The sequence below is a fragment of the Actinoplanes auranticolor genome, from assembly GCF_018332655.1.
Classification (GTDB): Bacteria; Actinomycetota; Actinomycetes; order Mycobacteriales; family Micromonosporaceae; genus Actinoplanes; species Actinoplanes auranticolor.
The window spans coordinates 332,369-386,212 of sequence record NZ_BOQL01000021.1 but is presented as its reverse complement, the minus strand read 5'-3'; the positions used below and the strand labels follow the sequence as shown (position 1 = coordinate 386,212).

Genomic DNA, 53,844 nt, shown 5'->3' with positions numbered 1-53,844 from the left:
CGCGACCTCGTCCTCGCCGGAGCTGCGCGACCGCTTCGACATCGTCGGCTTCGATCCCCGCGGGGTGCACCGCAGCCAGCCGGTCACCTGCCTCGACGGGCCGGCGTACCGGGCGCAGTGGGCCCAGGCCAGGACCCGGCCCGCACCGGACTCCTTCGGCACGGCCGTGCGCCTGGCCCGGGAGTGGAACGCCGCGTGCCGGGCGCATTCGGGTGGGCTGCTGCCGTACCTCGGCACCGCGTCGCAGGCCCGGGATCTGGACCTGTTGCGGGCCGCTGTCGGCGACGACAAGCTCACCTACTTCGGCGGGTCGTACGCCTCGTACGTGGGCACCGTCTACGCCGACATGTTCCCCCAACGCACCCGCGCTCTGGTGCTGGATTCGGGTTACGACCCGCGTAAGTACGCTGACGACCCGTACGCGTACGACTATGGCCAGTACCGCGCGACCGAGGCGGCGATGTACCGCTTCCTCGGCTGGTGCGCGGCCAACCCGCAGCAGTGCGCGTTCGCGGCGGACGTCCCGGCCCCGACCGCCAGCGACCTGGCCGCGAAGGTCCACGCCGTCCTGGACTCGCTCGACGCCGACCCGGTCCGCGACGCCACCGGGGCGGTCAGCGTCAACGGCGCGACCATGCTGTCCGAGCTGACGTACCGGCTCAACAGCGGGACCCGCTACTGGGCCACCCTGGGGACGAACCTGGACCTGGCGGAGTCCCGCACCGGCCCGCTGCTGTACACGATCAGCCAGTCCGACACGGCGTTCAACGCGGTCAACGTCGCGGTGGAGTGCGCCGACCGGGTCTACCCGCGGGGCCTGCCCGAGCTGCGGACCCGGCTGGCCCGGGCCGCGGCCGACTTCCCGCTCACCGCGCCGGGCATGGCGTACGGGCCGCCCGCCTACGACCAGACGCACGCACCGGCCTGCCTGCAGTGGCCGGCCGCCCGGCACAGCCGCTACACGGGCTCGTACCGCGCGCGGGGGTCGGCCCCGATCCTGGTGGTCGGCAACATCGGCGATCCGGACACCCCGTACGCGGACTCGGTCGCGCTGGCCCACACCCTGGCCCACGGCCGCCTGCTCACCTGGGACGGCGAGGGCCACACCGCACGCCGCAAGAGCGCCTGCGCCGAGGCCCACATGTACGAGTACCTGCTCCGGCTCACTCTCCCGCCCGCCGGAACCGTCTGCCGCGACGCACCGATGCCCGCCTGAGACGATCGGCCGCCGCCGTTCCGCGGCGGCGGTGGTCAGCTCTCGTCGAGGATCTCCCGGACTCCGGCGAACATCCGGAAGATCTCGATGCGGGCGTCGAGGAACCCCATCCGGTAGTCCGCCCCGGTCCGCGGATCCCTGGCCTGTGCGGCGTCCCGGCACCCGGCCAGCGCGTCGGCCCGACCGGTCCCGTAGGCCAGCAGCGCGTCGTCCATGAGCCCCTCGTCCTTCACGGGCGACAATGTCGCACGCTGCGGCGACGGGCGAGAACCGGCCGTCCATCCGAGGAGAACCCGGCCGATCCGCCAGCTCGTGCACCCACCGTGACCGCCTGCGTGCACTGAGGCGATCTTCTCCATACCCCCTACCGCCTCGGGGTATCCGCACCACCGCTGATCTACAGTTGATTTGCCCGATATAACGGGAATTGGGTTGAGCGGTGATCCGCCGGGAACGTTGTGCCGGCCTGGTCACGGTGGGCAACCTCGGGGATTCGTGAAGGGATCACGATGGAGCTGGAGCGGGTCGGCACCTGGATATTGAACGAACTTCCCCGTCTCAACCGGGCGATCCTGGCCGGCGAGGCTCCCCCGGGAGTGCTCGTCGACGCTCTCTGCCGGCAGGTGCTGCCCGGGCTGCCCCGGCCGGAACGGCTGGACCGGCTCGAGGCCCAGCGCCTGGTGGTGCACCTGGGGTTCGCCGGAGCCTCGGTCGCCCGGCACTTCCAGGAGCGCACGCCGGGCGGCAAGGAGGAGCCCCAGCGCGCGTTCGACCAGCTGACCGTGGGCGACACGGCGGCCCCTTTCCCGGCGTACTTCACGGCGCTGGCCGAGCACACCGGGACCGGGCACTACCACCGCGACAGCTACGCCTCGCTGGTGCGCTGGAACGTCGGCACCGTGCAGGTCTGTCTGGGCGACGAGGTGCTGGCGAGCCTGCCGGGCGTGTTCGACGACGGCCGGATCCGCAGCTACACCGGTACCCCGGCCGAGGAGCGCTTCTTCGCCCTGGTCAAGCGCAGCGAGGCGCTCGAACTGGCGGTGAACAACCTGCTGGAACCGCTGGCCCGCGCCGGGACCAGGCTCGACTCCGACGACGCGGTGCTGCGGGTGCAGACGTCGACGACCCTGCTCGAGGCCATGCGGCGGCTCTTTCTCACCTTCGCGGCACTGCCGGCCGAGCAGAGCATGCCGGCGGAGCACTTCATGGACGTCTTCCGCCAGTTCGCCGTGCACTGGCTGCCGGACGACATCCCGCCCAGCGGCGCCCTCGATCCCGAGGCCCTCAAGCGGGACTTCCTGCTCGGCATCGCGCTGGACGACTACGGCCGGCACGTCCGCCGGCTGTTCCCCGCCCTGCTGGCCGACGAACGCGAGGCCCTCGCCACCCTGATGGTCCAGCCGACGCTGCCGCAACGGCTGCTGACCGACCTGGAGGTGGACAGCACCGCACTGGCGACCGCCGACGCCACCGACCTGTGCCGCCTGGTCCGGCGTGCGCCGGCCCTCGCCGACTGGTACGCGGTGCTGAACGCGCACGCGCGAGCGGCCGGAGCGCACCTGATGCTGAGCAAGAAGTTCCTGTTCAAGCCGCAGACCCAGCGCGATCTGGCCGGCCGGGGCGACCAGCGGCTGGTGTCCAACCGGTCGGGCACCACCGGCATGACCGAGACGTTCCTGGAACGGCTGACCCGGGCCCGCCGCGAGCACCTGCTCGCCCCCTTGCGGCAGGTGCTGACCGTCGAAAACACCGCAAACCCCACCACGGGCGCGGTACCGTCACCCTCTGGGACGGCGGCAGTCGCCGTGACCCTGGCGGCCTGAGGGGTGCCTGCGGTGACGGGTCATCCGCTAGTACGTGGGGGTGGGCGGTGAAGGCTCGGGCCAGCCAGAAGCTCATGACGGTGGGCCACGAACAGCTCATGGCCCTCATCGACCACACCTCGGCCGTCATCTACATGCGGGACGCCGACGGCCGGTACCTGCTGGTCAACCGGGAGTACGAACGGTTGTTCAAGCTGCGCCGCGAGGACATCGTCGGGCTGACCGACCACGACCTGTTCGCCGAGGACATCGCCGACGACTTCCGCGCCAACGACCTGCGGGCCTTCGCGCGCGGCTTCCCGGTGCAGATGGAGGAGCAGGCGCCCAGCGACGACGGGCTGCGCACCTACGTCACGGTCAAGTTCCCGCTCACCGACGCGACCGGCCGCTCGTACGCGGTCTGCGGCATCTCCACCGACATCACCGAGCGCAAGCACGCCGAGGAGGAGGTGCGCCGGCTCAACAACGAGCTGGAGCAGCGCGTCCGGGAACGCACCGCGGAGCTGGAGGTCTCCACCCGCGAGCTGGACGCGTTCGCGTACTCGGTGTCGCACGACCTGCGCGCGCCGCTGCGCTCGGTGGAGGGCTTCAGCCAGATCCTGATCGAGGACTTCGGCGACACGCTGGCCGAGGAGGCCCGGCAGTACCTGGGCCGGATCCAGGCCAACGTGGCCCGGATGGCCCAGATGATCGACGACCTGCTCAACCTGTCCCGGGCCACCCGGGTGGAGCTGCGCCGTGAGCACACCGACATCACGGCCCTGGCCGGTGAGGTGGTGGCGGAGCTGCGCGGTCGCGAGCCCGACCGCAGCCCCGGCATCGTCATCCCCGACGGCCTGGTGGCCCAGGGCGATCCGCACCTGATCCGGCTGGTGCTGCAGAACCTGATCGGCAACGCGTGGAAGTTCACCGTGCACAATCCGGACGCCGCCATCCGGCTCGCCCACGAGCAGCGCGACGGCGTCGACGTCTATTCGGTGCAGGACAACGGGGCCGGTTTCGACATGCGGTTCGCCCACAAGCTCTTCGACCCGTTCCAGCGGCTGCACTCGGCCACCGACTTCGAGGGCACCGGGATCGGACTGGCCATCGTGCACCGGATCGTCACCCGCCACGGCGGTCAGATCCGCGCCGAGTCCGCCCCGGGCGAGGGCGCGACCTTCCGGTTCAGCCTCGCTCCGGCGCCGGCGGGGTGGGTGCTGTGATGAGCGACGGCCCGATCCTGCTGGTCGAGGACAACCCCGACGACGTCCTGTTCACGATCCGCGCCTTCGCCAAGAACCACATCCGCAACGAGATCGTCGTGGCCAGCGACGGTGAGCAGGCCCTGCGGCTGCTGCTGCCCGGCGAGGGCCAGCCGCTGCACCCGGCGCTGATCCTCCTCGACATCAAGCTGCCGAAGGTCGACGGCCTGGAGGTGCTGCGGGCCATCCGCGACGACGAGCGCACGAGCTCCCTGCCGGTGGTCGTGCTCACCACCTCCAGCGAGGAACGCGACATCGTGGAAAGCTACCGCCTGGGCGCCAACAGCTTCGTGCGCAAGCCGGTCGTGTTCGAGGAGTTCGTCGAGGCGGCCAACGTCCTGGGCGTCTACTGGCTGCTGGTCAACCAGCCGGCCCCACCGGCCCGGAACGGCTGACGGCGATGGAGGACATCCACGTACTGGTCATCGACGACAGCCCGGACGACGCCCTGCTCATCGTCCGGCAGCTCAAGAAGGCCGGGCTGGCGGTCTCGCACATGCGCGCCGACACGGCGGCAGGCGTCGCCGCCGCGCTCGACGAGCGGGTGCCCGACGTGGTCATCTCCGACTACAACATGCCCGGTTTCCGGGCCGAGGACGCGCTGGAACAGATCCGCGCCTGCGACGCGGACATCCCGTTCATCCTGGTGTCCGGGCAGATGGGCGAGGAGATGGCCGCGGCGTTGATGCGCGCCGGGGTACGCGACTTCGTGCTCAAGGACCGGCTCCCCCGGCTCGGGCCGGCCGTGCAACGGGAGCTGCGCGAGGCCGGCGACCGGCGCCAGCGGCGACGCGCCGAGGCGGCCCTGCGCGACAGCGAGGAGCGGTTCCGCCTGCTGGCCGAGCACGCGCAGGACATCATCTTCCGCTACCGCGGCGTCCCGGAACCGGCGATGGAGTACCTCAGTCCCGCCGTGGAGTCGGTCACCGGCTACCGGCCCGAGCAGTTCTACGACGACCCGGGACTGATCTTCCGGATCATCGAGCCGGAGGACCGGCCGGTCATCGAGCAGTCCTGGCGGTCACCGCACCCCGGCACCCTGACCGTGCGCTGGCACCGGTCCTCGGGCGAGGTCGTGTGGACCGAGCAGCGGGCCGTCGCGATCCTCGACGACGAGGGCCGGCCGGTGGCAGTGGAGGGCATCCTGCGCGACATCACCGAGCGGGTCACGGCCGAGCAGGAACGCGCCGAGCTGGAACGCCAGCTGCGCCAGGCCGAACGCCTCGACTCGCTCGGCCAGCTGGCCGGCGGCATCGCCCACGACTTCAACAACCTGCTGGCGGTGATCGCCGGGTACGCCGACATGCTCAACGAGGAACTGGCGCCGGAGCATCCCGGCCGGGCCGACCTGGACGGCATCAAACAGGCCGCCGTACGCGGCAGCGGGCTCACCCGGCAGCTGCTCATCTTCAGCCGGCTGGAACCGTCGCAGCCGGAGGTGCTGGACGTCAACGCCGTCGTCACCGACATGCAGCGACTGCTCAGCCGCACCCTGGGCGAGGACATCGAGGTGACCACGAGCCTGGCGCCGAGGCTGCCGGCGGTCACCATGGACCGCAGCAAACTGGAACAGGTCCTGATGAACGCGCTGGTGAACTCCCGCGCGGCGATGCCGGCGGGCGGCAAGCTGAGCATCGTGACGGGCGTGGCGTACGGCGCCGAGGTGCCCACCGTCAACCTGACCATCACCGACACCGGTTGCGGCATGACGCCGGAGGTGGCGGCGCGCGCCTTCGAGCCGTTCTACACCACCAAGGGACGCGGTCAGGGCACCGGCCTGGGACTGTCCACGGCGTACGGGACGGTGACCGAAGCGGGCGGCACGATCAGTCTCGAGTCACGGCCGGGCGTCGGCACGACGTTGCGGGTCGGCCTGCCGGCCAGTACGGCCGCCGTACCGGAGAGCACCAGCGTGCCCGGTGCCCGCGCGTCCGGCAGCGGCGAATGGATCCTGGTGGTCGAGGACGAGGACGCCGTCCGCGACATCGTCTGCCGCACCCTGGTCAAGGCCGGCTACCGGGTGCACGCGGCGGGCGATCCGCAACAGGCGCTGAAAATGTGCGTCGACGAGTCCTTCGTGGTCGACGCGCTGCTGACCGACATCATCATGCCGGGCATGTCCGGGACCAGGCTGGCGGCCGAACTGCGGCACACCCGCCCGGACCTGCCGGTGCTGTTCATGTCCGGCTACACCAACGGCCCGACCCCGGGCGGCCACGAGCTGCCCGAGGACGCTCCCCTGATCCGCAAGCCGTTCGAGACGGACACGCTGCTCAGAGAACTCCACCAGCTGCTTTCCCGGGATACTCCATCAAACTGATTTGATGTAATGTCCTGGCCATGGGATCGTCGAGTCCGGAGCCTCCGGCGTTCGTGCGGCTGGCCGCCCATCCGCTGCGCTGGCGGCTGCTCGCCGCGCTGGCCGGCAGCGACCACCGGGTCCGCGAGCTCGTCGACCTGGTCGGTGAGCCGCAGAACCTGGTCTCCTACCACCTGCGCCTGCTGCGCGACGGCGGCCTGGTCACCGCCTCCCGGAGCAGCTTCGACGGCCGCGACAGCTACTACCACCTCGACCTCGACCGCTGCGCGGCCGCACTCACCGGCACCGCCGCCGCCCTGCACCCGGCCCTGCGGCAGCAGTCCACTCCGGAGCTGCCCGCCGGCGGTGCCGTGCTCTTCGTCTGCACGGGCAACAGTGCCCGCTCCCCCATCGCCGAGGCCCTGCTGCGGCACCAGACCGAGGGCCGGGTCGAGGTGGCCAGCGCCGGCATCCGGCCCAGGGCCGAGCTGCACCCCGATGCCGTACGGGTGCTGCGCGAAGACTTCGGCCTCGACATCAGCGACCGCCGTCCCCGCCACTACGACACGTTGACCGGCCACCGCTTCGACCACGTGATCAGCCTGTGTGACAAGGCCCGCGAGACCTGCCCGGACTTCCCCGGCCACCCCCGCCGCGCGCACTGGAGCATCCCCGACCCCGCCACCACCGGCGACCCGCGGCAGGCCTTCGCGCACACCGCGGCCACCCTCGACACCCGCATCAGGCACCTGCTCCCCACCCTGACCGAAGGAGTTCAGCCGTGACCGCAACCGAGCAGTACGTCGCCGTCCGCTACCTCGTCGACGACGTCCAGCAGGCCGTCGACTTCTACACCACTCACCTCGGCTTCACCGTGAGGACCAGCGCGGCCCCCGCCTTCGCCGACGTCGTCCGTGGCCCGCTGCGGTTGCTGCTGTCCGGGCCGGCGAGCTCGGGTGCCCGCGCCACCCCTGACGACGCGGCCACCGCGGGCCGCAACCGCATCCACCTGATCGTCGAGGACCTGGACGCCGAGATCAGCCGCCTGCGCGACCAGGGGGTGCCCTTCCGCAGCGACCTGGTCAGCGGCCCGGGCGGCCGGCAGATCCTGATCTCCGACCCGGCCGGCAATCTGATCGAACTGTTCCAGCCGGCGCAACGCTGACGGCGCTACGCCGGCATCCGGCGGTTGCGGCGGCGTCCGCGCAGCTCGTACGGCCGGGGCTGCGTGACCCCGGACGTGCGGAGAGCTACCCGCTCACGCCCGGCGTACGCGCGATGTGACGCACCGGCCAGGTGACCACCATCCGGGTGCCGCGGTCGGCGGCCTCGTAGTGGGCCTCGCCGCCGTGGGCCTGCGCCAGCTGAGCCACGATCCACAGACCCAGGCCGATGCTGCCGGGTTCTCGCTGCCGAAGCGGGTGAAGAGCCGGGGCTGCGCCGCGACGGGTACGCCGGGACCGTGGTCACGGACCACCAGCGTCGCGGTGCCGCCGCTCTCGGTCACCCGGACCACCACGGGCGGCTCGCCGTGGCGCAGGCCGTTGCCGACGAGGTTGACCACGATCTGCTCGAACCGGTCCCGGTCCAGCACCAGCACCAGCGCCGGGTCGACGTCGACCACGATGTCGTCGCGGCCCAGGTGCGCGACGGCCCCGGCCACCGCCTCGCGCACCGGCCAGGGCCGCAGGTCGAGTTTCAGCCGGCCCTGCGAGTCGATCCGGTCGAGGTCGAGCAGGCCGGCGGTGAGGTGGGTGATCCGGGCGACCTGCCGCAGCGCCCGGTCGATCAGATCGCCGGCGCCCGCACCGGGTTCGTCGCGCAGTTCCTCCAGGACCATCTGCACGGTGGTCAGCGGTGAGCGCACGTCGTGGGCCAGGGCGGCCACCAGTGCGGCCCGCCAGCGTTCGATCTCGGCGATCCGGGCCCGGTCCTCGCGCAGGTAGCGTGCCTGGGCCTCGATCAGGAAGGCGATGCCCAGGGCGACCGGCAGCAGCACCGCCGCCGAGCCCAGGATGGCCGGCGGCTGGCCGGTGAGGACCAGCGGGGCCACGTACGCCACCAGCGCCGGCAGCACGAGCGCGGTCAGCAGCCGGCGCGAGTAGTGCAGCGCCGCCCACGCGAAGATCAGCACCAGGAACGGGCCCGTGCCGGCGGCCATGCCACCGAACGCCCACGTCGAGAAGCCCAGGACGGCGAAGGCGGGCAGCGCGAGCAACGAGGGCGCCCCCGGCCGCCACCGGTGCCAGGGCAGGGGCGCGATGGCCGCGGCCAGGGCCAGGTCCGCCGCCGCGATGATCAGCAGGTCGCCGGCCCGGCGGGTGTCGTTGCCGATCCCGACGAGAGCGAGCAGCCCGGAGAGCGCGAACAGGGCCGCGACCTGCAGAGCTGCGGCGCGCGGCCCACTGCCGAGGAGGCGGGCTTTCTGGCGTGAGACGATACGGACATTCTAGGACAGGTCCCACCCTGTCGCACCGTCACACTCATCTCCGCGACGCCCGAACGGCGGCGAGTCACCTGCTGAGCAACAACAGTGCGGCCAGCCGGGCCGTCGGCACGCTGCACGAGAGCCTGCAGAAGGTCGACGAGGTCGCGCGGTTCATCGGCGGCATCGCGCGGCAGACCAACCCGCTCGCCCTGAAACGCCGCCATCGAAACGGCCCGGGCCGGGGTCGCCGGCCGGGGCTTCGCCGTGGTGGCCGACGAGGTCAAGACGCCGGCCGCCACCACCGCCGACGCCGAGCTGATGACCACCGAGCAGGCCGCCACCGTGGCCGGCCTCACCGCCGAGGTCAGCGCCGCCATCGACCGCCTCGAAGGACTGGTCAGCCGCCGCTGACCGGCCCGGTGTCCCCATCGGCCGGAGCCCGCCCCCCGCACGTCCAGCGGAGGCGGCTCCGGCCGTTTCCGGTCCCACGTTCCAAAAACCTAGTTGACATATAGGATTTGAGGGCTAAGGATCGGGTCATGACCAGCCAGGGGATCCGCCTCGCCGGCACCGCACTCGCAGTGTCGCGAGGTTGCTGCCGCGACTGGACGTCCTCCCGCGGCCGCTGCCGCCGGAGCTGACCGCCGCCGGTCGACCGGCCCCGCACACCCCCACCCCGGCGCGAACCGCCGGGTCCACTCCGCACGATCCCCGTCGACGACCCACCCGGGCGCCATCCGCCCGCGTGTGGCGCGAAGGAGTCGCCATGTCCTCATCCGTCCTCGACCGCACCGGCACCGCCGCCGCACCGGTCAGCATCGACCAGCCGGACGACGCACCGCCGGCGCCGGCCCGCTGGCGCCGCGCCGCCCGCCGGCTCACCCCCGCCCGCAAGGCCACCGGTCTGCTCACCGTCCTGCTCCTCTGGCAGGTCGGTGCGGGCGCCGGGTGGCTCGGCACCACGACCCCGTCACCGACCGACGTCATCACCGCCGCCCGCGAGCTGATCGCCAGCGGCGAACTGGCCCACCACCTCGGCGTCTCGCTCACCCGGGTCGCCAAGGGACTGGCCATCGGGCTCAGCGCCGGCCTGCTGCTCGGCCTCGCCGCGGGGCTGCTGCGCCTGGCCGAGGACCTCGTCGACGGGCCCCTGCAGTCGCTGCGGATGCTGCCGCACCTGGCGCTCGTACCGATCTTCATCATCTGGTTCGGTATCGGCGAGACGTCGAAGATCGCGCTGATCGCCATCGGCCCGATCTTCCCCCTCTACCTCAACGTGCTGCACGGCATCCGCGGCGTCGACGAGCGCCTGGTCGAGTCCGCCCGCTCCTGCGGGGTCGGCCGGCCGGGCCTGATCCTGCGGGTGATCCTGCCCGGCGCGCTGCCGCAGATCCTGGTCGGGCTGCGCCAGGCCCTCGGACTGGGCTGGCTCAGCCTCGTGGTCGCCGAGCAGACCGCCACCACGGCCGGGGTCGGGTTCCTGATGAACGACGCCCGCGAGTTCCTGCGGACCGATGTGATCTTCGTGGTCCTGGTCATCTACGCCCTGCTGGGCCTGGCCACCGACCTGTTCGTCCGCCTCATCGAGCGCCGCGCGCTGGCCTGGCGCCGCGGCTTCGCGGGAGAGTGAGCATGACCGCCACCACCACGACCGTCACCCCGGCGACCGGGACCGCCGCCGTCCGCGTCCGCGGCGCCCGCCGCGCCTTCGACGGCCGGGTCGTGCTCGCCGGCGCCGACCTGGACATAGCCCCCGGCGAGTTCGTCGCCCTGCTCGGGGCCAGCGGCTCCGGCAAGAGCACCCTGCTGCGGGCCGTGGCCGGGCTCGACCGCGGCGCCACCGGGCAGTTCCGGGTGCCCGACCGGCGCGCCATCGTCTTCCAGGAGCACCGGCTCATGCCGTGGAGCCGGGTGTGGCGCAACGTGACCCTCGGCGTCCGCGGGCCCGGCCTGCGGTCCCGTGCGCTGCACGCCCTCACCGAGGTCGGGCTGGCCGCCCGGGCCGATGCCTGGCCACGGACCCTGTCCGGCGGCGAGTCCCAGCGGGTCGCCCTGGCGCGGGCCCTGGTGCGTACCCCCGAACTGCTGTTGCTCGACGAACCGTTCGGGGCCCTCGACGCGCTCACCCGGATCAAGGCCCAGGCCCTGGTGGCCAAGCTCTGGACCGAGCACCGGCCGGCCGTCCTGCTCGTCACCCACGACGTCGAGGAGGCACTGCTGCTCGCCGACCGGGCGCTGGTTCTGCGCGACGGGCGCATCGCCGAGGAGTTCGTCGTCGACGTGCCGCGCCCGCGTGCCCTCGACAACCCGCGGCTGCTCACTCTGCGCCGCGCCCTGCTGCGTGCCCTCGGGGTCAACGCCGACCTGCCGACCGACGAATCCGTACCCGGGGAGAAGCCATGACCACGACCGCCCTCGACCTGACCGCCGACGTCGTCATCGTCGGCGGCGGCCCCGCCGGCACCTGGGCGGCGCTGACCGCCGCCGCGGCCGGGGCCGACGTCCTGCTGCTCGACAAGGGCTACTGCGGCACGTCCGGCCCGACCGCCTCCGGCGGGACCGGCGTCTGGTACGTCCAGCCCGGACCCGCCGCCCGCGAGAAGGCCATGGCCAGCCGCGAGGCGCTCGGCGGCCACCTGCAGGACCGCCGCTGGATGGCCCGCGTCCTGGACCAGACCTACGAGAACATGAACCGCCTCGAGGCCGAGGCGCGCTACCCGTTCCCCGTCGTCGACGGCGTCGCGCACAAGCGCGGCCTGCAGGGGCCGGAGTACATGCGCCGGATGCGGTCCTGGATCAAGCGGGCCGGGGTGCGGGTCCTGGACCACAGCCCGGTCACCGAGCTGCTGGTCGACCCTGCGGGCACGGTCGCTGGGGTACGCGGGCACCGCCGCCAGCACGACACCGGCTACCGGGTCCGCGCCTCCGCGGCGGTGCTGGCGACCGGCGGCTGCGCGTTCCTGTCCAAGGCGCTGGGCTGCGATGTCGCCACCGGGGACGGCGCCCTCTACGCCGCCGAGGCCGGAGCGGCGATGTCCGGCATGGAGTTCTCCAACTCGTACGCCATCGCCCCGGCCTTCACCTCGGTGACCAAGACGGCCTACTACGGCTTCGCCACGTTCTTCCACGGCGACGGCACCCCGCTGGCCGGGGCCGGCAGTCAGGGCGGGCGCTCGGTGATCGCCCAGGAGCTGCTGCGCACCGGCACGGTGCTGTGCCAGATCGACCACGCCACGCCGGAGCAGCAGGCCCTCATGCGCTCGGGCCAGCCGAACTTCTTCCTCACCTTCGACCGGCTCGGCATCAACCCGTTCACCGACAAGTTCCCGGTCACCCTGTTGCTGGAGGGCACGGTACGCGGCACCGGCGGCATCCAGATCGTCGACGACGACTGCGCCACCACCGTCCCCGGCCTGTACGCCGCCGGCGACGCGGCCACCCGCGAGCTGATCTGCGGTGGCTTCACCGGCGGCGGTAGTCACAACTCGGCCTGGGCCATGTCGTCGGGCACCTGGGCCGGCGGCGGCGCGGCCCGGTTCGCCGCGGCGCTGGGCAGCTCGGCGGTCAAGCGGCGCCTCACCGGGGCCGGCGGGGTCGCGGTCCGGCCCACCGGCAGCCGGCCCTTCGACGGCGACCCCTGGGCCGAGGCGCAGGACGTGCTGCGCCGGCAGGTGCACCCGTACGACAAGAACTACCTGCGGCACGGCGACCGGTTGCGGCCCGCGCTGAGCGAACTCGACGAGCTGTGGCAGCGGCTGCGGGCCGGCGCGAGCGCCGACCCGGCCGGCACGCCCCGGCTGCGGCAGGCCGCGGCGATGGTCGCCCACGCCCGGTGGATGTACACCAGCGCGCTGGCCCGGACCGAGAGCCGCGGCATGGCCCGGCGCCAGGAGTTCCCCGGCCTCGACCCGGCCCAGCATCGCCGGCTCACGGTCGGCGGCCTCGACGAGCTCTGGGTCCGTCCCGAGTCGCTGCTCGCCCCGCGGCCGGAACTGGCGGTGGCGTCATGATCGAGGTCGTCTCGGCTTCCCGGTGCGTCACCTGCGACGTGTGCATCGCGGTGTGCCCGACCAACGTCTTCGACCGCGGCGCCGGCGGCGTGCCGGTCATCGCCCGGCAGAACGACTGCCAGACCTGCTTCATGTGCGAGGCGCACTGCCCGGCCGACGCCCTGTTCGTCGCCCCGCTCACCCACCCGGCGCCCCCGGACTCGCCGCTGCGCGACGAGGACCACGTCACGGACACCGGCCTGCTCGGCAGCTACCGCAAGGAGCTCGGCTGGGGCCGCGGCCGCAAGTCCGGCGCCCGGACCGCCGTCGGCCCCGAACTGGGCCGCGCCCGGATCACCCCCGCACCCGCTCAAGGAGAATGACCGATGCGTACGAGAACCCTGCTGGCCGTCGCCACCGCCGCGCTGCTCGCGCTGGCCGGCTGCGGTGGTGAGCCGTCCGAGGCCGCCGGCCCCGGCGACACCTTCACCCTGCGCATCGGCGCGATCGGCAACGGCAACAAGCTGTCCGGCCCGGTCGGCTACCTCAACAGCAAGAACGGCCTGGTCCCGGCGCTGTCGTCGCTCGGCGTCACCGGGGTCGAGGTCGTCACCTTCCCGAACGGCCCGGACCTCAACCAGGCGCTGGCCGCCGGCGAGCTCGACCTGGCCACGTACGGCGACACCCCGGCCCTGGTGGCCCGGGGCGCCAGGCAGCCCACCCGGCTGATCGCCCAGTCGCAGATCAACCTGGACGCCGGCATCCTGGCCAGGAAGTCCGGCGGCCCCACCTCGCTCGCCGGACTGGCCGGCCGGAAGGTGGCGGTGCAGACCGGCTCGTACATCCACCGCTACCTGCTGGGCGCGCTCGGCGACGCGGGCGTCGAGCCGGCCGAGGTCATCCACATCTACAGCGCGGACGTCGAGGCCGCCCTGGAACGCGGGGACGTGGACGCCGCAGCCGTACCGATCGCCAACGTCGAGGCGCTGAAGGCCAAGGGCTACCCGCTGATCACGCTGGCGTCCAAGGACCACCGGCAGTACCTGGGCACCAGCGCCACGGTGGTCACCGAGAAGTTCCTCGAGGCCGAGCCGGGCATCGTGTCCGCGTGGCAGCAGGCCCAGCGCGACGCCACCACCAAGGCCAAGGCGGACTGGCCGGGCTTCCTGGCGTACACGGTGAGCATCAACGGTTTCCCGCCGAAGATCGTGGAGGCCTCCACCCATGCCGACCAGTGGCCGGCGGAGCCCTTCACCCCCCAGGGGCTGGCGCTGCTCAAGGGGACCAAGCAGTTCCTGGTGGAGCAGAAGTTCGTCCGTACCGACTTCGATCTGGACGACTGGATCGTGGCCCAGCCCTGATCCGCCGTCAGGCCCGGCCTCCGGGTGGCCCGCTCCTGGCGGACCACCCGGAGCGCCGTTTCACAGGTCGCGGCGCTGGAAGGCCAGGGCGGACAGGCCGAGGACGACCGCCACCCACAGCGCGGCCCAGGCCAGGTAGGTCGCGGTGAGCGGGGCCATGCTGAGGAACGGCGAGTCCTCGAACGCGGGGAACTGCGACAGGCCCGGGTGCTGGAACGCGTGCATCGCCCCGCGCCACAGGCCGTCGGTCGGCAGCAGCATCCGGGAGACGGTGCCGACACCGGCCATGCCGTCGTTGCCGAACGCCTCCCCCACCATGCCGACCACGCCGGCGATCCAGGTGGCGCCGAAGAGGCCGACCGCCACGATGCCCGACGCCATCGGGGAGATCACGGTGGACAGCAGCAGGCCCAGGGTCAGCAGCACCGTGGTCTGCGCGGCGAGCAGCGCCAGTCCGGTGGCCGGTTGCGGGGGCCAGTAACCCACCGTGATCCGGACGATGAGGAGCTGTCCGAGGCCGGCCACGATGACGAAGCCACTGCCGAAGGCGACCAGGCCGAGCCACTTGCCGAGCAGAACGGCCGAGCGGCGTACCGGCCGGGTCATGACGGCCAGCGCGATGCCGGACTCGATCTCCCCGGCCAGGGTGGGGCCGGCCAGGAACGCCGTACCGAGCGCGGCGATCAGGCTCAGGCCGAACATCACCAGGTTGAGCACGGTGGACGCGGCGAGCCGGGCCTCCCCGCTGGTGAGCGTGCCGAACTCCGAGTCCAGCCGGTAGAACCCCCAGGCGCTCAGCGAGAGCAGCACGACCGTCATCACGACGAGCGAGCGCAGCACCCGCCGGCGCAGGGCCTCCTGCAGCGTGAGGACGGCCAGGGTCAGGACGGTACGGGCGATCATCGGTCCCCTCCGGTGCCGGCGCGCAGGATGTCCAGCAGTCGTTCCTCCAGGCTGATCCGGGCCGGCTCGACGGCGTGCACGCGGACCCCGAGCCGGACCAGTTCCGCCACCAGGTCGGGCACCATCGTGGCGCTCTGGTCGGCGGGCAGCGTGACCGTGTACGAGTCACCGCTGTGGGTCAGCTGTCCGGCGGCGGCCAGCCGGGCCTCCGCCTCCGCGCTCACCTCGTCCAGCCGCAACCGCAGCTCCCGCTGACCGAGCAGCTCGGCGAGGGTGCCGGAGGCTGCGACCCGGCCCTTGTCGAGGATGACGACCCGGTCGCAGACCCGCTCGACCTCGCCGATGAGGTGCGAGTTGAGCAGCACGGCGACCCGGCGCTCCTTGAGCGACAGCAACAGGTCCCGCACGTCGGCCCGGCCGATCGGGTCCAGGGCGCTCGTCGGCTCGTCGAGCAGGACCAGCTCGGGGCGGGCGACCAGGGCGACGGCCAGCCCGAGGCGTTGCTGCATGCCCTTGGAGAAGCCGCCGACCCGGTCGCCGGCGCGGTCGGTCAGGCCGACCAGGGCCAGGCTCTCGCGCTGTTCCCGGGCCGGCACCGCGGCACCGGCGAGCCGGACGTGCAGGGCGAGCACCTCGGCGGCGGTGAGCCAGGGCTGGTAGCGGAAGAGCTCGGGCAGGTAGCCGACGCGGGCGCGGGCCTGCGGGTCCGTACCCGGGCGGCCGAGCAGCAGCACCTCCCCCGCGTCCGGCCGGACCAGGCCGAGCAGGATCTTGATGACGCTGGTCTTGCCGGCACCGTTGGGACCCAGCAGGCCGAGCACCTCGCCCCGGCCCACTGTGAAGGACACGTCGTCGACGGCGGTCTGCTTGCGGTAACGCTTGCGCAGGCCGGAGCACCACACCGCCGGCGTCGGCGGCAGGTCGGCGAGCAGCCGCTCCGCGTCGGGCGCGGCCGCCTCAGCGAGGACCGTGGGGTCGGTGCTCACCGCTGCTCCAGCCCGCGGGCCACCGAGACCACCTCGTCGGCGCTCAGCGAGCCGGCCACCGCGGTGACGACCCCGTCCTGGACCCAGACCACGGCCGTGACCAGGCCGTCCCGGGAGGCCAGCACCGTGGCCGGCGTACCCCCGACGTCGGTGGCCGAACTGGTCAGGTACTGCGAGTTCACGGGCAGCGGCAACGTCGTGGCGTCACCGGTGTAGCCGCGCAGCTGCGACTTGACGCTCTCGGGCAGACCCGGCAGCGACAGCAGGTAGTCCACGGCCGTCCGGAACGGGATCCCCGCGGAGTAGGCGGTGGGTGCGACGACGCGGGCGACGATCAACGCCGGTATGCCGCGGGCCTCCGACCACACCCCGGCCACGCCGGGCCCGGCACTCAACCGGAACTGGCTGCCGTCGAGGCCGGTGGGCGGTGGCGGCAGGCTCTTGCCCGCTGCCGCGGCGGCCTGCGTGGCCTTCTCGACGGAGAAGGTGAACACCGCGTTGACCCGGCCACCGACCTGGTACGCCGGTTGCCCCGTCACGCCGCGGGGCAGCTCCCGCACCCGCGGGACGGCGAGCCCGGAGGCCTGCTCCGCGGCGTCGGCGTCGGCGACCGGCCGGACCTTCACCTCCTGGGTGATCTCGACCTTGCCGTACGCGTCCAGGTCGGGCAGGGCGACGAGGTCGGCCTGGGTGAGCGTGACCGGGGCGATCTGCTCGGTGCGGAAGATCTCCAGCCAGTCGGCCGCGGCCGCGGCGCTGGCCCCGCCCAGCAGGGCGACGGCGGCGAAGGCGGCGACCACCGGCTTGCGCAGCGCTGATCGCCACCGGGAGGCCGCGGCCGGCTGCCGCCGCGGCCGGTCGACCGCGACCGCCTGCGACAGGCGGGACCACCCCGCGTCGACGTCCACGGGGACGTCGACGTCCAGGGCCGCGCGGGTGAGCGCGGCGTCCTGCTCGGCGGCAGCGAGCCCGGTCCGGCACACCGGGCAACCGGCGATGTGCTCGCGGTCGGCGTCGGCGACACCGGCCGGCTCGTCCAGGAGCCGGCGCAGCGTGCCGTCAGTCGGATGACGCATGACGGTTCAACTCCTTGCGTAGGGCGGTTTCGGCGCGTCGCACGGTGGTGCCCACGCTGCCGGGGGAAAGGTCCAGGGCGGCCGCCACCTCGGCGTAGCTCAGACCGCTGTGCCGCAGCACCAGGGCCACGGCGTGCTTGCGAGGGAGCCGGGCCAGCGCCGCGCGCACCCGGCGGCGCTCTTCCAGGGTCACGACGGTGTCGGCGACATCCGGTCCGACGGCCCCGTCGTCCCCGGCGGCCTCCTCCCGGGCGGCGCGGCGCCGGCTGGACCGCAAGTGGTTGAGCGCGGTGTGCGCCGCGGCGACGGACAACCAGCCCACCGCCTCCCCGGCCGGCACCGCGGAGCGCCCGAAGGTCAGGAACACCTCCTGCGCCACGTCCTCGGCCTCGTCCCGGGAACCGAGCACCCGGGCGGCGACGGCCACCACCCGCGGGTACGCGCTGCGGAAGACCTGTTCGAGGTCGGCTCGCACGGCCCCTCGTACCGCAGGAGTCCGCACTGTCGCGCCGCCCTTCCGCCCGGCCCGCCGGACCGTCCCGCCGTGGCCGTCGAGGGGCGGCTTCTCGCCGGGCCTCACCAGCTGCTCCACATCTTGCTCCACATCTACAGAGCACCGCCGGGGCCGCGCATGTGACACCGGGATGTGCCGCACCGCGATCGTGTCCGGTCGGGGGATCCCCGCGCAGGACTTCCCGCCCGGACCGGGACGCTGCGACAATGCCGCCATGGATGACACAGCGAAGGACACGCGGGACGACCCGGGCACCGGCGGCGCGATGGGCCGACGCGCCTTCTTCGGCCGGGCACTGCTGGCGGCCGGCGCCGTGGGCGGGCTGCTGACCCTCACCGGCTGCCCCGGCGGCGAGCAGGACGACGGCGACGACGACGACGGGGACGACGACTGAGGCCGGTCGGGCCGATCACGGCCCGGGTCACTGCAGGGCCCGGGCCGCGCGCGGCCGTCGTGGCCGTGGGCGGCGGGGCCGGCGTGGCGGGCGTCGCCTGGGCCACGGGCGCCGCGCTCGGCTTCCGCGGACCGGCCTTCGCCTGGGTGCTGCACTTCCTGCTGATGGCGTGGATCTCCGGCGTCCTGGACGCCGCGCGGCCGCGGCTGGACGGCTCCTGGTTCCGGGTACGCGACCGGGAGCCGGCCGTGTACCGCCGGCTGGGGGCGTGGTGGTACCTGCGGCTGCTGCGGGCGATCGGCTGGGAGCGGCTGATGCGCGGCGGCCGTACGTTCACCGGCACCCGGGCCTCGCTCGCCGCCCTGGACCGGCAGACGCGGACCTCGGAACTCGGTCACCTCGTGGTCGCCGTCCTGGTGACCGCGGTCTCCGCCGTGGCAGCCGGGGCCGGAGCCTGGGACGCCGTCGCCTGGCTGTCCGGCCTGACCGTGCTCCTGCACGGCTGTCCCGTGCTGCTCCAGCGGGCACTGCGGGCGCGCGTCCAGCGGCTGCGGGCCGGGGACGGGCCGGGGGCGTATCCGCGGGAGGCCCGGCGCGGTTGAGCTGGTGATCACGCCCAGCCGCCGCAAGGAGCCGCCATGCTGCCACCGCACCGGCCCGCACCCGCCGTCCGGATCGGCGCGTTGCCCCGCCGCGGCCTGTTCGCCCTCGGCGGCGCCGCGCTGGCCGTAGCGCTCGCCCCGGTCACCACCCGGACGGCGATGGCCGCCGCGGCACCCCGGAGCGACCCTTTCACCCTCGGGGTCGCCTCGGGCGATCCGCTCCCGGACGGCGTGGTGCTGTGGACCAGGCTGGCGCCGCGGCCGCTGGAACCCCTGGGCGGGCTGCCGTTCGCCGGCTACCCGGTGCAGTGGCAGATCGCCGCGGACCCGGCCTTCCGGCGGGTGGTGCGCGCCGGCACGGCGACCGCACGGGCGGAATACGGGCACTCGGTCCACGTCGACGTGCGCGGCCTGCGGCCCGGTCACGACTACTACTACCGCTTCCGCACCGGCGGGCATCTGAGCCCGACCGGTCGTACCCGCACCGCACCCGCGGTCTCCGCGTCGCCGCGGGCGCTGCGCTTCGCGGTCGCGTCCTGCCAGGCCTACACCGACGGGTACTTCAGCGCCTACCGGCACCTGGCCGCGGAGGATCTCGACGTGGTCTTCTTCCTCGGCGACTACATCTACGAGAACGCCGTCACCAGCGTGGGCGGCAACCGGTTCGACCCCGCACTCCGCCTGCCGGACGCCTTCGAACTGCCGGTCGACACCCTCGACCTCTACCGGATGCGGTACGCGCTGTACCGCTCGGACCCGGACCTGCAGGCCGCGCACGCCGCCTTCCCCTGGGTGCTCACCTGGGACGACCACGAGGTCCAGGACAACTACGCCGCCGGGGTGCCCCGCTTCGACATCCCGGCCCGGGACTTCCTCGTGCAGCGGGCCAACGCCTACCGCGCGTACTGGGAGAACCAGCCCCTGCGCCGCCCGCAGCAACCGTCCGGCGCGGGCATGCGGCTGCACCGCCGGCTGCGGTTCGGCGATCTCGCCGAGGCGCACGTCCTGGACACCCGGCAGTACCGCTCCGACCAGGCCTGCGGAGACGGGCTGCGGGCCGGTTGCGCGGACCGCGACGACCCGCGGCGCAGCGTGCTGGGAGATGCCCAGCGCGGCTGGCTGCTCGACGGCATGAACCGGTCGGGCACCCGCTGGACCATCCTGGCGCAGCAGATGATGATGGCCGAGTGCCGCTACGGCGGGGATCCGGCCCTGCTCGACATGGACAAGTGGGACGGTTATGCGGCCGACCGCCGCAAGGTCCTGGCGACGGCCGCCCGGGTGCCCGGCACCGTGGTGCTCACCGGTGACGTCCACATCAACTACGCGGCCGACCTGCGCCCGGACTTCGGCCGGCCGTCGGCGCCGGCCGTGGCGGTGGAGCTGGTCGGCACGTCCGTCTCCAGCGGCGGCAACGGTACGGACAGCACCCCGCGGCTGGACCAGCAGCGCCGCGACAGCCCGCACCTGCTCTTCGCCAACGCCCAGCGCGGCTACGTGCGCTGCACGCTGACCCGCAGCACCCTGCGCGCCGACTACCGGACGCTGCCGTTCGTCAACCGGCCCGGCGCCCCCATCACCACCCGCGCCTCGTTCGTATCCGACCGCGACCGCCCGGGCCTGAGCCCGGCCTGAGGGACAACCATGGACCGCACCCGGGCCCACCGTGCCGCTGCCCTGCTCGTCATCGCCGCCACCGCACTGTGCGGCCCGGCGCCCGCCACCGCCGGCCCGTCCCGCAGCGGCGTACGGCTGTCGGTCGACCGCGCCACGCTGCCGATCACCGGACAGTGCAACGGCGGAGAGCTGCGGGTACGGCTGACCAACCGCGGTCCGGCCCCGGTCTACGCCGACGCCGTCCTGACCGCCCCCGCGGCACTGCACCTGCCCCGCCGGCTGATCTCGACGTGGCTGCCGGCCGGTTACACCCGTACCGTGCCGGTCGCGGTCAGCGCCCCGGCCGGAACTCCCACCGGCACCTACACCGTCAGCGTGACCAGCGGTGAACACCGGGTGGCCGTACCGGTCGTGGTCTCACCGGCCCGGCCGTCCGCCGACCTGGCCCGTTCCGCGGTGCGGGTCAGCGCCTCGTCGTCGCGGACCGGTTTCCCGGTGTGCGGCGCGGTCGACGGCGACGCCGACCCGGCCCACTGGGGCCACGGCACCGGCTGGGCGGACGGCACCGGCCGGCAGTGGCCCGACTGGTACGAGCTCACCTGGTCCGGCCCCCGGCAGCCGGCCCGCGTCACTCTCACCACCGTCGGCTCGGCGCAGTTCCCCACCGCGCGGTACGGCCTGCGCGACTGGGACGTCCAGCTCGCCACCGCCGCCGGCTGGCGCACCGTCGCCGCGGTCCGCGGCAACACCGCCGTGACGGTGACCAGCACGTTCCCGAGGCAGCGCACCGGCGCCCTGCGCATCGTCACCCACGCCGCCAACGGCCTGAACGACCAGTCCCGGATCGTCGAGCTCTCGGTGTCCTAGCCGGATCGCGCCGGGTGTCTGTCGACAATGGGCGGAGCCGCCCAGCATGATGATCCGGAGGAGGACACAGATGCCGGATCAGACGTACGACGTGATCGTGGTCGGTGCCCGCTGTGCGGGTTCACCCGTCGCGATGCTGCTGGCCCGCCGGGGCTACCGGGTGCTCGTGGTGGACCGGGCGACGTTCCCGAGCGACACCGTGTCGACCCATTTCATCCATCCGCCGGGCGTCGACGCGCTGCGCCGATGGGGGCTGCTGGAGCAGGTCACCGCCACGGGATGCCCGCCGATCTCGCGGTACACCTTCGATTTCGGGGCGGTCAGGCTGGCCGGGGCGCCCGGGACCGAGCAGTCCCCCGTGGCGTACGCGCCGCGGCGCACGGTGCTCGACAAGATCCTGCTCGATGCCGCCGCCGCTGCCGGCGCGGAGGTTCGCGAGGGGTTCACCGTGGAGGAGGTGCGGGTCGCCGACGGTGAGCCGGCCGAGATCCGCGGGCGTGACGCCGGCGGTTCGCCCGTGGTGGAGCGGGCCCGGGTGGTGGTCGGGGCCGACGGTCGCAACTCCGTGGTCGCCAAGGCCGTGCAGCCCCGGCAGTATCACGAGATCCCGCCGCTGACCTGCGGCTATTACTCGTACTGGAGCAACCTGCCGACCGACGGCACGTTCGAGATCTACAGCCGGACCGGGCGCGGCTGGGCGGTCTGCCCCACCCACGACGATCTCACCATGGTCATCGGCGGCTGGCCGTACGCCGAACTGGCCGAGCACCGCAACGACATCGAGGGCACCCTGCGGGAGACGTTCGCGCTGGCGCCCGCTTTCGCCGAGCGGCTCGGGGACGCCAAGCGGGAGAGCCGGTTCGTCGGCACCTCGGTGCCCAACTATTTCCGCACCCCGTTCGGTCCGGGCTGGGCCCTGGTCGGCGACGCCGGCTACAACCGGGACTTCATCACCGCCCAGGGCATCACCGACGCCTTCCACGACGCGGAGCTCTGCGCGGGCGCGCTGGACCAGGCGCTGGGCGGCGCGCGGCGGTACGCCGAGGCGATGGGCGACTACTGGACCACCCGCGACGAACGGGTGCTGCCGATGTACGAGATGACCGCGCAGATCGCCTCGCTGCAGCCCCCGGACCCGCAGATGGTGCAGCTGCTCACGGCCGTGCAGGGCAACCAGGAGGCGATGGACGCCTTCGCCCGGGTGAACTCGGGCGCCACGCCCCCGGCGGAGTTCTTCGCGCCCGACAACATCGGCCGCATCATGAGCCGGGCGGCGCAGGTCTAACCCGCCGGCGGGGTGACGTCGACGCCGAGCTGTTGCAGGACGGTGAACAGCTCGTTCACCGACCAGTTGGCGACCACCTTGCCGTCGGCGAAACGCATGAACGACGCGCCCTGGTAGTCGACAGCACGGCCGGTCGCCGGGACAGGCCCGAACCGGCCGTGCTGGGTGCCGGTGCCCCGCCACCGCACCGCCACGTCGTCCCCGTCGACCAGCACCTGCACGATCTCGAACCGCTGGTCCGGGAAGGAGCTGCGCCGGTCACGGTGCCACGCGAGGTATCCCTCCGGCCCGTCGCCGGTGTCGCCGGTGTACCGGGCGTCGACCAGCTCGTACACCGATTCCTCGCGGGCACCGTTCCACACGTCGTCGATCAGCCTCGTGGTGAGGTCACGCAGGTCCGCCATGCCCGCGATGGTAGGCGGTGGGCGGGCCGCTCACGTCGCGGTGCAGGTCACCACCGGCGGTGTGTTGGTGCCGGTCCAGGTGCCGACGAAGCCGAAGGTGGTGCCGGCCCCGGCGGCGAGCGCGCCGTTGTAGCTCTCGTTGCGGGCGGTCACCGCGGCACCGCTGGTGGCCAGCACCGCGTTCCAGACCTGGCTGACCCGTTGGCCGTCGGCGAAGGTGAGGGTGACGGTCCAGCCTCTGATGGCGGCGGTTCCGGCGCTGACCCGTACCTCACCCTGGAAGCCGCCGGCCCACTGACCGGCCGAGGTGTAGGCCGCGGTGCAGCCGCCGGCGGCCGGCGGCGGCGTGGTCGGCACCGGCGTCGACGGCACCGGGTTGGACGGGGCCGGGGTCGACGGTGACGGTGAGGTGGTGGCGCCGCCCCAGGCGGTCGGGCCGTCGAGCCAGGCGGCGCGCCGGATCATCCAGCTGCGCATGACCTGGACCTGGCCGGCCCAGGTCGCGGCGGTGTCGGTGACGAACGGCCCGACCATGCGGGAGCTCAGGTTGGGCCACCGCTGGAAGTTGCGCTGGGCCGCCGCGGTCAGCGGGGCGCTGAGCGCGTCGACGCGGGCGTTGAGCGAGGCGTCGGAGAGCAGGCCGCGGCGCAGCGCCTGCCAGCGGACCTTGAGATCGTTCTGGAAGGCGGGGTCGGTGAGCAGGATCTGGAACCAGTCGTTGGCCTGCGGCGAGCGGGTCTGCTGATGCTGCCAGCCGGTGGTCTGCTCGTTGCCGAAGAAGCCGCCGGTGCCGAACGTGAGGTCGTAGTCCCACAGCGGGCCGGCCACGATCGGCCCCTCCCGGTCCTTGTAGAAGTAGGTGCTGCGCAGGTACGAGTCCATCTCCCGGCTGAACTCGTTGAGGATCACCAGGTCGACCCAGGACTTCGTGTCGATCCAGCTGCGGTAGCCGGTCTGCGGATCAGCGAGGCGGGAACTGTGCAGCATGTCGTGGAACTGCTGCAGATACTGCGTCAACCAGGACTTCTGTTGCGCGTTCAGCGGCGACGGGTCCTCGACCTCGAGGTAGTTCCAGCAGGTCGCGGCCGGTCCCGTACAGGTCAGGGTGGGTTCCTCGGCGGCCAGCCACTCGAACTTGAAGATGTAGCCGCCGGAGATCTTGGGCAGGGTGGTGTCGGCCTCCTTGAGCTGCTTGAGGTCGAGCCGGTCCTTGCTGTTCTTGATCGTCTCGACCAGCATGTAGACGCCCTGGTAGTCGGCCGCGGCCACCGGCGCTGAGTCGACGTTGAGGTACAGCTCGACGAAGCGGTAGCGCTGCGTCGCCATGCCCATCTCCCGGCCGAGGTCGTAGACCAGCGCCTCGCGGATCAGCGACTTGTCGCTGAACGGCCCGCGCAGCACCCAGTCGGAGTCGGCCGGCATCCCCAGCAGGGGCAGATCGGCGTCGTCGTCGGCGTTGTCGCGCAGCTCCAGCCGGTACGGCGCCTTGTCGAACATGGCCGAGGACTGGCCGCGCAGGTGGATACCGGCCCGGGAGGCGACGGTCGGGGCCGCGGCGAGAGAGGTACGGCCACCCGCGGTGTCGAAGACCATGGCGGCAGCGTCCACGTACTCGCGTCCGGGCTTGCCCTTGCCGTAGTCGTCGATGAGCATCAGCGGCAGGTCGTGCTGGGCGTCGAACGAGCGGGCCACGTACATCGCGGTGCCGGGGGCGCCGGTGGCCGTACCGTTGACGAAGGCCTGCGCCCGCAGCTGCGTGGTCGCGGAGAAACTGAGCGCGCGGCCCGGATAGGCGGCCGAGCTCGCCGCCGGGGGCCGGCCATCCGTGGTGTACCGGATCTCGGCACCGGCGATCGTGGTGCTCAGCGCGACCGAGACCGAGCCCTGGAAGGTGCCGCTCGGTACGGAGAACGTGATGTCGCCGGTCAGCTCGTCCGGCGCCGCGGCCACCGGCGCGGGGGCGTCCGGCGCGCGGCCCGCTTCGGCGCGGGCGCCGACGGTGAGGGCGATCGGGGTGACGACGCACAGGGCGATGAGCGCGCCGAGGACCTTCGGTATCCGCCTAGCCATGGACCAGTTCCTCTCTCGCAGCGGTGAAGTGTCGCCGGAGCACCCGCCGCCAGGGCGCCGCCGGAAGATCCGTGCGGAGGGCGGCCAGTCCGGTGGCGTACTTGGAGAAGGCGACGGGACGGTGGCCCCGGCGCCACAGCTCCCGGTCCGCGCGGGAGGCGGCCGAGCCGGTCTTGGTCTCCACGATCACCGTCCCGGGCAGCCGTACCTGGTCGTCGTCGGTGCTCCACCGCAGGGCGGTGTCGACGGTGACCCGGCTGTTGTTGTCGGGCAGCAGCAGCGTGAAACGCAGGTATTCGGTGCGCAGCGCGGAGTCGAGGACCACGCGGCTGCCGGCCGGGAGCCCGTGGCGGGCGAACACCTCGTCGACGAAGGCGCGCCCGGCGGCCACGGTGTGCTGCTGCTCGCGATCGTGCGGCGCGCGGTACTTGACCGTGCTGCCGCGCGGGCCGGGCACCTTCACCTCGAGCCAGCAACTGCCGGAGTCGACGTACGTGCGGGTGCGGACCTTGAACCGGCGGCGGTGCCGGTGGGCGGTCCGGTGGTAGCCGCTGAGCTCGGGAGTGTCGAAGTAGAGGGACTCGTAGGCGAACTGCCGGATCCCGTTGATCTCCAGCACCACGGCGTGCGGCGCGAGCGCCTCCAGCAGCAGGCCGGCGGCGTCGACGGCCAGGACGTACTTGCGGTCGACCCGGGTCTGCAGGGCGGCGCGCTCCTCCAGATCGGCCAGGCCGATCCGGGGCAGCGTGTCCAGAGCGGCGAAGTCCATGGCCGTGGTCACCGTCGCGCCGCATAGGCGGCCGGGCTCACCGGCGCGACCGCCCGGGAGGAGGTACGGGAGTACCGGACGTCGACCACCGTGGAGTCGTTGATCAGGTCCACCCGCAGCGGGCGCGCGGAGTGCACCTTGCCGTCGAGCAGGTGCTCCAGCAGGCCGATCAGCTCGTCGCGGTTGGTGACCACGGAGTCGAGCACGACGGTCTGGTGCTCGTACCGGCTGAACAGCCGCCGGTTGTCGACGACCGCCATCACCAGCAGGATCAGGCCCATCAAGGCGATGTTGCGCCAGATCGAGGCGGTGTCGAGCGCGCCGAGCAGGCCGAGCGCGAGCGCGGAGAAGAAGTACGCGACCTCGTGCTGGTCCAGTTCGGTGGAGCGCAGCCGGATGATGGACAGCACCCCGAACAGCGCGAACCCCAGTCCCAGGCCGGCGCCGGCGCCGGTCGTGCGCAGCGCGTCGGCCACGGCCAGGACCCCGATGTTGACACCGAAGTAGGCCACCATCAGGTCCCGGCGCCGGTGCCGCGGGAAGTACAACCCGAGCACGAGCACGGTGACGGCCAGCACCTCGGCTCCGAGCAAGACGAATGCGGACATGCTCCGGTCCTCCTCCGAGCAACGGAACGATACGAAACTTCCGGAACAAGACCGGAACTTGGCCCGCAGACTAAAACCACCATTCGACGCATGTCAATGTTAACCTGGGCTTAACCTTGGGGATTTGTTCGCTAAATGCGCGCTTTACCTGCGCAGATCCTCCTGGCGGTGATCGCCTTCCAGTCTGGAAGTTTCGGCTTCGCGGGCACCTCGTCCCAGAGGACGGGAGCGCTCCCATGTATTGACCGACGTCATTGCCTTTTACCTCGCCGCTTTCCGAGTACTTCGTGGTCCACCAGCCGCAGGCCGTCCTGCCGATCCAGAACGGCGGCGCCACCCCGGCGCTGTACGCCTGGGCCTTCCTCGCGATCGCCGTCCTGGGCGCCGACCCGTGGTCGCTCGACGCACTCATCGCCCGGCGCCGGGACACCCCGGGCGTCACGACCCCCGAGAGCCGGCTCGCCCGGCGCCGGGCCCGGCTCAGCGGGCCGCGAACGCCAGGGCCACGCACCAGACGAGCAGGGCGGCGCTGCCCCCGCAGGCCGCCGTCCTGATCCGGTCCGCGATCCGCAGCCGGCGGTAGGGCCCGTCGGCGAAGCCGTCGCGTTGCAGCAGCAGATGCGACGGGACGGCCGCGGTGACGGTGGCCAGCAACCCGATCAGCCCGCCGGCGGCGACCAGGGACGCCACCCAGAGCGGCACGGCGGCCGGCCGGACCAGCGGCAGAGCCAGACAGGCGACGAAGCTGGTGAACGCCGGGACGATCACCACCGGAAGGATCTGCCGGCTGTACCGCCGGTGATAGGCGACGAACGCCCCGGCCGGGACAGCGGCGTAGAGCGGGTAGCTCACCCGCGTGGTCAGCGCGGAGACACCGCCGACGTAGGCCGTCAACGCCGCCAGCGCGAGCAGGTAGGCATGCGCGAAGTCCATGCTCGGGCCTCCCGATCATTGGATACAGTATCACTGTATCGAAATGACCGTAGCATGGGGACGTGCCGCGCCCGCCCGCTCCTGCCCGTCGCACCTACGACAGTTCCGGGCGCCAGGAGCAGGCCCGGCGGCGCCGGGCGGAGATCCTGGACGCCTGCCGGGAGGGCCTGCTCCGGCACGGCTACGCGGGCCTGACCATCCGCGCGGTGGCCGAGGCCGCCGGCGTCTCGCAGGAGACCGTCTACAAGACCTTCGGCGGCAAACGCGGCCTGGTCAAAGCGATGTACGACGTCACCCTGGCCGGCGACGACGCGCCCGTACCGATGAGCGAGCGACCCGAGGTGCGGGCCCTGCTCGCCGAGCCGGACCCGCTCCGCAAGATCGCGGCGTACGCCCGGATCGCCCGCGGTGTCTCCGAACGGCTCGGGGCCGTGGCCGCCGCCCTGAGCGCCGGCGGGGCCGAAGCCGCCGGGATCGCGGCGGAAACGGACCGGGAGCGCCTGGCCGGCGTCACCGCCTTCGTGGGCCACCTCGCCGCCGGCGGCCACCTGCCCGCCGGGTGCGATCCCGCCCTGGCGGCCGACGAGGCGTGGCTGCTGACCGCACCCGAGGTCTACCGGCTGTGCACGACCGGCCGCGGCTGGCCGGCCGAGCGCTACGAGGACTGGCTCCGCCGGATGCTCGCCGCGGCCATCCTCACCGGACCGGGCTGAGCAATATCGGGTGCGACGACCCCGGCGGCCTGGCTACCGTCCGGCCGTGGCCCACACCTATCCCCCGCTGAATCTCGAGATCCGAACCCCGCGCCTGACGCTGGCCGGCGCGTCCGACGACCTGCTTGAGCGTCTCGTGCCGCTGGTGCGGGCCGGGATCGCCGACGCCGCGCCGTGGCCGTTCGACGATCCGATGTCGTTCTACGCCGACAGCCCGGAGCGCGAATGGCGCTGGCTGCGGGGCATCTGGGCCGGCCGCGCCCGGGTGAGCCCGGATGCGTGGCGGCTGTACTTCGCGGTGCTGGTCGACGGGGTACCGGTCGGCATGCAGGATCTGATCGGCACGAACTTCACCTGGTTCGGCACGGTGACCAGCTTCTCCTGGCTCGCCCCGGGCCGCCGCGGACAGGGGCTCGGCAAGGAGATGCGCGCGGCGGTCCTGCATCTGGCCTTCGCCGGGCTCGGCGCCCGCGAGGCCGGCAGCGACGCCTTCGTCGACAACGAGGCGTCCAACCGCGTCTCCCGGGCCCTGGGCTACGAACCGAACGGCACGGACTGGGACACCCGCCGCGGTGAGCCGGCGCAGATCCAACGGTGGCGGCTCACCCGGGAAGCGTGGGAGCGGATCCGCCGTGCGGACATCGACGTGATCGGCGTGGAGCAGTGCCGGCCCGTGCTGGGCCTCGGCTAGCCCGACCCACATTGCGCCGCATGGTCCGGAGGGTTACAGTCGGCCGGCGTGGGAGCGCTCCCACGCGCCCGTCCTCCCCCTGATCCGACGGAGTCCCCTTCATGCGCAGCCTCAGACTCAAGCTCCTCGCGGCCGGCGGGATCGTGGCCGCCGCCTCGGCGGTGGCCCTGATCGCCATGCCGGCGTCGGCGGAGACCGCCGCGTTCACCGTGACGAACTCCTGGAGCTCCGGCTACCAGGCGAACGTGGTGGTCAAGAACGACACCTCGGCGACCATCTCCACCTGGCGGGTTGAGCTCAGCCTGCCCGCCGGGACGACGGTGGTCAACAGCTGGAACACCACCCAGGCGAACTCCGGCGGCACGTACACCTTCACCCCGGCCGGCTGGAACGCCACCCTCGCCGCGGGCGCGTCGGCCGAGTTCGGCCTGGTCGTCAACGGCACCGGTCGGCCCACCACCTGCCTGGTCAACGGCCGCGCCTGTGACGGCTCGGGCACGCCGTCGTCGCCGACCGTGGGCCCGACGCCGACCCGGACCACCACGCCGAGCGCGCCGGCGACCACCGCGCCGGCCGGCCGGACGCCGGTGGCGATTAACGGTCAGCTGCACGTCTGCGGCGTGAACCTGTGCAACCAGTACAACCGGCCGATCCAGCTGCGGGGTATGAGCACGCACGGCCTGCAGTGGTTCGCCAACTGCTACAACAACGCCTCCCTGGACGCGCTGGCCGACGACTGGCAGGCCGACCTGTTCCGGATCGCGATGTACGTGCAGGAGGGCGGCTACGAGACCAACCCGGCCGGCTTCACCGGCCAGGTCAACAACCTGGTCGACATGGCCGAGGCCCGCGGCATGTACGCGATGATCGACTTCCACACCCTCACGCCGGGCGACCCCAACCACAACCTGGAGCGGGCCAAGACCTTCTTCGCCGCCGTCTCCGCCCGTAACGCCGCCAAGAAGAACGTGATCTACGAGATCGCGAACGAGCCCAACGGTGTGAGCTGGACCGGCATCAAGAGCTACGCCGAGCAGGTCATCCCGGTCATCCGCGCCAACGACCCGGACGCCGTGATCATCGTCGGCACCCGCGGCTGGTCCTCGCTGGGCGTCTCGGACGGCTCCGGCTCGAGCGAGGTCATCGCGAACCCGGTCCGGGCCACCAACATCATGTACGCCTTCCACTTCTACGCGGCGTCGCACAAGGACAACTACCGCGCCGAACTGGAGCGGGCGGCCGCCGCGCTGCCGCTGTTCGTGACCGAGTTCGGCACGGTGAGCGCCACCGGTGGCGGCGCCGTCGACACGGCGAGCAGCACGGCCTGGCTCGACCTGCTCGACCGCCTCAAGATCGGTTACGCGAACTGGACGTACTCCGACGCCGGCGAGGGCAGCGCGGCGTTCCGGGCCGGCACGTGCGCCGGTGGCACGTACGCGGGCACCGGAGTCCTCTCCGAATCGGGTGCAATGCTGCGCAGCCGGATCCGGACCCCGGACAACTTCCCGACCAGCTGAGCCTCAGCTCCGCACGACGATGCCGGTGGGTCCCCGCGACCCGCCGGCATCGCCGTGTGCGGGGCCGGGCCGGCGCGGGGTGTCGGGGAACGAGCCGTCGCCGAACAGCACCCGGGCGGCGGCGGCCCGCCCCGGCGGAGTCCGCAACGCGGTGAACGCGGCCTCGGTGAGGGCCGGCGACCGTACCGCCGACAGGGCGTGACGCATCAGCAGCCGGACCCGGAAACGCGCGCGCAGCGCGGCTCCGTCGTAGTGCCGCAACACCGACACGTCCCCCGTACGCAGGTAGTCGCCGGTCACCGCGGCGGCCAGCTCAGCCATGCGCAGGCACGGGTCGAGGCCGCCGGCGGTCAGCGGCGACACCGCCCCGGCCGCGTCCCCGACGAGCAGCCCCTGCGGGCAGACCAGGCGGCGCAGCACACCGCCGACCGGGATCGGCCCGCCGCGGCGCCGGACCGGGCCGGTCGCGGCGGGCAGCGCACCGAAGCGCCGGCCGAAGGTCCGCACCAGCTCCGGCAGCGGGCCGGCGAGCCGGTCCGGGCGCCCGGCCAGACCGACGTGGGCATGCCGGCCGTCGTCGACGACCCAGGCCAGGTATCCCGGGGCGAGCCGCGGGTCGAGCACACAGTGGAACGTCGGCTCGGCGCCGCCGCCGGCCACCGGGAACACCTCCTCCACCCCGACGATGACCTGCCGGTTGACGTCGAGCCCGAGCCGGCGGGCGACCGTCGACCGGACACCGTCCGCGCCGATGGTGAAGCGGGCCACGACTCCGTCGACGGGATAGGAGACACCGAGCCGTACCCGCGCCCCGGCGATCCGGGCCGCGGCCAGGGCGTGGGCGTAGACGCCGGCCATGTCGGCGACGCGGAACTCGTCGCGCCCGCTGACCAGCTCGACCGGTGCGCGTAACGAGGGCGGATAGAGCAGGACTCGGCGGATCGCCGGACCGAGCTGCCCGGCCGGCAGGGCGAAGTCCTCGAGGGTACGGCGCACGAAGATCCCGGTGGTCCGGATGCCCGCGCCGAGGGTGCGGCGCCGGTCGACGACGAGGACGTCGAAGCCGCGCGCCGCCAGCAGCCGTGCGGTGTGCAGACCGGCGAGGCCGGCCCCCACGACCAGGACATCCACCTTCTCCATGACCGCGACGGTAGCGGCGCGCAGACCCTCCCGCGGCCGCGCGCACAACACCTTCACGCACTCTCCCCGGACCGCGTACGCCCCGGCCGCGGTCACGGCCTCACCCTGGGCTGGGGTGCTCCGGGCCGGCTGGTGCTCGGCGCGGCGTTCGCGGTGGTCGGCTGCCTGATCCCACCGGTGGTCCGCCGGGCTGCCGAGCACCGCATGCCGGCGGAGAGCTACTCGGTTTCATCCTCCTGATGGACCGGGGAGGCGGTCAGCAGGTCCAGCTCCCACCGCGCGGAGTACACGTCGCTGTCGTCGTCGGCGGCGACCAGATAGGAGCTGACCCGTACGCCCAGGCCCAGCTGGTCGGCCGCGCGCAGGTGCTCGACCAGCTCGTCGACGCTGGCCAGGTAGTGCGTGGCGATCAGCTCGGGGGTGGGTTCGGCGGTCGTCTCGTCCAGGATCTTGCTTTCCACGTCGGTCACGGCACCCAGGGTAGAGGCGGGCGGTGCCCGGCTCAGCGCACACCCCCACGACGGATCCGGGCCTCGGCGTCGCGGAGCACGCGGGGCACCAACCGGCGGTGCACGGCGGACAACGGCGGCCAGACGGCCCCGGCCGGGCGCCGGCCGTAGTGCAGGAGGGTCACCAGCGACACCTGCGCGTCGCCGGTCTGCACGAGCAGGTTGGCCGACAGGAACCACGATGCCGCTTCGAGCCGGATCCAGTCCTCGCCGTGGCCGCCGATCCGCCAGCCGGCCACGGTGGCCGGGCCGGGCCGCCGGCTGAGGCGCAGTCCCAGCAGGACACGCCAGATGAACAGCTCCCCCGGGCCGGGTACGTCGCCGAACATGGCCCGGGCCCACTGCTCCGGCGAGGCGTGCACGTCGGTGGCCAGGGTGAAGCGGTCGACGTAGTCGATCTCCGGCACCGAGCTGAGGGTGAGGACGGACTCCGGGATGGCCATCGCTCGATCTCCGTTCTGTATACGCTACCGTATAACAGCAGGCTAACCCACATATACGCTGGCGTATACCGACGTGAGGAGACTCGTGGGCGCGACTCGCACGACCCGGGACAGGTGGATCGAGGAGGGGCTGGCGGCGCTGGCGGCCGGCGGTCCGGACGCCGTCCGGGTCGAGGCGCTGGCCAAACGGCTGGGCGTGACCAAGGGCGGGTTCTACGGATCCTTCGCCGACCGCGACGCACTGCTGGCCGCGATGCTCGACACCTGGGAGCGGGAGAGCACCGATGAGGTGCTCGAGCGCGTCGAGCGCGAGGGCGGCGACCCGCGGACCCGGATCCGGCGCGCGGGAATGCTGACCTTCTCCGGCACCCGGCTGCTGCCGATCGACCTGGCGGTCCGCGACTGGGCCCGGCGCGACGAGGCGGTCGCCGCGCGCCTGCGCCGGGTCGACAACCGGCGCATGGCGCTGCTGCGCGAGATGATCGGCACGTTCTGCGCCGACCCCGACGAGGTCGAGGCACGCAGCCTGGTGGCCTTCTGCCTGGCGATCGGCGAGCACTTCCTGGCCGCCGACCACGACGGCCGTACCCGCGCCCAGGTCCTCGCCCGCGCCGCCGACCTGGTGCTCGACCGCCCCCGCGAAGACCCGGACCGCGGGCCGTCAGCCGTCAGGTGATGTCCCGGCGCACCGTCGTCGCGACCGCGGCCACCGCGAGCGCCGCGGCGTAACCGGCCAGGATGAGTCCGGCCTGCCACTGCGGCGGCGCGTCGGCGACCGTGGGCAGCCCGCCGAGAGCTGACCCGAGGGCGAACGGCAGCCACCGGTCGGCGTCCCCGATGAGCTGCCCGACGATGCCCTCGACCAGGGCCAGCCAGGCCAGCGCGGCGGCGACCGCGGCCATCAGGTTGGTGATCAGCGCGCCGACGGCGACCCCGATCGCCGCGAAGACGGCGTTCCACCCGATGCCGCCGAGCACGGTGCGCCACAGGCCCCCGGAGGCGAGGTCCAGCGAGGCACCGTCGGCGGCGAGCCAGCCGGCGGTGGTGATCAGCGCGGTGAGGGTGGCAGCCACCCCGAAGACCGCGCCGGCGGCGGTGTAGACACCGAGCTTGGCCAGCACGAGCCGGTAGCGCCGCGGGGTGGCCAGGTAGGCGTCGCTGATGGTGCGGTGCCGGTACTCCCCCGCGACCGCCATGGTGCCGAGCACCAGGGTGAACAGGGAGACCACGCCGATGTGGGCCACCGCCTCGCGCTGCGCGCCGATCGTGGCGGCGTCGTCCCGGGCGAGCATCAGGCCGCTGACCCCGGCCACGATGACCAGTTGTGCGGCCCCGAGCAGCAGCCAGCCGCTGCGGACCGTACGCAGTTTGCGGAACTCGGCGGCGAGGATCATCGGGAGCTTCCTTCCAATTCGGCGGTCAGGCGCAGGAAGGCCGACTCCAGGGTGTCCCCGCCGGCGGACAGCTCCGCGAGCGGCCCGGCGAAGCGCAGCACCCCGCCGTTGACGATGAGGACCCGGTCGGCAGTCTGGGCGACCTCGGCCAGGATGTGGCTGGACACGACGACGGTGCGGCCCTGCCCGGCGAGCTGCCGCAGCAGGGTACGCAGCCAGGCCATCCCGGCCGGGTCGAGGCCGTTGCCGGGCTCGTCGAGGATCAGCACGTCCGGGTCGCCGAGCAGGGCCGAGGCCAGGCCGAGCCGCTGGCGCATACCCAGTGAGTAGCCGCTGACCCGGCGCCCGGCATCCGCGCTCAGTCCCACCTCGTCCAGCACCGCGTCGGTCCGGGCCGCGGGCAGTCCGGCCAGTTGCGCCTGGATGAGCAGGTGGTCGCGAGCGGTGCGGCCGGGATGGAAGCCAGACGCCTCGAGCAGGGCGCCGACGACCCGGCGCGGACGGGGCAGTTCGGCGTAGGGGCGCCCGTCAACGGTGGCCGTACCGGAGGTGGGCCGGACCAGGCCGAGCAGCATCCGCAGGGTGGTGGTCTTGCCGGCCCCGTTGGGCCCGAGGAAGCCGGTCACTCCCGGCCCGAGGTCGAAGCTGAGATCGTCGACGGCAGTCACGGCGCCGAACCGTTTGGTGAGTCCTCGGACGGACACCTCGGTCATCGAAGTCCCTTCGTAGAAAGCGCAACGGAGGTCACTCTCGTCCGCTGCGCCCGCGATCTCGTCGCCTCAGCGAGGCATCTTCGCCGTACCGCGGGCGCGGTATGCCCGGGATGCCGCCGGGAGGGGAGGCGCCGGGACGCCGGCCGGCCGTACGGTGTGGCCATGCACGTCATCGCCCACCTGCGGCGGGTGGCCCACGACCGCCCGCACGTCGCCGACGGGGCGATCGCGGCCCTGGTGTGGGTGGCGACCCTGCTGACCACCGCGGGACCGGGTCATCTCGACGGGCCCGGTTCCGTGCTGCCGGCGACGGTGGCGTGTCTGGTCCTGGCGGTGCGGCGGCGCTGGCCGTACCCGGTCCTGCTGGTCAGCACGGTGGCCGCCGAGCTGTTCCTGGCCCACCAGCCGGGGACCGGCGACATCCTGGTCCTCGCCGCGCCCCTGGTCGCGCTCTACACCGTGGCCGAGAGCAGCGACCGCCGGCGGTCGCTGCTGGTCGGCGGGCTGCTGGTGCTGGCGCTCGGGGCGTTCCACACGATCGGGGCGCCGGCCCGCTGGCTCGGACCGGAGAACGTCGCCCTGGCCGCCCTCGGCGGCCTGGCCGTGGCCGCCGGCGAGGCGTCGCGCAACCGGCGCGCCTATCTGGCCGAGGTGCTGCTGCGGGCCGAGGACGCCGAGCGCGACCGGGAGGCCGAGACCCGGCGCCGGCTCACCGAGGAACGCCTGCGCATAGCCCGGGACCTGCACGACAGCGTCGGTCACCACCTCGCGCTGATCAACGTGCAGGCGGGCGTCGCCCGGCACGTGCTGACCGGCCAGCCCGCCCCGGTACGCGAGACGTTCGACCGGATCCGGCAGGGCAGCCGGGCCGCCCTGGAGGAGCTGCGCGACACCGTCGGGCTGCTGCGCCGTCCCGGGGACGAGAACGCGCCCGTGGAACCCACGGTCGGCCTGGCCGCGCTCGACGACCTGCTGAACTCATTCACCCGCTCGGGTCTGCGGATCGCCTGCGACCGGCACGGCGACACGACCCACCTGTCCTGGGCCGCGGACGTGACGGCCTACCGGGTCGTCCAGGAATCGCTGACCAACGTCTGCAAGCACGCCGGCCCGGTGAAGGTCCGGCTCAGCGTGCGTCGCGAGCGGGAGATGCTGACGGTGATCGTCGACAACGACGGCCCGGCGGTGACCGGACCGGCGGTGACCGGGGCGGCGGCGGACGCGCACGGCATCGTCGGGATGCGGGAACGTGTGGCGGCGCTGGGCGGCACCCTGCTGGCCGGCCCCTGGGCCACCGGCGGCGGCTTCCGGGTCACCGCGGTCCTGCCGGCGGGGCGCCCGGCGTGACCGACGAACCGATCCGGGTGCTGCTCGCCGACGACCAGCCGCTGCTGCTGGCGAGCTTCGCGACGTTGATCGCCGCCACTGCGGGCATGTGTGTCGCCGGCACGGCCCGCACCGGCGCCGAGGCCGTCACCCTGGCCCGCGAGGCACGCGCCGACGTGGTGCTGATGGACATCCGGATGCCGGAGCTGGACGGGCTGGCCGCGACCCGGCTGATCACCGCCGACGAGGACCTCGCCGGGGTGCGGGTGCTGATCCTGACCACGTTCGAGATCGACGAGTACGTCTTCGCGGCGTTGCGCAGCGGAGCCAGCGGGTTCCTCGGCAAGAGTGCGGAGCCGGAGGAACTGCTGCACGCCATCCGGGTCGTTCACCGCGGCGACGCCCTGCTCACCCCGGCGGCGACCCGCAGCCTCATCGCCCGCTATCTGGCCCGTCCGGAACGCGGCCAGGAGATCTCCGCGCACCGGCTCGCCGCGCTGACCGAACGGGAGCGGGAGGTGCTGGGCCTGGTGGGATCAGGGCTGTCCAACAGCGACATCGCCGCGCACCTGACGCTGAGCCCGCACACGGTGAAGACCCACATCAACCGCACGATGGGAAAGCTGGGCGCGCACGACCGGGCTCAGCTGGTCGTCTTCGCGTACGAGAGCGGCCTGATCCGCCCGGGCGGGGCGTGACGAGCCGGGACACGGCCGAGGGTCGCCGGACCGGTCCGGCGACCCTCGACGCGCGCTGAGGAGGCGATCGTCTAGCACTGCCTCCAGGCGAAGTGGTACGTGGTGGAGATGCTGCCGTCGACGGAGTCCATGGTCAGGAAGCTGGCGTCCGTCGAGGTGCCCTTGGCGACCCGCAGCTCGGTGTTGATGTTGAGATTGCGCAGTTCCCCGCACGGGTGCCAGACGACCGCGGCGACCGGAACCTCGTCACTGGCGAACCAGTTGTCGTCCAGGGGTGCGGTGACCGGGTGCGTGGTGAAGGTGCTCTGGCTCATGCCCTGGAAGTAGTAGTTCGCCCGTTGCGAGGCGGTGGCACCGCGCTGGAGCAGGCCGTACCCGCGGTAGTCCACCTTGGTGATCGCGAAGGTGAAGCCCTGGGGTACGTGGACCAGCACGTTGAGCTGGCAGTTCTTGCGGCCTTCGGTGGTGGCGATGCCCGGACCGGCCTGGGCCAGGTAGTCGCTGTAGATGGCGGTGAAGGCGGTGTTGTCCGGTGAGATGGCGACGTCCGCCGTACCGGGCCGGCAACCGGACCCGGCCATGGCGACCAGGTCGATGACGATGTGGTCGGACGGCGGGTCCTCCAGCGGGCTTCCGGCCGAGGCGGGCGAGGCCGCGGTCAACGAGGCGGCGAGCAACGCCAGCACTGCTCCCCCACGCACCAGCAATTTACGCATGGAACTCCCTTCGGGTAACGACGACAATGCACACGCGGGACAGATGTTATGGGCGGTCATAGACTGACGTCAATGAAACATTCTGAGGTCCCATTGTGCGGTAATTGGGAGGCGCCATACAGGCGGTTGCCTCTTTGCGGCCGGCCGCCCAAAGCCGCACACCCCATCTTCACGGATTATTCGGGCGAACACCTCGGCCGGATTGTTGGATTTATCCGTCTAATCGGCCGCATGCAGCATGCATAACGCGCCCGAGCAGGCAATCTGGATCATCAACTCAGATAGATGAACACCAATTCTTGTGGTGGTCATGGCGGCTGGCTAACATTCCCTACCGAACGCCGTCCGCCGCGTGAAGCAGTATCAGGGTTTAATATTGGAAGCCTTCCAGAATGCACCGGCCGAAACGAGAGGAATACCATGATCAAGAGCTTCGTCGGCGTAAGACATACGGTTCTCGCCGTACTCGGCACAGTTCTTACGCTGTCGCTGTCCACGCCGGCGCACGCCGAAGCCGCCGCCGTCCCGGACGGCAACGTCACCGTCGAGGTGATAGCCGCCAACGGCTCGGGATGCGCACCCGGGTCGGCCACGGTGATCGCCGACTCCGACAAGACGGGCTTCCGGATCAGGTACCACGACTTCGTGGCCGAGGCCGGCGGGAGCGCCGACCCGACCGACCGACGCAAGAACTGCCAGGTCGGCGTGCTGGTGACCGTGCCGGCGGGCTGGACCTTCGCCGTCGCCGAGGCGGACTACCGGGGCCGGGCCCGGCTCCACGCCGGCGCGACAGCCCTACAGCGCACCAACTACTACTGGCAGGGATCGTCGGCGAACAACAGCAACGACGAGACGTTCTCCGGCCCGCTCCACGGCTACTGGGCGACCCGGGACGTCGCCCCCGCCCTGATCTACACCCCGTGCTCGGAGCAGAAGGTCCTCAACGTCAACACCGAGCTGCGGGTGGACGCCGGCCCGTCGAACGCCCGCAGCAGCATGTCGATGCGCTCGAGCGAGGGCGACGTCGACACCCTGTTCAACTTCAGCTGGATCCGGTGCTGACACCGTAGCCTCGCGCCGCGGCACGACTGACGGTCACGAAGGACTCCCCCGGAATCCTTCGTGACCGCCGCTCGTTCCGGTGGCTGCCCCAGGTCGCCCGTACCGATGGGAAGGACGTCACCACCGCGCAGAGGCCGTGGCGATCGTCATCGGGCTCGGCCGGCGAAGCGGCCCCTCGCAGGCCGGCCGGGACGCCGTCACCGAGCCGGCCGCGCCGGCGTAGGCAGCCCGCGACACAGCCGGCGGCACTCCCGGTGGCCACGCCCGCAACGTTGCCGTTCGTTGTTCCGGTGCTGCCCTTCCAGGCTGTGTCCGGCCCGATCGTCGGAGCCGCATCAGAGCGGCGATGAGCAGCAGTGTCGAAGTCGGGGCGGGCGGCCGCCGCGGCGCTCCTTGGCAGCCCGGCGGGCGACCTGGTCAGTGCGTTCCGGGATGGTGTGGCGATGCCGCGGCGACGGAGCTCGCGGCGGGTCGGGTCGTGGGCGTAGGCCATGTCGGCGACCAGCACGTCCGGCTTCTTGCGCGGCGCGGCCTTAGCCGCCCGCCTCCAGCAGGGGTAGCAGCGAGAGCAGGGCCGCCCCGGCCGCCGGATGACCGGCGAAGTCGACCCCTCCGGCAGACCTCGGCCACGGTGACCAGCCACCCGGAGCGGCCGGATGCACGCGATGTAAAGTTTTTTAGACATCGTGTCAAGAATTTGCTACCTTCGAAATGTCAAAAATTTTGTACATCGAAGGGGCCCGCCGTGACACACGAGGAGAAACGAGCGTGGATCAGGCTGGTCGTCGCCGTCCTGAGCTACACCGCGTACGTGGCCGTCATCGCGAGCCGCACCGACGGACGGTCCCTGACCTCGGTGCCGTACGCGGGCGCTCTGTTGTGGACGGTCGGCGCCGCGATCGTCGCGTCGATCGTGGCCGAGATCGCGATGGCCGTGGGCAATCCGCGGGCGTCGCGCCTCACCGACGACCGCGACCGCGAGATCGGGCGGCTCGGTGAGCACGTCGGCCAGTCGTTCGTCGTCATCGGCGCGGTCGCCGCGATGGGAATGGCGATGGCGCGGTGGGACCCCTTCTGGACCGCCAACGTCATCTACCTGTGCTTCGTGCTGTCGGCGGTCCTCAGCGGCATCACCAAGGTGGTCGTGTACCGCCGGAGCCTGCCGCAATGGTGAAGCCGACGCAGGTCACCAACAGCATCCGCGCGCTGCGGTTCGCGCACGGCGAGATGACCCAGGCCGAGCTGGCCGACCGGATCGGCGTCACCCGGCAGACCCTGATCGCCATCGAGCAGGGGCGCTACTCGCCGTCGCTGGAGATGGCCTTCCGCATCGCCCGGGTGTTCCGGGCGCCGCTCGACGACGTGTTCCAGTACCCCGACGAACCCGAGGAGCAGCAATGAAAGCCATCGCCCAGGACCGGTACGGCTCAGCCGACGTGCTCGAGCTCCGCGACGTCGATCCCCCGTCGCCCGGCGAGCGGGAAGTGCTCATCGCGGTCCGAGCGGCCGCTGTGGACCCGGGCGTGTGGATCTACATGACCGGCCGCCCGTACGCGGCGCGCCTGGCGTTCGGTCTGCGCCGGCCCCGGGTGGCGGTGCGCGGCCTGGACGTCGCCGGCGTGGTCACCGCGGTGGGTGCCCGCGTCACCCGCTTCCGCCCGGGCGACGAGGTCTACGGCACCTGTGAGACCGGCTCGTTCGCCGAGCAGGCGACCGCGAAGGAGGACCGGCTCGCCGCCAAGCCGGCCACGATCACCTTCGAGCAGGCGGCGGCCACCCCGGTCTCCGGCGTCACGGCGTTGCAGAGCATCCGCGACGGCGGCGTGCGGGCCGGCCGGCGGGTGCTGATCACCGGCGCGGGCGGCGGCGTCGGCTCGTTCGCGGTCCAGCTGGCCAAGGCGTACGGCGCGAGCGTGACCGGAGTCTGCAGCACCGCCAAGGCCGACACGGTCCGGTCGCTGGGCGCCGACGACGTCATCGACTACACCCGGCAGGAGGTCGACCGGGACGGCCCCGCGTACGACGTCATCATCGACACCGCGGGAAGCCGGCCGCTGTCCCTGCTCCGGCGGGCGGCAACGCCCCGCGCCACCATCGCGCTCGTCGGTGGCGGGCACGCCCGGGGCCGGATCATGGGCGGCTTCCAGCGCCAGATGGCGGCGCCGCTGATCTCGCCGTTCATGGGCCAGCACCTGCGCGGCGTGACCGCCCGGGTGCGCGCCGACCAGCTCGCCGAGCTGACCGCACTCATCGAGTCGGGCCAGGTCACACCGATGGTGGGGCGCAGCTACGCGCTGGCCGACGCGGCCCAGGCGATCCGCGACCTGGCGACGGGTCGCTACCCGGGCAAGCTCGTCGTCACCATCTAGCGGCCGAAAGGACGACCGTGGCGCCGCACGGCCGTCCGGCTGTGGCCTTTCGCATGACGAGTGTCCATGGGTGTCGCATTTAGCGTGGCTGCCATGAACCGCCGTCTCCGCATCACCGTGGCCGCCGCAGCCGGCGCCGCCGTCCTCGGGACCGTGGCCGTCGCCCTGCCGGCCGACGCCGCCACGCCGAACCTGCAGTTCCACCTCATCCAGTTCGACTCCCCCAGCAACCCGGACACGAACGCGAACAGCAGCGTCAACGGCGAGTTCGTCCGGATCTACAACAACTCGACGTTCTCCGCGCGGCTGGACCGTTTCACCATCAAGGACGCCGCCGGGTACACGTTCACCTTCCCGGCCCACGTGATCGGGGCCAAGAAGACGGTCTACGTCCACACCGGCAAGGGGACCAACGGCCGCAAGCCGGACGGCACCCGGGACAGCGCCCGGCTGTACCAGCAGCGGGGCTGGCACATCTGGAACAACACCGGGGACACGGCGACGTTGCGCAGCTCGTCGGGGCGGGTCTACGACACGTGCCGGTGGACCAGCCGCGGCACCGGCAAGACGACCTGCGGTTCGCTGGGCAACACCGTGGTCGGCCCCGAACCCGCCACCCCCACGCCCACGCCTCGGATCACCACTCCGACGGCCACCATGCCACCGACCACCGCGCCGCCAGCCGCCACGACGCCGGCCTCTGACAAACCCACGACAAGTGAGCCGCCGCTCGCTGATTGAAGGCTCACTGCGCCCGCGGGCGGAACGTCGCGGTCAGGCCCTGCGGGATCAGCAGGCCACCGAAGTCCGGGGTGCCGCCGCGGCCGGGCGTGATCGTCACGTCGTACTCCCGGGCCAGCCAGAAGGTGCTCAGCACCAGCTGGATCATCCCCAGCTGGGTCCCGACGCAGACCCGGGGGCCCGCGCCGAACGGCAGGTACGTATGGCGCTGCTGCTGGCCGTGCGGCTCCAGCCACCGTTGCGGGTCGAGGGCCTCCGGGTCGCGCCACCATCGTTCGTCGCGGTGCAGGGCGTACAGGCTGAAGAGGATCTGGTCGCCCGGATTGAGCTGCCATTCGCCCAGGGTGGTCGCCCGCCGCGCGGTGCGGCCGATCAGCCAGGTCGGTGGGCGCAGCCGCAGGACTTCCTTCACGAACGCTTCCGTGTACGGCAGCGCGGTCGTCGACGGCGCCACTTCCGCGTCGTGGGCAGTGGCCTCCCGCTCGACCGCGCGGCGGACCTGCGGGTGGGCGGCGAGGTCGTGCACGATCCAGGTGAGGGCGGCCGCCGGGACGCCGTACGCCGCCAGCATGATCCCCCGGATCAAGCGTTCGATCTGCACGTCGCTGAGCGCGGGCGAGTCCGCCGCGAGCAGCACGTCGAGCAGGTCCTCGGCGACGCCCGGTCGGGGTGGGCCGGCCGCCCGGCGCCGGCGCACCACCGCGGCGATCGCTTCGACCGTGGCCTCGCGCGCCCGGATGAACCGCCGGACCCGGCGCGACGGCCACCACGGCGGCACCATGTAGGAGCTGCGGGACAGCGGGTCGAGAGCTTCGGTGTTCTCCGCGATGACAGCCGGCAGACCCTCGGCGTCGCGGCTGACGCAGAAGTCGGCGATCGCCCGGCCGACGTAGTCCTTCATCACGGCGAGCACGTCGACCTCGCCGGGCCCGGCCTGCCGCAGGGTCCGCTCGAAGATGGCGCGCAGCCGCAGGGCGTGCGCCTCGGCCACCGATCTGTTCAGGCCCCGCCAGCCGCGGCGCCGCGCGGTCATCCACAGCTGCGCGCCGGCCGCGGTCTCCTCCTCGTCGGTGCGCACCGCCAGCGGCACGGTCTCGGCCAGGAAGTCGTCGTTGGTCCGGCTGAGAATGTCGTGTATCAATGCCGGATCGGCAATCACGACGGTGCGGGGATCGAAGGAGAAGACGTCGCCGTATTCCCGTCGGCAGCGTTCCAGGAATGCCACCCGGTCCTTGTCGTAATCGACGACGTTGCCGAGCAGACGGTGACCGCGCGGGCCCGGTGGCCGGGCGGCAGGAGTGTGGACGGTCGTCATGAGGAACCCCCTTGGCGCGTGCCGGCGGGCACGGTGCACCCGCCGGCACGCTGCTGTCCGACGAGCCGGCCGGCTACTTGCCGAAGGCCCAGTACAGGTACAGGCCGCCCATGCGGGTCCGGCCGAAGAGCCGGGCAGTCAGGTGCCTCGCGTACGTCTTCATGGTTTCCTCCCGTGTCGACAAGGCGATTGCGCGGCGTGCGGAATCGCGTCCGACGTCACCGTCGTGACCTCGATCAGCGTAGGGAAGATCCCCCGGAGGGTCGCCCGCGGAACCGGCAATTGGCACCATCTGAACAAGCGTTCAGGTCGGTGTCACGCCAATATTAATTCAGACTTGTCAATGTCGAAAGAGATTCGCGCAGCGTGCCGCAGCGGCAGGCGGCCGGAGAGCGGCGCCCCGGGCGACCGGGACACTCCCGCCCCGGTCGCTTGTTGAAAATGGTTTTCGTTGTAGGGTGGAGCTCGTGACGACAGCCTTCATCGGTTCCACCCCGTCGGTCGACACCCGGCCCCGGGTCACCGTGCTCGCCGGTTTCTCCGCCGAGGCCACCGCCGCCATCGGCCGCAGCCTGCTGGTCACCGATCGGCGCCTGCTGCTCGTGTCGCACGACATGCGCCGCGTCCGGGACGGCGTCGTGCGCCGCACCGTCCGGACCGCGGACGCCGTGCTGGAGCAGGAGGTCGTCGAGCTGGTCCACGGTTGCGTGTCCTGCACGTTGCGCGAGGACGTGCTGCCCACGTTGCTGCGCCTGGCCCGGCAGCGCCCGGACAGCGACATCCTGCTCGCCCTGCCGCCGGTCATCGAGCCCGAGGCCGTCGCCGCCGCCTGTGCCCATGCCGGTGCCGGTGAGCAGCTGCGCTTCGACTCGTACGTGACCGTTGTCGAGGCCGCCGGGTTCCTGGACGATCTCGCCAGCACCGAGGACCTGCGCGACCGCGACCTGCACGCCGCCGACGAGGACCGCCGCGGGGTGGCCGAGGTCGTCGTCCGCCAGGTCGAGTACGCCGACACCATCGTCGTCTGGGGCCACCCGCAGCACGACGCGCTCGACGACGCCCGGCTCACCGCGCTGCTGCACCGGCTCGCCCCCTGGGCCACCCACCTGCGCGTCGGCGACACCGGCAGAGTCGACTGCACCGCCCTGGCCGCCCGGCTGCGCCGCACCGGCCGGCACGATCCGCGCACCCCGGGCATCCTCGGCCGCGCCCTCGAGGGTTTCCCGATCGGCATCGACGACCCGGCCGGCGAGCACGGGGCCAACTCGGTGCTGTTCCGCTCGCGGCGCCCGTTCCATCCGGTCCGGTTGCACGAGGCGCTGGAGGATCTGACCACCGAGGCGCTGCGCGTGCGGGGCCAGTTCTGGATCGCCAGCCAGCCGGACACCGCGATCGGCTGGGAGTCGGCCGGTGGCGGGGTCAGCCTGGGCACGCTCGGCTACTGGCTCGCCGCCCTGCCGGCCGAGCGCTGGCCCGAGACCAGCGGCCTGCGCCGGATGGCGGCCGACGTGGACTGGGACCCCTACTACGGCGACCGCCGCACGGTGCTGGCGTTGGTCGGCCTGAATCTCGACGCCGAGGCCCTCACCGCCCGGCTCACCGAATGCCTGCTCACCGACCGCGAGCTGGCCGAGGGCTTCGAGGCGTGGCCCGGCTGGGCGGACCCGTTCGCCGGCTTCTTCCCCCTGACCGACGAGGACGACACCGCACCAGCCTGAGAGAGGACCCGCATGAAACCCGGCATCCACCCGACCTACCAGTACGTCGTCTACCGCGACCGCAGCGCCGGTTTCGCCTTTCTGACGCGCTCCACCGCGACCAGCGACAAGACCGTCGACTGGACGGACGGCAACACCTACCCGGTACTGGACGTGGAGATCTCCGCGGCCAGCCATCCGTTCTGGACGGGCCGGCAGCGCCTGCTCGACACCGCGGGCCGGGTCGAGAAGTTCCGCGCCAAGTACGCCCGCGCCCGCGGCGAGAGCTGACCCGCGCGCAGACGAAAATGCCCGGCCCGCTGAGCGGGCCGGGCATTTCTGTCACCACGAGGCTTTGCGGACTCCCGGTAGCTCACCGCGCAGCGCCAACTCCCGGAACCGGACGCGGGAGAGCCCGAACTTGCGCAGCACCCCGCGCGGGCGGCCGTCGACGCTGTCGCGGACCCGGCCACGCGCCGGGCTGGAGTCGCGCGGCAGCCGCGCCAGCCGGCGGACCGCATCGGCCCGGACAGCGGGATCCGTGCCCGGGGCCGCGATGAGCGCCTTGAGATCGTCGCGGCGGTCGCGGTAGCGGGTGGTGAGACTCGTGCGGCGCCGTTCGCGCTCGATGAGGCCGAGCCGGGCCATCAGCGGTCCTCCCGGAAGTCGACGTGCCGGCGCAGCACCGGGTCGTACTTGCGCAGCACCAGGCGGTCCGGATCGTTGCGGCGGTTCTTCCGGGTCACGTAGGTGAAGCCGGTGCCGCCGGTGCTGCGCAGCTTGATGACCGGGCGGACGTCGGTGGACCGGGCCATCAGAGCCGGACCCCGCGCCGGCGCAGGCGGGCCACGACGGCGTCGATGCCGTCCCGGTCGATGATCTTGATGCCGGTGGTGCTGACGGTGAGCCGGACGGTGCGGCCCTCACTGGGCACCCAGTAGCGCCGGCGCTGCACGTTGGGATTCCAGCGGCGCCGGGTGCGGCGGTGGGAGTGGGACACGGCGTTGCCGAAGCTGGGCTTCGCGCCGGTGACATCGCAGATGGCGGACATGGCGATCATTCTACAATGAAAACCATTGTCAACAAGAGCTACCGTGCGCGCCCGTCGGCCGGTCAGGCCACCGCCGCCACCGCGGCGTGCCGGCCGCAGCGCCACAGGATGCCGGCCTCGGTGAAGCCGGCGGCGCGGGCGGCCGCGAGGTGCCATGCCGCGTCGGGGGTGAACTCGGCGGTGGCCCGGGCGGCGAACAGAGCCCGGCGTTCCTGGACCAGCGGCGCCAGAGCGGGCGTGCCGGTGACCTCACCCCACCAGCCGGCCCAGGCCAGTTCGGCGGCGGCCTCGTCGACGATGGACGGCATGGCGGTCATGACCGAGGAGATGCCGTCGTCGGGCATGAGGTCGGCCACCACCAGCAGGCCGCCGGGCGCGAGGACCGCGCGGGCGTCGCGGTAGAGCGCCCGGGCCCGCTCCTCGTGCAGGTAGTGCATGGTCATGACGACCGAGACGACGTCGTACGGGGCGTGCCGGCGGGCGGCGATGAGCCACGACGGCCCGGCCAGGTCGCCCTCGAGCAGGGTCACCGAGCCGGACACCGCCGCCTCGGCCAGCGCCAGCAGCACAGGGTCGAGATCCAGCAGGGCGACCCGGGCCTGTGGCCACCGCCGCGCCATACGCTCGGCCAGCACGCCGGGGCCGCCGCCCAGGTCCAGGACGCTGCCGGGCGCACCCCGGCGCACCGCCTCGGCCGCGGCGAACAGCGCGGCCTCGAAACCCGCCAGCCCGGGCACGAAGCGGGCCATCACCGCGTCCCAGTCGCTACGCCACCGGGCGGCCCCGGCCCGGTCGACGAGGGGCGGCAATGTCGAGAGCGGGGCGTGCGATGCCATCTCAGCTACCTCGGGACGCAGTGACGTGGTCGGCCGGCCGTGAACCGGTCGACGACCATACGATAACGGAACCCGTTTTCGTTTAGTGGCTACGGTCCGTCATCGGCGGTTCTCGAGGGCGGTCAGCGCCGCGATCAGCCGTTCCACCTCGTCCACGGTGTTGTAGACGTGCAGGCTGACCCGTACCGAGGTGGTCTTCTCCCCGTCCTCGCCCTGGCAGTGGTCGTCCGCCCGGACCATCATCGCGTCGCTGGCCAGGATGAAGCCCAGGTCGTTGGAGCCGATGTCGTGGTGCCGGAACGTGACGATGCCGCGGCGTTTCTGCACCGGCGAATCCGCGGCCAGGCTGCGCTGGCACCCGAGCACCTCGTAACTGGGCAGCCGGCACAGCGCGTCCGTCAGCCGGGCGGCGAGCGCGACCGTCCACTCCTCGATGCGCTCCAGGCCCACCTCGTCGAGCCAGTCCAGGGCCGCCGCCAGGCTGACGATGCCACTGGTGTTGGGCGTGCCGCTCCAGCCGCCGGGAGTGTAGGCGGGACCCCGCTGGTTGCGGGCCCAGACGGCGCCGGTGCCGGGCAGGGCCATCGCCTTGTGCCCGGAGAAGACCACGAAGTCGACGTCCAGGTCGGTCACCGAGACCGGCAGGTGCCCGATGCTCTGCGCGGCGTCGAGACAGATGGGGATGCCGGGTCCCGCGGCGGCCCGGATCCGGTGGACGTTCATGTCGCCGCCGTAGACGTGGTGCACGTGCGTGACGGCGATGAACCTGGTCCGCTCGGTGATCAGGGCGGCCAGCTGCCGGTGGTCGTAGTCGTGCGCGGCGTCGTACGGCATCGGCCTGACCGTGATCCTGATGCCCTGCCGGCCCAGCAGCTCGGCCACCTCCAGCCACGGCAGCGTGTTGGCGCGGTGGTCGGCGAACGGCACGATGATCTCGTCGCCGTCCCGCAGCTGCGGGGCCAGCCAGTCCAGCGCGACCGACCGCAGGCCCTCGGTGGTGCCGCTGACGAAGTGGACGCCGGAGCGCCCCGGCTCGGGATCGTCGAGGAAGGCCCGCAGCCGTTCGCGCGCCGCGTCGATCCGCGCGGTCGTGCGGTTGGCCCAGGTGTACGTGCCCCGGCCGGCGTTGGCGTTGCTGGTGGTCAGATAGTCGACCACGGCGTCCAGGACGGCTTGCGGCTTCTGCGCGGTCGCGGCGCTGTCCAGATAGGCCACCTCCGGATGCGCGGCGAAGATCGGGAACTGGGCGCGCAGCTTGTCGGCGTCGTCCATGTCAGTCCCGGACCAGGGTGGCGCCGGCGTCGCGCCAGGCGATGATCCCGCCGGCCAGGGACCGCACGTCCGGATGGCCCATCCTGGTCAGCAGGGCCGCGTAGCGGGCGGACTTCTCCCCCACCGGGCAGACCAGCAGCACCGGTTGCCGGCGCCCGAACGGCAGCCCGCCGTGCACCAGCTCGGCGAAGAGCTCGTCCACGATGTTGATCGAGCGGTCGATGTGCAGGGCCTGGTACGCGAACGGGCCCCGCAGGTCGACGACGACGCAACCCTCCTGCGCGATCCACCGCTGCGCGTCCGGCACGTCGATCGCCTTGGCCCGGGCCAGTTCCTCCGCGGTGATCGTCCGGGTCGAGTGCCGCCGGGCCGGCTGGTGGAACAGCGCCGGGCGGCGTTCGCGCACGTAGCTCATGTAGCTCTCGACGCGGTCGCAGACGATGAAGACCGCGGTGCGGCGCTCGGTCAGCTGGGCGTCGACGGCGCTGAGAAACCGCACCGCACCCTGGTACGCGCCGCCGCCGGTCGGGCCGGCCAGGATGCCGCAGCGCCGTACCAGGGTCAGGAGCCCGTCGATCGCCTCGTCCGCGCTGATCGTCTCGATGCTGTCGTAGTGACCGGGGTCGAACAGCCCGACCTCGTGCACCTCGTCGATGTTGCGGATGCCGGGGATGAAGTCGGACTTCTCGGCGACCAGGCCGACGACGGTGACATCGGGGTCGTGGTGCCGCAGCACCGTGGCGACCCCCGCCGACGAGCCGGCCGTGCCGACGCAGGCGATGAAGTAGTCCGGGGCCCGCCCGTCCAGGTCCGCGACGATCTCCGGACCCGTGCCGTGCACGTGCGCCCCGATGTTGCGCCGGTTGAAGTACTGGTCGGTGTGCAGGTAGCCGCTGTCGCTCCCGGCGAGCAGCTGGTGCATCCGGGTCAGCGGGTCCTCGGTGTTCGTCGGGTCGAGACACTCGGCCTGGCCCGGCAGCTCGTCGATCTCCGCGCCCAGCAGCAACAGCAGGTCCTTGATCTCGGGGACCTTCATCCGGTTGGTGACGCTCTTGAACGGCAGCCCGTGCATGCCGGCGATCACCGCGAGCGCCTTGGCGGTGTTACCGCTGGACAGCTCGACGACCGTGTCCCCGCGCTCGGTGGCCTGCCTGAGATAGGGCGCGGCCATGCTCCAGGCCGCCCGGTCCTTGACCGAGCCGAACGGGTTGAACAGCTCGAGCTTGGCGTACAGGTCGATGTTGACCAGGCCGTGCACGGCCGGATCGAGGCGCAGCAGCGGGGTGTCACCGATCATGTCGGTGACGTGGTCGTACCTCATGCCGCCTCCCCGCGGTCGGCGGCGGGCCAGTACCGCTCGTCCAGGCACCACCGCCAGGCGCCGTGCTCCCGGGTCAGCGCGACCGTGTGGGCGACCGGCTGCATCAGGGCGTGATCGGCCCGGAAGTCCATCAGGTAACCGGCGGTGTTCACGAAGGCCAGCAGGTCGCCCGGGCGCGGCCGGGCCGGCAGGAAGACCTTGCGGCGGGTGATCAGGTCGGACTCCAGGCACAGATTGCCGAGCAGGTAGACACCGGCCGGCTCACCGCCGGCGACGCCGGGACGACTGATCAGGATCGGGTCCATCAGCACCCCGTGCTCCTCGATGCTGACGTCGCGGGCGTTGAGGTCCAGCCGGACGAGCGTCTCGTCGCCGTCGTCGCGCACCTCCAGCACGGTGCCCAGCACCGCTCCGCACTGGTCGAGCAGGGCGCGGCCGGGCTCGACGTGCAGGTCGTACATGTTGTCCAGCAGCAGCGTGGCGAGCGGGCGGCGCAGCGACGGTGACACTGTCGACAGCAGCCGGTCCAGGTAGGCAGCGCCGGCCACCGGACGGTACGAGGGATAGACGCTCAGCGTGCCGCGCACCTTCCCGCCCTCGTTGCGCAGCCCGTAGCCGTGACCGTGCCACGTCATCGGCGGCCGCTTGCCGAGCACCGCCTCGGTCAGCGCGGTCGTGTAGCTCTCCCACTGCGCACCGTCGGCCAGGTAGTTGACGCCGAAGCCGCCACCGATGTCGAGCGCCCGCGGCCGGAGTCCCCGCTGGTGACACTCGTCCATGGCTTTGAGGCAGCCTTCCAGCGCGGCGGCCTTCTCGGGCAGGCCCATCGTGTCGAGGTGGTAGGCCATGCCGATCAGCTCGAGCGTGTCGGCGTGCTTCTCCAGCAGATCGAGAGCCGCCCCGACCTGGGAGACCGGCGTGCCGAAGCGGCTCCGGCGGCTCATCACGTTGACGCCCGGCGAGTCGAAGGACGACAACCGGACCATGACGCGTACGCGGGGCAGGCCGTGCGCCGCGACCAGCAGGGCCAGCTCGCTCAGCTCGGCCAGGGTGTCGGCGTTGACGATGACGCCGGCCCGCGCGGCCAGCGCGAGAAAGGGCGGGCTCTTGGGCCCGGTGGCCATGATCCGCGCGGGTCCGAAGCCGGCGCCCAGCGCGTGCTGCAGCTCGCCCAGCGACGCGACGTCGAGGCCCGCACCGGCGGCGGCCAGCTCGCGCACCAGGGCACTGGACCGGTTGGCCTTGTGGGCGAAGTAGACCTCACCGGGCAGGCGGTGCGCGTCGAGAACCGCCCGGAAACCGGCGAGATTCTCCGCCAGCTGTCCGGGCAGAACGACGTTCAAAGGTGAGCCGAGGGCGTCGACCAGTTGATGCAACAATGCGTCCTGGTCGAGCGCCGACCGTAGCAGCGGTTCCGTTCGTGGCACCAGATAAGGCGTCATAGCGGGTCCCCAGCGCAATTCTCCGGCGGCGAAGAAATACATTCCGGAATGGCGGCAACGGTGCAAACCGATCACAAGCGATGTGAGCGGCGCTGATACTCCTCAACGTAGCCGAAACCCAGCCACCCGCCAAGGGTCTCACGAACGCGTAGTAGCGCGCTGATCACTACATGCAATCTTGCGCATATGCCCGGAGAATCGAATCATCCGGCCTGAGCAGGCCCGATGCCCGATATCGCGGTAACCGGGCTGCGGGCTGCGGCGTCGCGTTGCTAGCGTGCGCCGACAACAACGGCGGCACGGGGATGAATGAGATGAACTGCTCGACGTGCGGCGCCCGGCTCACTCATGCCGGCCAGGCTCACGGCTGCGCGGGCGGCCCGGTGCCGCGCATTCAGCTTCCGCTGCGCTGGCGGATCGCGTGGTGGTCGCTGCTGCTGCTCAGCGCGGCACTCGGCACCCACTCATTGACGAAGGCCGCGATCGTGGCCGGTGTGCTCGAGTCGTCCGGGAAACAGATCCCCGTCGTGCTCTCCGCGGCCCTGGCGGTGGCCCTGGTGGTGTCGTGGGTCGTCTGGGCCAACCTCACCAGGAACATCGTCGAAGCACACGGCGGCACGGTGGCCGTGGTCCGGAACTGGGCGATGTCCAGCGCGACGATCCTCATCCTGCTGTCCGTCGTGCTGCCTTCGGACAACGAGGCGGTCCACCTGATCCGAGTCGCCGCCGCGGCTCTGCTCGTCGTCGGTGCGTTCCTCGCCCGGGCGAGGATCCAGTCCTGGCTCACCGCTCCGGGCCCACCGGCCGGCGCCGGCGTGCCCCGGGCCGAGACGGTCCTGACACCGTCGTTGAGCGGCGTGCCTTCCCCGGAGCCGCGGCCGGAGGACTGGGACGCCGGCCGCTGGGACCCCGAGATCCAGGCCGACATCGAACGCCGGCGCCACCGCGAGACCCGCTGAGTCGTCAGAGGCGGACGACCGTACCGGTGCGGCGGGCCCGTTCCGCCGCCCACACCACCCGGTGGCTCGCCAGGCTCTCCCCCGCGTCCGACGACACCAGGGCCGGGTCGCCCGCCGTGACCGCCGCCAGGAACGCGTCCACCAGCCCCTCGTCGCCGCCGCCGTGACCGTCCGACGCGGACGGGCCACCCGCCCCGGCCGAGTCCAGGACCGTCTCCGCGCCGGTGCGGAAGTCGACGTGGCGCAGCGTACGGCCGTCGCCGTCGAGGTAGCCGTGGGTGCCCATCAGGCGGGTGTGGCGGTGTTCCATCGGGGTGAAGGCGCTCATCGTGAACGAGCACGTCGCGCCGCCCGGGAACTCCATCGTCACCACCTGGTGGTCGACCACGTCGTTGTCGGCGGTGTAGACGCAGCGGCCGTACGGGCCGGTGCGCAGCGCCTGCCGCACCGCCGGCTCGGTCGGTTCCGGGGTGACCGCGCCGAGCGGCCAGAAGTGCTGCTCCGGGTCCGCGAGCGCGCCCAGGTAGAGCCGCTTCGCCGAGTACGGGCACACCGGCTCGACCGGGCAGTCCAGGCACCGGTCGGCGGCCCCCTCCGGGCGGTCCTCGATCCGGAAGTGGGTGCGGCTGCCGAACGAGCTGATCCGCTCGGGCAGCCCGCCGAAGAGGTGCACCAGCCAGTCGATGTCGTGACAGGACTTGGTCAGCAGCATCGGCCCGGACTCGTCCTCCCGGCGCCAGTTGCCGCGCACGAACGAGTGCGCGTAGTGCCACCAGCCGACCGGCTCGAGGTGCTCCACGCTGACCAGCCGGCCGATCCGGCCCTCGTCCAGCAGGCCCTTCACCAGCCTCGTGTACGGCGTGTACCGCAGCACGTGGCACACCGCCAGGATGACGCCGTTGCGGACCGCCGCCGCGGCGATCTCGGCCGCCCCGGTCTCGGCCGGCGCCATCGGCTTCTCCAGCAGCAGGTGGTAGCCGAGGTCGGCCAGCGCCACGGCCGGGGCGCGGTGCAGGCGGTCCTGGGTCGCGACGATCGCGGCCTCGGCGAGCCGGCCCGCGGCGGCCAGCTCCGTCCAGTCCGCGTACACCCGGTCGGCGGGGATCTCGAACTCGGCCGCCACGGCGGCCCGGCGGCGCGGATCGGGCTCGGCGACCGCGACGATCCGGCCGTGACCGGTGGCCACGGCGTGCCGGGCGTAGGTCTGACCGCGCAGCCCGGCCCCGACCAGAGCGAGGGTGACCATCTAGCGCGCCGCGGTGGTCGTCGCGGTGAGCAGGCGCAGGGCGCCGGCGACCGTCGTGGCCATCGCCGTGCGCGCCGAGGCCAGGTACCGGCGCGGATCGACGAGGGTGGCGTTGCCGTCCAGGGACTCCCGGACCGCGCCGGTGAAGGCGCTGTTCAGAGCCGTCCCGATGTTGATCTTCACCATGCCGCCGCGGACCGCGGCCACCAGCTCGTCGTCCGGTACGCCCGAGGAGCCGTGCAGCACCAGCGGCACCGGCACCGCCGCCCGCAGCCGGGCGATCAGGTCGTGGTCCAGCCGGGCCGTCCGGCTGGCCATCGCGTGCGACGAGCCGACCGCGACGGCGAGCGCGTCGACCCCGGTGGCCGCGACATAGGCAGCCGCCTCGGCCGGGTCGGTCCGTACCCCGGGCGCGTGCGCACCGTCCTTGCCGCCGACCTCGCCCAGCTCGCTCTCCACCCACAGCCCCTGCGCGTGGCCACGCCGCACGACGGCCGCGGTGGCGCTGAGGTTGGCGGCGTAGCCGAGCCTCGACGCGTCGTACATGACGGAACCGAACCCGTTGGCCGCCGCCTGGTCGAACAGGTCGTCGCTCTCCACGTGGTCCAGGTGCAGGCCCACGGGCACCGTGGCGGCCTCGGCGATGGCCCGGGCGGCCGCCGCGATCGGGGCCAGCCGGCCGTGGTGGAAGCGCACGGCGTTCTCGCTGATCTGCAGGATCACCGGCAGGCCGGCCTGTTCGGCGCCGGTGACGATGGCCTCGGCGTGCTCGACGGTGATGACGTTGAACGCGCCCACGCCGCCGCCGGCGGACCGGGCCCGGGCGACGATCTCGCCGGTCGGTGTGTACAAGGTGGATCCTCTCTCAGGCCGCGCTGACCCGCACGGCGGGCCGCAGGCGGCGGTAGGTGTCCTGGTCGATCCGGCCGGCGTGCGGCGCGGCGACGGCCGCGGCGGACAGGGCGATCGCGTCGGCCAGCAGCTGCGGCCAGGGCGTGCGGTCCCGCAGGCCCCGGCTGAGGGCGGCGACGCAGGCGTCGCCCGCACCGGTGGGATTCCCGGCGAGCCGCTCCGGGGGTACGCCGCTCCAGGCGCCCTGCTCGGTCAGGACGAGCAGGCCGAGTGGTCCGCGGGAGACGACGACGGCCCGGGCCCCGTGGTCCAGAGCCACCGTCGCGTCGGCGAGTTCCGGCCCGCTCGGTGCCGGACGGCCGGCGGCCAGAACGGGGCGCGGGGCTTCCAGCAGGGCGGCGAGCTCGGCGGCGTTGGGTTTGGCGAGGTCGGG

59 protein-coding genes and 2 pseudogenes (2 of these 61 only partly in view) are annotated in these 53,844 nt (G+C 72.6%); 32 read left to right on the top strand and 29 right to left on the bottom strand.

Features of this window, described 5'->3' with window-relative positions:
- On the top strand, positions 1-1,216 hold the 3' portion of the coding sequence (locus tag Aau02nite_RS13450) for an alpha/beta fold hydrolase (protein WP_212988705.1). Its footprint begins 335 nt before the window's first position; 1,216 of the gene's 1,551 nt are visible here — the last part of the coding sequence; its start codon lies off the left edge, out of view; it ends in the stop codon at positions 1,214-1,216.
- A gap of 35 nt (positions 1,217-1,251) precedes the next feature.
- Here the strand turns inward: Aau02nite_RS13450 and Aau02nite_RS13445 are convergent, their stop codons facing one another.
- The gene (locus tag Aau02nite_RS13445; protein ID WP_246595105.1) at positions 1,252-1,449 is read right to left on the bottom strand and encodes a hypothetical protein; all 198 of its coding nucleotides are present in this window, start codon (positions 1,447-1,449) and stop codon (positions 1,252-1,254) included.
- 276 nt (positions 1,450-1,725) lie between these two features.
- On the opposite strand from Aau02nite_RS13445, the gene Aau02nite_RS13440 reads away from it, so the two are divergent.
- Genes Aau02nite_RS13440 through Aau02nite_RS13415 form a run of 6 tightly spaced genes read left to right on the top strand, consistent with a single transcriptional unit; the run spans position 1,726 to position 7,747 of the window.
- Positions 1,726-3,039 carry a hypothetical protein gene (locus tag Aau02nite_RS13440; protein ID WP_212988704.1) on the top strand — a complete coding sequence of 438 codons (1,314 nt, stop codon included), beginning with the start codon at positions 1,726-1,728 and terminating at the stop codon, positions 3,037-3,039.
- A 47-nt stretch (positions 3,040-3,086) separates the two neighbouring features.
- The gene (locus Aau02nite_RS13435) at positions 3,087-4,244 is read left to right on the top strand and encodes a sensor histidine kinase (RefSeq protein WP_212988703.1); all 1,158 of its coding nucleotides are present in this window, start codon (positions 3,087-3,089) and stop codon (positions 4,242-4,244) included.
- Positions 4,244-4,678 carry a response regulator gene (locus tag Aau02nite_RS13430; RefSeq protein WP_212988702.1) on the top strand — a complete coding sequence of 145 codons (435 nt, stop codon included), beginning with the start codon at positions 4,244-4,246 and terminating at the stop codon, positions 4,676-4,678. Before Aau02nite_RS13435 ends, Aau02nite_RS13430 begins: the two co-directional genes overlap by 1 nt.
- Before the next feature lie 5 nt (positions 4,679-4,683).
- Positions 4,684-6,603: a hybrid sensor histidine kinase/response regulator gene (locus tag Aau02nite_RS13425; RefSeq protein WP_212988701.1), complete on the top strand. Its 1,920-nt coding sequence runs from the start codon at positions 4,684-4,686 to the stop codon at positions 6,601-6,603.
- Between the two features lie 20 nt (positions 6,604-6,623).
- A complete protein-coding gene (locus tag Aau02nite_RS13420; protein WP_212988700.1) occupies positions 6,624-7,367 on the top strand; it encodes an arsenate reductase/protein-tyrosine-phosphatase family protein in 744 nt (247 codons plus the stop codon).
- On the top strand, positions 7,364-7,747 hold the full coding sequence (locus Aau02nite_RS13415) for a VOC family protein (protein WP_212988699.1): 384 nt from the start codon (positions 7,364-7,366) through the stop codon (positions 7,745-7,747). The genes Aau02nite_RS13420 and Aau02nite_RS13415 overlap by 4 nt, the downstream gene beginning before the upstream one ends.
- A gap of 85 nt (positions 7,748-7,832) precedes the next feature.
- On the opposite strand, the pseudogene Aau02nite_RS47845 reads toward Aau02nite_RS13415, so the two are convergent.
- Positions 7,833-8,422, bottom strand: a pseudogene (locus Aau02nite_RS47845) (sensor histidine kinase).
- An 852-nt stretch (positions 8,423-9,274) separates the two neighbouring features.
- Here Aau02nite_RS47845 and Aau02nite_RS47325 point away from each other — a divergent pair.
- The 6 genes from Aau02nite_RS47325 (at position 9,275) to Aau02nite_RS13380 (ending at position 14,360) form a co-directional block, all read left to right on the top strand.
- Positions 9,275-9,421 carry a hypothetical protein gene (locus Aau02nite_RS47325; protein WP_281420975.1) on the top strand — a complete coding sequence of 49 codons (147 nt, stop codon included), beginning with the start codon at positions 9,275-9,277 and terminating at the stop codon, positions 9,419-9,421.
- Between the two features lie 355 nt (positions 9,422-9,776).
- Positions 9,777-10,640 carry an ABC transporter permease gene (locus Aau02nite_RS13400; RefSeq protein ID WP_212988697.1) on the top strand — a complete coding sequence of 288 codons (864 nt, stop codon included), beginning with the start codon at positions 9,777-9,779 and terminating at the stop codon, positions 10,638-10,640.
- 2 nt (positions 10,641-10,642) lie between these two features.
- Positions 10,643-11,413, top strand: coding sequence for an ABC transporter ATP-binding protein (locus Aau02nite_RS13395; protein WP_212988696.1), 771 nt, complete (start codon positions 10,643-10,645; stop codon positions 11,411-11,413).
- A complete protein-coding gene (locus Aau02nite_RS13390; RefSeq protein WP_212988695.1) occupies positions 11,410-13,020 on the top strand; it encodes an FAD-dependent oxidoreductase in 1,611 nt (536 codons plus the stop codon). Before Aau02nite_RS13395 ends, Aau02nite_RS13390 begins: the two co-directional genes overlap by 4 nt.
- Positions 13,017-13,382, top strand: a complete 366-nt coding sequence (locus Aau02nite_RS13385) for a 4Fe-4S dicluster domain-containing protein (protein ID WP_212988694.1) — start codon at positions 13,017-13,019, stop codon at positions 13,380-13,382. The genes Aau02nite_RS13390 and Aau02nite_RS13385 overlap by 4 nt, the downstream gene beginning before the upstream one ends.
- A gap of 3 nt (positions 13,383-13,385) precedes the next feature.
- Entirely contained in the window at positions 13,386-14,360 is a 975-nt protein-coding gene (locus Aau02nite_RS13380; protein ID WP_212988693.1) for an ABC transporter substrate-binding protein, read from the top strand.
- Positions 14,361-14,420: 60 nt separating this feature from the next.
- On the opposite strand, the gene Aau02nite_RS13375 is transcribed toward Aau02nite_RS13380, so the two are convergent.
- The 4 genes from Aau02nite_RS13375 to Aau02nite_RS13360 are packed head-to-tail and all read right to left on the bottom strand — an operon-like array spanning position 14,421 to position 17,800.
- Positions 14,421-15,263 (bottom strand): ABC transporter permease, encoded by an 843-nt coding sequence (locus tag Aau02nite_RS13375; RefSeq protein ID WP_212988692.1) that lies wholly within the window; start codon positions 15,261-15,263, stop codon positions 14,421-14,423.
- The gene (locus tag Aau02nite_RS13370; RefSeq protein WP_212988691.1) at positions 15,260-16,249 is read right to left on the bottom strand and encodes an ABC transporter ATP-binding protein; all 990 of its coding nucleotides are present in this window, start codon (positions 16,247-16,249) and stop codon (positions 15,260-15,262) included. The genes Aau02nite_RS13375 and Aau02nite_RS13370 overlap by 4 nt, the downstream gene beginning before the upstream one ends.
- Positions 16,246-17,325 (bottom strand): hypothetical protein, encoded by a 1,080-nt coding sequence (locus Aau02nite_RS13365; protein ID WP_212988690.1) that lies wholly within the window; start codon positions 17,323-17,325, stop codon positions 16,246-16,248. The genes Aau02nite_RS13370 and Aau02nite_RS13365 overlap by 4 nt, the downstream gene beginning before the upstream one ends.
- Complete coding sequence (locus tag Aau02nite_RS13360; RefSeq protein ID WP_246595104.1) at positions 17,309-17,800, bottom strand: RNA polymerase sigma factor; 492 nt, start codon at positions 17,798-17,800, stop codon at positions 17,309-17,311. Before Aau02nite_RS13360 ends, Aau02nite_RS13365 begins: the two co-directional genes overlap by 17 nt.
- A 253-nt stretch (positions 17,801-18,053) precedes the next feature.
- Here Aau02nite_RS13360 and Aau02nite_RS13355 point away from each other — a divergent pair, with 253 nt between their 5' ends.
- From Aau02nite_RS13355 to Aau02nite_RS13335, 5 genes are all read left to right on the top strand, one after another.
- Complete coding sequence (locus tag Aau02nite_RS13355; protein WP_212988688.1) at positions 18,054-18,233, top strand: hypothetical protein; 180 nt, start codon at positions 18,054-18,056, stop codon at positions 18,231-18,233.
- Positions 18,234-18,292: 59 nt separating this feature from the next.
- A complete protein-coding gene (locus tag Aau02nite_RS13350) occupies positions 18,293-18,835 on the top strand; it encodes a glycosyl-4,4'-diaponeurosporenoate acyltransferase CrtO family protein (protein ID WP_212988687.1) in 543 nt (180 codons plus the stop codon).
- A gap of 36 nt (positions 18,836-18,871) precedes the next feature.
- A complete protein-coding gene (locus Aau02nite_RS13345) occupies positions 18,872-20,470 on the top strand; it encodes an alkaline phosphatase D family protein (protein ID WP_246595103.1) in 1,599 nt (532 codons plus the stop codon).
- 9 nt (positions 20,471-20,479) lie between these two features.
- A complete protein-coding gene (locus Aau02nite_RS13340) occupies positions 20,480-21,319 on the top strand; it encodes a COG1361 family protein (protein ID WP_212988686.1) in 840 nt (279 codons plus the stop codon).
- A 70-nt stretch (positions 21,320-21,389) separates the two neighbouring features.
- Positions 21,390-22,604 carry an NAD(P)/FAD-dependent oxidoreductase gene (locus Aau02nite_RS13335; RefSeq protein ID WP_246595102.1) on the top strand — a complete coding sequence of 405 codons (1,215 nt, stop codon included), beginning with the start codon at positions 21,390-21,392 and terminating at the stop codon, positions 22,602-22,604.
- Here the strand turns inward: Aau02nite_RS13335 and Aau02nite_RS13330 are convergent.
- From Aau02nite_RS13330 to Aau02nite_RS13310, 5 genes are all read right to left on the bottom strand, one after another.
- Positions 22,601-23,008, bottom strand: a complete 408-nt coding sequence (locus Aau02nite_RS13330; protein ID WP_212988685.1) for an ester cyclase — start codon at positions 23,006-23,008, stop codon at positions 22,601-22,603. The two genes, Aau02nite_RS13335 and Aau02nite_RS13330, sit on opposite strands and share 4 nt — an antisense overlap.
- Positions 23,009-23,038: 30 nt before the next feature.
- Positions 23,039-25,078, bottom strand: coding sequence for a CotH kinase family protein (locus Aau02nite_RS13325; RefSeq protein WP_212988684.1), 2,040 nt, complete (start codon positions 25,076-25,078; stop codon positions 23,039-23,041).
- A complete protein-coding gene (locus Aau02nite_RS13320; RefSeq protein ID WP_246595101.1) occupies positions 25,071-25,859 on the bottom strand; it encodes a polyphosphate polymerase domain-containing protein in 789 nt (262 codons plus the stop codon). Before Aau02nite_RS13320 ends, Aau02nite_RS13325 begins: the two co-directional genes overlap by 8 nt.
- Complete coding sequence (locus tag Aau02nite_RS13315; RefSeq protein WP_212988683.1) at positions 25,856-26,455, bottom strand: DUF4956 domain-containing protein; 600 nt, start codon at positions 26,453-26,455, stop codon at positions 25,856-25,858. The genes Aau02nite_RS13320 and Aau02nite_RS13315 overlap by 4 nt, the downstream gene beginning before the upstream one ends.
- Before the next feature lie 480 nt (positions 26,456-26,935).
- Positions 26,936-27,388, bottom strand: coding sequence for a hypothetical protein (locus tag Aau02nite_RS13310; protein WP_212988682.1), 453 nt, complete (start codon positions 27,386-27,388; stop codon positions 26,936-26,938).
- Positions 27,389-27,450: 62 nt separating this feature from the next.
- Here Aau02nite_RS13310 and Aau02nite_RS13305 point away from each other — a divergent pair, with 62 nt between their 5' ends.
- From Aau02nite_RS13305 to Aau02nite_RS13295, 3 genes are all read left to right on the top strand, one after another.
- The gene (locus Aau02nite_RS13305) at positions 27,451-28,101 is read left to right on the top strand and encodes a TetR/AcrR family transcriptional regulator (RefSeq protein WP_212988681.1); all 651 of its coding nucleotides are present in this window, start codon (positions 27,451-27,453) and stop codon (positions 28,099-28,101) included.
- A 46-nt stretch (positions 28,102-28,147) separates the two neighbouring features.
- Positions 28,148-28,792, top strand: coding sequence for a GNAT family N-acetyltransferase (locus tag Aau02nite_RS13300; protein ID WP_212988680.1), 645 nt, complete (start codon positions 28,148-28,150; stop codon positions 28,790-28,792).
- A gap of 101 nt (positions 28,793-28,893) precedes the next feature.
- Complete coding sequence (locus Aau02nite_RS13295) at positions 28,894-30,309, top strand: cellulase family glycosylhydrolase (protein WP_212988679.1); 1,416 nt, start codon at positions 28,894-28,896, stop codon at positions 30,307-30,309.
- 3 nt (positions 30,310-30,312) lie between these two features.
- On the opposite strand, the gene Aau02nite_RS13290 is transcribed toward Aau02nite_RS13295, so the two are convergent.
- The 3 genes from Aau02nite_RS13290 to Aau02nite_RS13280 all read right to left on the bottom strand — a co-directional run bounded on the left by Aau02nite_RS13290 (position 30,313) and on the right by Aau02nite_RS13280 (position 32,401).
- Positions 30,313-31,545 (bottom strand): FAD-dependent oxidoreductase, encoded by a 1,233-nt coding sequence (locus Aau02nite_RS13290; protein WP_246595100.1) that lies wholly within the window; start codon positions 31,543-31,545, stop codon positions 30,313-30,315.
- Positions 31,546-31,667: 122 nt separating this feature from the next.
- A complete protein-coding gene (locus tag Aau02nite_RS13285; RefSeq protein ID WP_212988678.1) occupies positions 31,668-31,919 on the bottom strand; it encodes a hypothetical protein in 252 nt (83 codons plus the stop codon).
- Between the two features lie 32 nt (positions 31,920-31,951).
- Positions 31,952-32,401 (bottom strand): hypothetical protein, encoded by a 450-nt coding sequence (locus Aau02nite_RS13280; protein WP_212988677.1) that lies wholly within the window; start codon positions 32,399-32,401, stop codon positions 31,952-31,954.
- Positions 32,402-32,486: 85 nt separating this feature from the next.
- Here Aau02nite_RS13280 and Aau02nite_RS13275 point away from each other — a divergent pair, with 85 nt between their 5' ends.
- Entirely contained in the window at positions 32,487-33,077 is a 591-nt protein-coding gene (locus tag Aau02nite_RS13275; RefSeq protein ID WP_212988676.1) for a TetR/AcrR family transcriptional regulator, read from the top strand.
- Here Aau02nite_RS13275 and Aau02nite_RS13270 read toward each other — a convergent pair.
- Complete coding sequence (locus tag Aau02nite_RS13270; RefSeq protein ID WP_212988675.1) at positions 33,070-33,795, bottom strand: ABC transporter permease; 726 nt, start codon at positions 33,793-33,795, stop codon at positions 33,070-33,072. The genes Aau02nite_RS13275 and Aau02nite_RS13270 overlap by 8 nt on opposite strands.
- Positions 33,792-34,508 (bottom strand): ABC transporter ATP-binding protein, encoded by a 717-nt coding sequence (locus Aau02nite_RS13265; RefSeq protein ID WP_212988674.1) that lies wholly within the window; start codon positions 34,506-34,508, stop codon positions 33,792-33,794. The genes Aau02nite_RS13270 and Aau02nite_RS13265 overlap by 4 nt, the downstream gene beginning before the upstream one ends.
- A gap of 162 nt (positions 34,509-34,670) precedes the next feature.
- On the opposite strand from Aau02nite_RS13265, the gene Aau02nite_RS13260 reads away from it, so the two are divergent.
- Both Aau02nite_RS13260 and Aau02nite_RS13255 read left to right on the top strand, forming a co-directional pair.
- Positions 34,671-35,855 (top strand): sensor histidine kinase, encoded by a 1,185-nt coding sequence (locus Aau02nite_RS13260; protein ID WP_212988673.1) that lies wholly within the window; start codon positions 34,671-34,673, stop codon positions 35,853-35,855.
- The gene (locus Aau02nite_RS13255) at positions 35,852-36,532 is read left to right on the top strand and encodes a response regulator (protein WP_212988672.1); all 681 of its coding nucleotides are present in this window, start codon (positions 35,852-35,854) and stop codon (positions 36,530-36,532) included. Before Aau02nite_RS13260 ends, Aau02nite_RS13255 begins: the two co-directional genes overlap by 4 nt.
- A gap of 71 nt (positions 36,533-36,603) precedes the next feature.
- On the opposite strand, the gene Aau02nite_RS13250 is transcribed toward Aau02nite_RS13255, so the two are convergent.
- On the bottom strand, positions 36,604-37,248 hold the full coding sequence (locus Aau02nite_RS13250; RefSeq protein WP_212988671.1) for a DUF4360 domain-containing protein: 645 nt from the start codon (positions 37,246-37,248) through the stop codon (positions 36,604-36,606).
- 420 nt (positions 37,249-37,668) lie between these two features.
- Between Aau02nite_RS13250 and Aau02nite_RS13245 the strand changes: the two genes are divergently transcribed.
- Positions 37,669-38,310: a DUF4360 domain-containing protein gene (locus Aau02nite_RS13245; protein ID WP_212988670.1), complete on the top strand. Its 642-nt coding sequence runs from the start codon at positions 37,669-37,671 to the stop codon at positions 38,308-38,310.
- A 368-nt stretch (positions 38,311-38,678) separates the two neighbouring features.
- On the opposite strand, the pseudogene Aau02nite_RS13240 reads toward Aau02nite_RS13245, so the two are convergent.
- Positions 38,679-38,836, bottom strand: a pseudogene (locus Aau02nite_RS13240) (IS5/IS1182 family transposase); the annotation flags it as partial.
- A gap of 219 nt (positions 38,837-39,055) precedes the next feature.
- On the opposite strand from Aau02nite_RS13240, the gene Aau02nite_RS13235 reads away from it, so the two are divergent.
- The 4 genes from Aau02nite_RS13235 to Aau02nite_RS13220 all read left to right on the top strand — a co-directional run bounded on the left by Aau02nite_RS13235 (position 39,056) and on the right by Aau02nite_RS13220 (position 41,420).
- Positions 39,056-39,484 carry a hypothetical protein gene (locus Aau02nite_RS13235; protein WP_212988669.1) on the top strand — a complete coding sequence of 143 codons (429 nt, stop codon included), beginning with the start codon at positions 39,056-39,058 and terminating at the stop codon, positions 39,482-39,484.
- Entirely contained in the window at positions 39,478-39,711 is a 234-nt protein-coding gene (locus Aau02nite_RS13230) for a helix-turn-helix transcriptional regulator (RefSeq protein ID WP_212988668.1), read from the top strand. Before Aau02nite_RS13235 ends, Aau02nite_RS13230 begins: the two co-directional genes overlap by 7 nt.
- Complete coding sequence (locus Aau02nite_RS13225) at positions 39,708-40,679, top strand: NAD(P)-dependent alcohol dehydrogenase (protein WP_212988667.1); 972 nt, start codon at positions 39,708-39,710, stop codon at positions 40,677-40,679. Before Aau02nite_RS13230 ends, Aau02nite_RS13225 begins: the two co-directional genes overlap by 4 nt.
- A gap of 93 nt (positions 40,680-40,772) precedes the next feature.
- Positions 40,773-41,420 (top strand): lamin tail domain-containing protein, encoded by a 648-nt coding sequence (locus Aau02nite_RS13220; RefSeq protein ID WP_212988666.1) that lies wholly within the window; start codon positions 40,773-40,775, stop codon positions 41,418-41,420.
- A 4-nt stretch (positions 41,421-41,424) separates the two neighbouring features.
- Here the strand turns inward: Aau02nite_RS13220 and Aau02nite_RS13215 are convergent, their stop codons facing one another.
- Entirely contained in the window at positions 41,425-42,735 is a 1,311-nt protein-coding gene (locus tag Aau02nite_RS13215) for a cytochrome P450 (protein ID WP_212988665.1), read from the bottom strand.
- A 467-nt stretch (positions 42,736-43,202) separates the two neighbouring features.
- On the opposite strand from Aau02nite_RS13215, the gene Aau02nite_RS13210 reads away from it, so the two are divergent.
- Together Aau02nite_RS13210 and Aau02nite_RS13205 are read left to right on the top strand one after the other, a co-directional pair.
- Positions 43,203-44,453, top strand: coding sequence for a CobW family GTP-binding protein (locus Aau02nite_RS13210; protein WP_246595099.1), 1,251 nt, complete (start codon positions 43,203-43,205; stop codon positions 44,451-44,453).
- Positions 44,454-44,465: 12 nt separating this feature from the next.
- Positions 44,466-44,723 carry a type B 50S ribosomal protein L31 gene (locus Aau02nite_RS13205; protein ID WP_212988663.1) on the top strand — a complete coding sequence of 86 codons (258 nt, stop codon included), beginning with the start codon at positions 44,466-44,468 and terminating at the stop codon, positions 44,721-44,723.
- 51 nt (positions 44,724-44,774) lie between these two features.
- Here Aau02nite_RS13205 and rpsN read toward each other — a convergent pair whose 3' ends face one another.
- The 7 genes from rpsN to Aau02nite_RS13170 form a co-directional block, all read right to left on the bottom strand.
- Entirely contained in the window at positions 44,775-45,080 is a 306-nt protein-coding gene (rpsN, locus tag Aau02nite_RS13200) for a 30S ribosomal protein S14 (protein WP_212988662.1), read from the bottom strand.
- Complete coding sequence (gene rpmG / locus Aau02nite_RS13195; RefSeq protein ID WP_212988661.1) at positions 45,080-45,247, bottom strand: 50S ribosomal protein L33; 168 nt, start codon at positions 45,245-45,247, stop codon at positions 45,080-45,082. Before rpmG ends, rpsN begins: the two co-directional genes overlap by 1 nt.
- A complete protein-coding gene (rpmB, locus tag Aau02nite_RS13190; protein WP_212988660.1) occupies positions 45,247-45,483 on the bottom strand; it encodes a 50S ribosomal protein L28 in 237 nt (78 codons plus the stop codon). The genes rpmG and rpmB overlap by 1 nt, the downstream gene beginning before the upstream one ends.
- A gap of 62 nt (positions 45,484-45,545) precedes the next feature.
- Positions 45,546-46,319 (bottom strand): class I SAM-dependent methyltransferase, encoded by a 774-nt coding sequence (locus tag Aau02nite_RS13185; protein ID WP_212988659.1) that lies wholly within the window; start codon positions 46,317-46,319, stop codon positions 45,546-45,548.
- 99 nt (positions 46,320-46,418) lie between these two features.
- The gene (locus Aau02nite_RS13180; protein ID WP_212988658.1) at positions 46,419-47,591 is read right to left on the bottom strand and encodes an aminotransferase class V-fold PLP-dependent enzyme; all 1,173 of its coding nucleotides are present in this window, start codon (positions 47,589-47,591) and stop codon (positions 46,419-46,421) included.
- Position 47,592: 1 nt separating this feature from the next.
- The gene (locus tag Aau02nite_RS13175) at positions 47,593-48,912 is read right to left on the bottom strand and encodes a pyridoxal-phosphate dependent enzyme (protein WP_212988657.1); all 1,320 of its coding nucleotides are present in this window, start codon (positions 48,910-48,912) and stop codon (positions 47,593-47,595) included.
- Positions 48,909-50,354: a type III PLP-dependent enzyme domain-containing protein gene (locus Aau02nite_RS13170; RefSeq protein ID WP_212988656.1), complete on the bottom strand. Its 1,446-nt coding sequence runs from the start codon at positions 50,352-50,354 to the stop codon at positions 48,909-48,911. The genes Aau02nite_RS13175 and Aau02nite_RS13170 overlap by 4 nt, the downstream gene beginning before the upstream one ends.
- A 314-nt stretch (positions 50,355-50,668) precedes the next feature.
- Between Aau02nite_RS13170 and Aau02nite_RS13165 the strand changes: the two genes are divergently transcribed.
- Positions 50,669-51,313 (top strand): hypothetical protein, encoded by a 645-nt coding sequence (locus tag Aau02nite_RS13165; protein WP_212988655.1) that lies wholly within the window; start codon positions 50,669-50,671, stop codon positions 51,311-51,313.
- 4 nt (positions 51,314-51,317) lie between these two features.
- Here the strand turns inward: Aau02nite_RS13165 and Aau02nite_RS13160 are convergent, their stop codons facing one another.
- The 3 genes in view from Aau02nite_RS13160 to Aau02nite_RS13150 are tightly spaced (at most 13 nt apart) and all read right to left on the bottom strand, a layout consistent with a single transcriptional unit that may run on beyond the window.
- Positions 51,318-52,559, bottom strand: coding sequence for a Gfo/Idh/MocA family protein (locus Aau02nite_RS13160; protein WP_212988654.1), 1,242 nt, complete (start codon positions 52,557-52,559; stop codon positions 51,318-51,320).
- A complete protein-coding gene (locus tag Aau02nite_RS13155) occupies positions 52,560-53,411 on the bottom strand; it encodes a class II fructose-bisphosphate aldolase (protein ID WP_212988653.1) in 852 nt (283 codons plus the stop codon).
- A gap of 13 nt (positions 53,412-53,424) precedes the next feature.
- Positions 53,425-53,844 carry the final stretch of a 1-phosphofructokinase family hexose kinase gene (locus tag Aau02nite_RS13150; RefSeq protein ID WP_212988652.1) on the bottom strand. Its footprint extends 528 nt past the window's final position, so 420 of the gene's 948 nt are visible here — the last part of the coding sequence; its start codon lies beyond the right edge, outside the window — the gene reads right to left on this strand; it ends in the stop codon at positions 53,425-53,427.

What these genes read in the sequence shown, in the direction of transcription:
- Aau02nite_RS13390 (WP_212988695.1), top strand. Translation starts at nt 11,410, where the DNA reads ATGACCACGACCGCCCTCGACCTGACCGCCGACGTCGTCATCGTCGGC.
- Aau02nite_RS13395 (WP_212988696.1), top strand. Translation starts at nt 10,643, where the DNA reads ATGACCGCCACCACCACGACCGTCACCCCGGCGACCGGGACCGCCGCC.
- Aau02nite_RS13170 (WP_212988656.1), bottom strand. Translation starts at nt 50,354, where the DNA reads ATGACGCCTTATCTGGTGCCACGAACGGAACCGCTGCTACGGTCGGCG.
- Aau02nite_RS13175 (WP_212988657.1), bottom strand. Translation starts at nt 48,912, where the DNA reads ATGAGGTACGACCACGTCACCGACATGATCGGTGACACCCCGCTGCTG.
- Aau02nite_RS13205 (WP_212988663.1), top strand. Translation starts at nt 44,466, where the DNA reads ATGAAACCCGGCATCCACCCGACCTACCAGTACGTCGTCTACCGCGAC.
- Aau02nite_RS13295 (WP_212988679.1), top strand. Translation starts at nt 28,894, where the DNA reads ATGCGCAGCCTCAGACTCAAGCTCCTCGCGGCCGGCGGGATCGTGGCC.
- Aau02nite_RS13340 (WP_212988686.1), top strand. Translation starts at nt 20,480, where the DNA reads ATGGACCGCACCCGGGCCCACCGTGCCGCTGCCCTGCTCGTCATCGCC.
- Aau02nite_RS13245 (WP_212988670.1), top strand. Translation starts at nt 37,669, where the DNA reads ATGATCAAGAGCTTCGTCGGCGTAAGACATACGGTTCTCGCCGTACTC.
- Aau02nite_RS13215 (WP_212988665.1), bottom strand. Translation starts at nt 42,735, where the DNA reads ATGACGACCGTCCACACTCCTGCCGCCCGGCCACCGGGCCCGCGCGGT.
- Aau02nite_RS13160 (WP_212988654.1), bottom strand. Translation starts at nt 52,559, where the DNA reads ATGGTCACCCTCGCTCTGGTCGGGGCCGGGCTGCGCGGTCAGACCTAC.
- Aau02nite_RS13420 (WP_212988700.1), top strand. Translation starts at nt 6,624, where the DNA reads ATGGGATCGTCGAGTCCGGAGCCTCCGGCGTTCGTGCGGCTGGCCGCC.
- Aau02nite_RS13220 (WP_212988666.1), top strand. Translation starts at nt 40,773, where the DNA reads ATGAACCGCCGTCTCCGCATCACCGTGGCCGCCGCAGCCGGCGCCGCC.
- Aau02nite_RS13380 (WP_212988693.1), top strand. Translation starts at nt 13,386, where the DNA reads ATGCGTACGAGAACCCTGCTGGCCGTCGCCACCGCCGCGCTGCTCGCG.
- Aau02nite_RS13250 (WP_212988671.1), bottom strand. Translation starts at nt 37,248, where the DNA reads ATGCGTAAATTGCTGGTGCGTGGGGGAGCAGTGCTGGCGTTGCTCGCC.
- Aau02nite_RS13315 (WP_212988683.1), bottom strand. Translation starts at nt 26,455, where the DNA reads ATGTCCGCATTCGTCTTGCTCGGAGCCGAGGTGCTGGCCGTCACCGTG.
- Aau02nite_RS13425 (WP_212988701.1), top strand. Translation starts at nt 4,684, where the DNA reads ATGGAGGACATCCACGTACTGGTCATCGACGACAGCCCGGACGACGCC.
- rpsN (WP_212988662.1), bottom strand. Translation starts at nt 45,080, where the DNA reads ATGGCCCGGCTCGGCCTCATCGAGCGCGAACGGCGCCGCACGAGTCTC.
- Aau02nite_RS13335 (WP_246595102.1), top strand. Translation starts at nt 21,390, where the DNA reads ATGCCGGATCAGACGTACGACGTGATCGTGGTCGGTGCCCGCTGTGCG.
- Aau02nite_RS13330 (WP_212988685.1), bottom strand. Translation starts at nt 23,008, where the DNA reads ATGGCGGACCTGCGTGACCTCACCACGAGGCTGATCGACGACGTGTGG.
- Aau02nite_RS13400 (WP_212988697.1), top strand. Translation starts at nt 9,777, where the DNA reads ATGTCCTCATCCGTCCTCGACCGCACCGGCACCGCCGCCGCACCGGTC.
- Aau02nite_RS13270 (WP_212988675.1), bottom strand. Translation starts at nt 33,795, where the DNA reads ATGATCCTCGCCGCCGAGTTCCGCAAACTGCGTACGGTCCGCAGCGGC.
- Aau02nite_RS13345 (WP_246595103.1), top strand. Translation starts at nt 18,872, where the DNA reads ATGCTGCCACCGCACCGGCCCGCACCCGCCGTCCGGATCGGCGCGTTG.
- Aau02nite_RS13265 (WP_212988674.1), bottom strand. Translation starts at nt 34,508, where the DNA reads ATGACCGAGGTGTCCGTCCGAGGACTCACCAAACGGTTCGGCGCCGTG.
- Aau02nite_RS13375 (WP_212988692.1), bottom strand. Translation starts at nt 15,263, where the DNA reads ATGATCGCCCGTACCGTCCTGACCCTGGCCGTCCTCACGCTGCAGGAG.
- Aau02nite_RS13280 (WP_212988677.1), bottom strand. Translation starts at nt 32,401, where the DNA reads ATGGCCATCCCGGAGTCCGTCCTCACCCTCAGCTCGGTGCCGGAGATC.
- Aau02nite_RS13430 (WP_212988702.1), top strand. Translation starts at nt 4,244, where the DNA reads ATGAGCGACGGCCCGATCCTGCTGGTCGAGGACAACCCCGACGACGTC.
- Aau02nite_RS13180 (WP_212988658.1), bottom strand. Translation starts at nt 47,591, where the DNA reads ATGGACGACGCCGACAAGCTGCGCGCCCAGTTCCCGATCTTCGCCGCG.
- Aau02nite_RS13310 (WP_212988682.1), bottom strand. Translation starts at nt 27,388, where the DNA reads ATGGACTTCGCGCATGCCTACCTGCTCGCGCTGGCGGCGTTGACGGCC.
- Aau02nite_RS13225 (WP_212988667.1), top strand. Translation starts at nt 39,708, where the DNA reads ATGAAAGCCATCGCCCAGGACCGGTACGGCTCAGCCGACGTGCTCGAG.
- Aau02nite_RS13440 (WP_212988704.1), top strand. Translation starts at nt 1,726, where the DNA reads ATGGAGCTGGAGCGGGTCGGCACCTGGATATTGAACGAACTTCCCCGT.
- Aau02nite_RS13355 (WP_212988688.1), top strand. Translation starts at nt 18,054, where the DNA reads ATGGATGACACAGCGAAGGACACGCGGGACGACCCGGGCACCGGCGGC.
- Aau02nite_RS13165 (WP_212988655.1), top strand. Translation starts at nt 50,669, where the DNA reads ATGAACTGCTCGACGTGCGGCGCCCGGCTCACTCATGCCGGCCAGGCT.
- Aau02nite_RS13185 (WP_212988659.1), bottom strand. Translation starts at nt 46,319, where the DNA reads ATGGCATCGCACGCCCCGCTCTCGACATTGCCGCCCCTCGTCGACCGG.
- Aau02nite_RS13385 (WP_212988694.1), top strand. Translation starts at nt 13,017, where the DNA reads ATGATCGAGGTCGTCTCGGCTTCCCGGTGCGTCACCTGCGACGTGTGC.
- Aau02nite_RS13365 (WP_212988690.1), bottom strand. Translation starts at nt 17,325, where the DNA reads ATGCGTCATCCGACTGACGGCACGCTGCGCCGGCTCCTGGACGAGCCG.
- rpmB (WP_212988660.1), bottom strand. Translation starts at nt 45,483, where the DNA reads ATGTCCGCCATCTGCGATGTCACCGGCGCGAAGCCCAGCTTCGGCAAC.
- Aau02nite_RS13260 (WP_212988673.1), top strand. Translation starts at nt 34,671, where the DNA reads ATGCACGTCATCGCCCACCTGCGGCGGGTGGCCCACGACCGCCCGCAC.
- rpmG (WP_212988661.1), bottom strand. Translation starts at nt 45,247, where the DNA reads ATGGCCCGGTCCACCGACGTCCGCCCGGTCATCAAGCTGCGCAGCACC.
- Aau02nite_RS13230 (WP_212988668.1), top strand. Translation starts at nt 39,478, where the DNA reads ATGGTGAAGCCGACGCAGGTCACCAACAGCATCCGCGCGCTGCGGTTC.
- Aau02nite_RS13325 (WP_212988684.1), bottom strand. Translation starts at nt 25,078, where the DNA reads ATGGCTAGGCGGATACCGAAGGTCCTCGGCGCGCTCATCGCCCTGTGC.